The sequence below is a fragment of the Enterobacter sp. SM3 genome (assembly GCF_009811935.2).
GTDB lineage: Bacteria > Pseudomonadota > Gammaproteobacteria > Enterobacterales > Enterobacteriaceae > Enterobacter > Enterobacter asburiae_D.
Genome location: NZ_CP099971.1, coordinates 2,119,174 through 2,175,174, shown reverse-complemented (window position 1 = coordinate 2,175,174; position 56,001 = coordinate 2,119,174). Strand labels below are relative to the sequence as shown.

Below are 56,001 nucleotides of genomic sequence, written 5' to 3'. Positions count from 1 at the left end.
GCGATAGAAATTCGAGGCCTATCGCTTCATGTCCCGACGCGTCGCGTGACGGTGAGCGCGCGCCACATAGACCTGACGGCGAGTGAATACGCGTTGCTAGAAACGCTGATGCTGCGCGCGGACCGCGTAATTACGCGACGGTTTCTGGAAGAACGGATATTCGGCAACAAAGAGAACCTCAGCAACGCGCTCGACGTGCATATGGGGAATTTGCGGCGAAAGATCGGCGACGGCTATGTGCGAACGGTGCGGGGCGTCGGGTATGTCATTGATACCGTCTCAGTCCAGAAGGTGACCGGTTAATGCAAAACGTCTGGTACCACCTGAGACGCCCAACGCTGGTACGGCGAATTATTATCGCCCAGCTGCTGCTGCTTACCCTGCTGTGGTGTCTGTTTTTAACCTTCATTCTTTGGGAGGACCTGCGCAGTCCTCCCATCCTTACGGGCAGTCATACCTACGACACCCTTTTTACCCTGGTCGAGCGGATGGGCGAACACCCGCAGGATCGCACCGCAGTGCTGGAAGCCTTCAGCAAGGCGCTGCGTGAGGGCTATGGCGGCGGCGAGGATCCCGCGCTGTCAATCAACTTCATCGTGCGCAAAAATAACGCGATTATTTTTTCATCGCCTGGTGCACCAACGGGGGTAACCAACACCCGGTTTGGTGAAATGCAGCGTGTTCAGAGCGACGGTCGTACCTGGACCAGCCGAACCCTTAAATCCGCGCATTCCGACGTGGAGGTCACCCTTTTCACCCCGGCCGGCGGCTGGAACTTCTTTATCTACCTGAACTCGCGCGGCTACTACATCATGCCGCTGCTGGTCTGCTTCCCTTTTCTGCTGTTTCCCGCGTGGCTGTCAATCCGCATTGCGATGCGCCCCTGGAACAAGGTGGTCAATGAAATTACGTTGCGCACGCCTGACGATCTCTCTCCCTTAAAAGCCGTTCCCAGGCACAGGGAGCTTCGCCAGATGGTGGATGCGATCAACGACTTCCTTGCCAGGGTGCGTGAAAGCGCGGAAAGGGAACGGGTTTTCATTGCGGATGCCGCACACGAGCTGCGCACTCCCCTCGCGGCGATGCGCATCAACGTGGAAGCGCTGCAGTCCTGGGTCATCAGCGAGAGCCAGCAGGAGCTGCTTGCGGGGGTGATTCGCAGCAACAGCCGGGCTGCGCGCCTCGTCAACCAGCTGCTGCTGATGATGCACAGTGAAGCGCGCATAGATACGGACCTGGAGCCCGTGGCGCTAACGATGCTCATTCAGGAGCGAATGGCCGAGCTGGAACCGCTGGCGTCTGCGCGCAGGATTGAGCTGGAATTCTTCGCCGAGGATGAAATCTGGATCTCAGGCGTCAGGGAACGCCTGGTGTCGCTCGTTGACAACCTCATTGAGAACGCCGTGAAGTACAGTCCCGAGGGCGGGCGGATTCAGGTCGATGTCCGTCCATTAGATGGCTTCGCGCGGCTTCGCGTTTCCGATGCAGGACCCGGTATTCCGGCCGAGCTGAGGGAGCGCGTGTTCGACCGGTTTTTCCGCGATCCCAATCAGGTGCAAAGCGGGAGCGGGCTGGGGCTTGCCATCGTCAAAGCGGTGGCGCAGCAGCACAGCAGCAGCGTAAACCTGAGCACTTCCGCAGAAGGTGGTCTCATGGTGACGGTTGACTTCCCGGACCGCACGTTTAGCTAAACCAGAACAGGGTGTTTGATCGCAAATGCCGCAGATTGCTTCAAAATAATTACCGTATTTGTTATATTGTTGTTTATTGCTTATTCACCTCTGCGGTGCCAAAAAGAACAAGATTCACCGCAACCCAGGATACAAAAATGTTAGATTACCGCTTCCCGACAGCTTTGCAGATGGTTCTCAGCGTAGCGATGGCGGAGCAATTGGGTGAACGTTCGACGAGTGCGATTCTGGCCTACGGTCTGGAAGCGAACCCGAGCTTCATCCGCAAATTGATGGTTCCGCTGACGCGTGACGGCATTATCGTCTCAACGCTTGGCCGTAACGGCTCAATTCATCTTGGTCGCCCGCCGGAAGAGATCACCCTGCGCGACATCTACCTTTCGGTCATCGAAGATAAAAAGCTGTGGGCGTCGCGCCCTGACGTACCGGCCCGCTGCGTGGTCAGCGCTAACGCCTGCTGGTACTTTAAGTCTATCTCCGAAGAAGCTGAACAGGCATCGTTAGCGGTATTAGCCCGCCATACCGTGGCAAGCGCCCTGGAGGCGGTTAAGAACGCCGACAGCAGCGGATGGGATCCGCTCCCCGACCTTATTGCCCAGTACCAAAAAACGTCGTAACGTTTTTCCTGATGCGAAAAAAAACCGCCTTCACTGTGAAGGCGGTTTTTTATTATCGGCAACGTCCCTACGCAGGCAGAACGTCCCTTTCCTCTTTTTTCCCGCGCGTCACGAACTTACGCAGCGTCACGTAAAACACCGGGGTCAGGAACAGACCAAACAGCGTCACGCCCAGCATCCCGGAGAAGACCGTGATCCCGGTAACGCCGCGCACTTCTGCGCCCGCGCCGTGACCGAGGATCAGCGGAATGGTCCCGGCAATAAAGGCAATCGAGGTCATCACAATCGGGCGTAAACGCAGGCGGCACGCCTCCAGCGCGGCTTCCATGATGCCTTTGCCCTGAATTTCCAGCTCGCGGGCAAACTCCACGATAAGAATCGCGTTTTTACACGCCAGCCCCATCAGTACCACCAGCCCTACCTGCACGAACACGTTGTTATCGCCACCGGTCAGCCAGACGCCAAACAGCGCGGAGAGCATGGTCATCGGCACGATGAGGATCACCGCCAGCGGCAGCGTCCAGCTTTCATACAGCGCCGCCAGCACCAGGAACGCCAGCAGCACCGCAACCGGGAAGACGATCAGCGCCGTATTGCCTTGGGTGGCCTGCTGGAAGCTCAGATCCGTCCATTCAATGTTCATCCCGTTCGGCAGGATCTGCTTAGACATGGCGTCCAGCTGCGTCATCGCCTGCGCAGATGAAAGCACGCGCGGGTCGGCATCGCCAATCAGATCCGCCGCCGGGTAGCCGTTGTAGCGAATCACCGGATCCGGCCCGTAGGTGGTCGTGATTTTCACCATGCTGCCAATCGGTACCATTTCGCCCTGGCTGTTGCGGGTGCGCAGATTCGCAATGTCTTCCACGCTGTCGCGGAACTGCCCGTCGGCCTGCGCCATCACGCGCCAGGTACGCCCGAACTGGTTGAAGTCGTTCACGTACGACGAGCCCAGATAGGTTTGCAGCGTACCGAAAAGATCGGTCAGCAATACGCCCTGCGCTTTCGCCTTATCACGGTCTACCTGCACGTCCAGCTGCGGAACGTTAGCCTGGTAGGTTGAGATCGGGAAGTGCATTCCCGGCGTCTGCATAATCGCACCGGACATGGTGTTTACCGCATTTTGCAGCGCACCATAGCCCAGACCACCGCGATCCTGAATGTACAGGGAATAGCCCGATCCCTGACCCAGCCCTAAAATCGGCGGCGGCAGAATGGAGAAGCCAAAACCTTCCTGAATTTGCGCGATTTTCGCGTTAATCTCCGCGTTAATTTCCGCCGCAGTATGTTTACGCTGGTCAAACGGCTTCAGGCCGAAGAACACCGTCCCGGTATTCGGCGTGTTGGTGAACTGCAGCGCGTTCAGCCCCGGGAACGCAACCGCGTAGTCCACGCCTTCGGTATTCATCCCGATTTCGCTCATTTTGCGGATCACCGCATCGGTGCGCGCCAGCGACGAACCTTCCGGCATTTTCACGCCGCCAATCAGGTACAGCTTATCCTGCGTCGGAATAAACCCGCCGGGTACCGCTTTAAACATCACGCCTGCGGCACAGAGCAGCAGCAGATACACCACAAATACCGAGCCGCGTCGTCCCAGCGTTTTGCCCACCAGCCCCTGATAGCCGTTCGAGCTGCGGTGGAAAAAGCGGTTAAACGGACGGAAAATCCAGCCGAACAGACGATCGATAAGCCGGGTCGGGAAATCTTTCGGCGCGCCGTGCGGTTTTAACAGCAGTGCCGCCAGCGCCGGAGAGAGCGTCAGCGAGTTAATGGCGGAGATGACCGTGGAAATCGCGATCGTCACCGCAAACTGCTTGTAGAACTGCCCGGTAACGCCCGAGAGAAACGCCATCGGCACAAACACCGCGCACAGCACCAGCGCAATCGCGATGATCGGCCCGGACACTTCGCGCATCGCCTGATGCGCCGCCGCAAGCGGAGCAAGCCCCTCTTCAATGTTTCGCTCGACGTTTTCCACCACCACAATGGCGTCGTCCACCACGATACCGATGGCCAGCACCAGCCCGAACAAGCTCAGGGTATTCAGCGAGAAGCCCAGCAGGTAGAGAATGCTGAAGGTACCGACCACCGACACCGGCACCGCGATCAGAGGAATGATCGACGCGCGCCAGGTTTGCAGGAACAGGATCACCACCAGCACCACCAGTACCACCGCTTCAAGCAGCGTTTGCACCACCGCGCGGATGGAGTCGCGCACGAAAACGGTCGGATCGTAAGGTGCCGCCCACTTCATGTCCGCCGGGAAGCGCGTGGACAGTTCGTCCATTTTCGCGCGCACCGCATTAGACAAATCGATGGCGTTCGCCCCCGGAGACTGGAAGATACCAATCCCGACCGCGTCTTTATTGTTCAGCTGGGAACGCAGCGCATAGCTGCCGGACCCCATTTCGATACGCGCCACGTCGCGCAGGCGGACGACCGTGCCGTCCTGCGTCGTTTTCAGGACAATATTGCCGAACTCTTCTTCGGTATGCAGACGCCCCTGGGCGTTAATGGAGATCAGGAAATCGCTCTCTTTCGGCAGCGGCTCGGCGCCAAGCTGCCCGGCGGACACCTGCACGTTCTGCTCCTGCATCGCCGTGACCACATCCGACGCGGTCAGCCCGCGGGCCGCCACCTTGTTGGGATCCAGCCAGACGCGCATTGCGTATTCACCCGAGCCGAAAATCTGGATCTGGCCGACGCCGGGCAGGCGCGCCAGCTCGTCCTTTACCTTCAGCGTGGCGTAGTTACGCATATACAGGGAGTCGTACTTGCCGTTAGGCGAAAACAGATGCACCACCAGCGTCAGCGTCGGGGACTGTTTCTGGGTGGTAATACCCAGGCGCCGCACGTCTTCCGGCAGACGCGCTTCGGCCTGCGCGACGCGGTTTTGCACCTGAACCTGCGCCTGATCCGGGTCGGTTCCCGGACGGAAGGTGACGGTGGTTACCAGCACGCCATCGGAACCCGCGACGGACTTCATGTACATCATGTTCTCAACGCCGTTGATCGCCTCTTCCAGCGGCGTCGCCACGGTCTCAGCAATCACTTTCGGGTTAGCGCCCGGGTACTCCGCGCGCACCTGCACGCTTGGCGGCACGACGTCAGGGTATTCGCTCACCGGCAGCAGCGGGATGGCAATTAACCCTGTGATAAAAATCAGAATCGACAGCACCGCGGCAAAAATCGGCCTGTCGATGAAAAAGCGGGAAAAGTCCATGGGTTGGATTCTCAGGTCAAGGGATCAGTTGAGGGCGCTGGCGGCGGTCATGGCAACGGTTTTCGCGTTAACCGGCATACCCGGCATAAACACTTTTTGTAACCCCTCGACGATGACTTTATCGCCAGGGTTCAGCCCCTGCCGCACGATGCGTAAACCGTCTGCCAGACGGCCCGGCGTGATGTCGCGACGCTGCGCTTTCCCCTCTTTATCCACGATATAAACGTATTTACGATCCTGATCGGTCAGCACCGCTTTGTCGTCGATAAGCGTGGCTTTGAACTCCGCGCTGCCCGGCAGGCGCACGCGGGCAAAAAGTCCCGGCGTGAACTGACGCTGCGCGTTATCCAGCAGCGCGCGCATACGGATGGTACCGGTGCTCGGCGTTAGCTGATTATCCAGGAAATCTACTTTGCCCTGATGGGGATAGCCCTCCTCGCCCGTCAGGCCAATCTCAACCGGAAGCGCCGTGTGATTGCTGGACGCCCCCTGCCCGCTGCGGGCCAGATTTTGGTAGTGAAGGTAGGTCGACTCGTCCACGTCAAAGTAGACGTAAACGGTTTTCTGCGAGACCAGCGTGGTGAGGACGCTGGCGGTGTCGCCCGCAGTCACCAGGTTCCCGCTGGTGATCAGCGCCCGGCTGGCGCGACCGTCGATAGGCGCGGTGACTTTGGTGAAGTCCAGGTTGAGCTGCGCGGCGTCCACTGCCGCCTGCGCGGCGCGAATATCGGCCTGCGCCTGAGTGGCGGCCGAACGACGCTGCTCCCACTCTTCACGGGAGACAACGTTGGTATTGACCAGCTTATCGGTACGGTTAGCCTCGCTTTGTGCCAGGCTGGCCTGCGTTTTGGCTCTCGCCAGGTTCGCCTGCGCCTGTTCCAGCGCCGCGCGATAGGTTCGGTCATCAATCGTGAACAGCACCTCGCCCTTTTTCACTTCCTGGCCGTCGGTGTAATTCACTTTATCAATGTAGCCGGAAACGCGCGGACGGAGCTGAACGCTCTCCACCGCTTCAATCCGGCCGTTAAAGCTATCCCACTGGCTAATGGATTTCACCACCACGTCAGCAGCGCTGACGGCGGGCGCAGGCGGCGCGGCATTTTGCGCGACGCTGTTATCGCATCCGACGAGCAGCACGGAGAGCAACATGCCCCCCAGCGCGTTCAGATGATAGTTACCCCAGGTTTTTTGCAGGCTCATTATTTTTATTCCGGTAATTGTCGCCGCCGGGCAAGACGCAGCAGGAGGCACCGCGCCACTTCCTTTGTCCGGTGGCTGTCTTAAGGCCATTTGTGTCGTTCATCGCCACAAAACTGTAACAGTTGCGAATACACTATCGCGGCGATTGTAGGAAGGCGCTTAACTAAGTGCAAGAATAATTGTTGCACTTTATGTGCTATTTGAGCGGATGTGAAAAGACCCGTTTCGCTCAGGGATTTAAATGCAACAATAAAACTTGCAATTAATACAAAAACGCGCCACCTTTTAATGCAACAGACAAAGATACTTTTAGACAGGCAGCGTGGGGGTAACCAGATGAACACTGGCGCATTTATGCATGATTTACTCGACTGGATCGACAACAACCTGGATAGCCGTCTGGACATTGAGTCCGTCGCCAGGCGATCCGGCTACTCAAAATGGCACCTCCAGCGCCTGTTCAAAGAGCATACGGGCTATCCCCTCGCCGGGTATATTCGCGCGCAAAAGCTGCAAAAATCGGTTGAGCGCTTAACCCGCAGCGATGAACCGATTCTGAACGTGGCGATCGCGCTGGGCTTTGACTCACAGCAGTCCTTCAACCGCAGCTTTAAGCGTCAGTATGGTCAGGCGCCTGGGGCATGGCGGCGGAGCATGGCTGGCCCGGAAACGCAGCAGCTACGCTAGCAATATATATTTTGCTGCAACGTCGATCTGTTGCTGATATACTGTACATAAACACAGTATAGCGAGGTGCACGATGGCTGTTGAAACAAAATTTGTTGTCGTAAGAAAAGGTGAAGAGAAAATGACATTTGCCAGTAAGAAAGAGGCTGACGCTCACGACAAGCTGCTCGATATGGCAGACGCGTTCACCGACTGGCTGTTGCAAAGCGGAATGCAGATGGATGAAACGCAGGCTGAAAATCTTGGCCTGTATCTCGCCGAGCAGAAAGAGACCGTGCAGCATATTCTTCGTACCAGCAAGCTTCCCGATCTCAATACTCCAGCTGCTGCGGATAAAACAGAATCCGATGCGGCTGACACGAAAAAAATCAGGGCTGTGAAAGCGGCCTGATTGTCAGAAAAATCATCACCGACCCCGGAGCCGTAAGCAGCCATCTGCTTGCGGCTTTTTTTAGCCCGAACATGAAAAGCGTAAAGGAGATGACGTGCGGCAAGGAATGAAGGAAAAAATCATCCGGATCTGTGATGCAAAAATCGCCTCTAAGGGAAGCGATGTTGGGCTTTCGTTTTATGCTTTTTTTGCTAATAAAAATGACGATCCTGAACTGCTTATGGAAGTGGCGCACTGGTGGATTATGGAGATGAAGCTGGACCATTTTGAAAAGGCTGAAAAGATCAGAAACCTTGTCTCAGCCCTTTAACACGCTATAGCGGGATGGCCGGTAGCATTCCGGGATTTCATCGCTCTGGCCGTCGCCTAACTCCTCTGAGACCAGTCTGCCAATCGTCGCTGCGCACGTAACGGCTGGGTGCATAGAGGCGACGTAAACCGTCCTGCTCTCATCAGCAAAACCAAGAACGGGATACCCATCCTGAATAACAGGACGCTCTCCTGTTGAGTACTGGATGAGAGCAGCCGACTCTGCGCCCGTAAGCCTGCTTCTTACCGCGCGTTGTGCAGCCTCCGCCGTTTCTCTGACGTTGCCGCTAGCCGGGTAATCTTCTGCGGCTAACAAATCCCCGTTGTGCGCTTGCCGAACCTCAATATCATCATCGGAGACGATCGTGTTGACCACGTTCCGGGAGGCCGCAAAGCGCAGCAATATGGCCGGTGATGCCAGAACCGGAACATGAATATCCATCCGCTCAGTCAGCGCTGGAATACCTGTACCGCAGGCCAGCACGACGCAATCTGCGTCCAGTGTCCCCCGAGAAGTCAGGACGCCTGTCACCTTCCCCTCCGTCATGCAAAGACCCGTAACGGTTGTTTGGGTACTGAGCACGACGCCCTTCTCACAGGCTTTGTCGAGCAATAATCGCGTTGCGCTGACGGCGTCAATGGCACCATCTTTTGCAGCATAGCGGGCCTCTGAGGGAGGATTGTTCAAAGCAGGCTCAAGGCGGGCAATCTCCGCCTTGTGGAGGAGACGTTCGTCCTGCAGGCAGGATCCGGATGCCGCGCCGTAGGTTAACGAACCGCTCCATTTAATGTTAAGTTCCGGTAGGTGTTCTTCCAGCCTGTGCCAGTCCGCAAGTGCGATGCGCCGGATAAGCACGTCTGCCGCATCATCCTTCACCACACCGGTCAGCCAGCCAAACGCGCTGCCGGTTGAACCTGACGCAGGCATATCCTTTTCAATGAGGGTGACGTCAAATTCACGGTGGGCGAGATGCCATGCGATGGATACGCCAGTGATCCCAGCACCTACGACGACAATCCTTTTTTTATGGATCACAGTGCCCTTCTCCTGTGTGGGGAACATGTTCATGCCAAGATGCGAAAGTAATCTCTTACAGGTTATTTTGTAGGATTGCAAAATTCGTGGGTACAGTGGTTCAGTATGGGGCTTAAGACGTCACCTTCTTGCTTAAAGGAGACATTTTGTTCCCGCCGCTGTCCGCTTTGTGCCACAAGCAGACGTTTTACATATTGCTATTCAATGCTTAAGGTTAGTCCTCAATGGTTACTTAAACTCCTGTTCATCTATTTCAAAAATGTATAATCTGCTAAAGAAAAGATCGAGGACATGAGGGAGAATGATGTCTACTGTTACAGATTTAGTATCAGCTTTAGCTTGGCCATTAGCTTTTGTATGGTTTGTTCAGAAATATGGTAATGATGTTAAAGAGCTAATTCTCCGGCTATCTAAAGTAAAATTTGGAAATGCGGAAGCTGAATTTACTTTAGGGTTAAAAGCCGCGGAAGAGTTAGCTAATGGAGCTCCCTTGGTTGAAGCATCAAAAGATCTACATGAGGAAGACATCGAGTTTTCTAAACGTATGTCGCAGTTAGAGCGCATTGCGGATGTATCGCCTAGGGCCGCAATTATGGAGTCATGGTTACTAATTGAAGAAGCGGCAGGAAAAGCAGGTTTTGTCCAAGGAGCATCTATTCCACGAATCAATCCTTTATTATTTATTGAATGGTTAGTAAGAGAAGGAAAAATTGATAAATCAACCGCTATATTGGTCGATAGGATGAGAAAACTACGAAATGAAGCGAGTCATTTGAAAGATTTCGAACTAACAAAAGATGAAGCTGAACGATACCTAAAAATAGCCGTTCAGATCTCTCTCCTTATCATCGAGCCGGATTCATCCGTAGTGTTAGAAAATGAGTAAACGCATCCAGCCGCTCACTCTAAGGCAGGGTTGGCGGCTGAAAAAATTACGTTACCTAACTGTTATGCTTTTCCCTATGAATTAACCAAACGTTGATAAGCAGAAACTTTTCCAAGATTAGGGAGTTGAGGCAGTGTTGCTGTTGCGATGTAACCCAGAGCTTGAATTACAACTTGATTAGTAGAAGTAAATGTTGCAGCTAGATTTTTATAACTCTCAGCACATCTAGCTATAGAAACTCTGGATGCAAATTCACTATCTAAGACAAGTCTTACAAACTCTTTTAATTCGTTGTCACCAAACTTAGCAATCATCTGATCGTAATAATATACAGCCCCATTTGAAACGCCGTATCCATTGCCTAATTTACACATAATTATGGTTTTGACGTAATCCTTTCTTACTGCATCAGGTATAATTCCGGTGCTGGATATATATGCAGCCAAAGCTGAAGCATGAGGCGGTTCACTATGAAAATTATTCCATCCGCTGTGAGCTTGATATAGATTATATATCTTTATCGACATTTCAACTGATAATGTATCTGCAGGCAAATATGGCAACCCACTAACAATAGTCAAAAATTCGTTTGCTGCATCACGCCGAGAGTTCTCGCCATTAGTAGCAAATGACTGGTATTTAATGCCGCAGTTATATTTCGCACTATCAGATGCTAAGGTCCAACAATCATTTGCAATACCTTTAATATTATTTTTAATTTGCACCGATGCAGAATCATTTGTATACATTCCAAATATAGTTCGCAGGAGAGAATTTAGAGCATCTAAAGGTAGAGTTTGTAAGCCTGTTTTGATATGGGCTATGGCAGTCGTATCTAAAGACTCTTGTTTGATGCTTAGCAGAAATCGATTTACATTTAAGGCTGCAGGTTCAGGTTGCTTTGATATCACTTCTTTTATACATGTTTCTAACCAAGAAACTAATTGAAAACCAGTTAGCTGATTCTGGTTAGGGTGTGCTGCGCTTGCCCAATTTCGCATATCCCTAATGTAATCTAAGTGTTTAAACCCTAAATCTGAAAGCAGACCTGTTAGGTGACATCCCCTAATTAATTCCCACTCCTCAACCTTTACAAGATCATCAATAGATTTTAATTTATCTCGTCTTTTAGGATCGGTTATTATGCTGTCATAAAAATAATCAATATCATTTAATGAAACCTTCCATCTCAAATTGGTTACAGTCTCATTCCAGAGGAAATTCAGAGCAGCATCAAAAAGACCAGCACCGCATGCCGCGACGAATTTCGATAAATATAATGACCCAGACCGGGTTTGTGCCGTCATGTTACTTATGACATCGGGGAGATTTGAAATAACTCTGTGACGTTCTGAATTCTCTACGAGAACATTATTTGTGGGCAAGTCTAGACTTGTTAGGTAGACAGCAAGTGACGTATTAAATTGGTCAACTACAGTTGTGACACTTTGTGTGTCAACTACTAATAAGTTATTTGCCATTTTCATTCCTTTTCATCGATTTTCATGCCTCAGTCAACAGTTCAGAAAGAACTGATAACAATTCCATTAATTATTCATGTAAGTCATTTGAAAAACACTTGATAGTGTCTCATTTTTTATCACGGGCTTTTGATTCTAAATCAATTTAAACTAGCTGAACCAACTGATGCAACCAAAAAAACCAAGATCATACTTGTACTTTATCTATCAAAGCCAACTACAGCTCACAGCATAAGATCCCTTTGCTGGTTTGCTTCCCTGTAGGGTGATCATTGCCGCACGATAAGCTACTTCCGCTCTTCGCTCATAGCAGACGTATCGTTACCCCCTCCTCATCACCCTCAACGCCACCAACCATAAAACCTGGTAGCTATACAAACACACCAGACTGTTATGTTAATACGTGTTCCCCCCATCAACGAGAAATCGCACATGACCCCACATCCACTACGCCAGATCATCGAATCCTGTGACCACGCCATCACCACCAAAAACTATGACGCGCTGATGGAGTACTACGCCGAAAACGCGGCTCTTGTGGTCAAGCCCGGCATGACGGTTAAAGGCAAAGAAAACATCCGCAGCGCGTTTATTGCCATCTCTGATTATTTTCAGGATCAGCTGATCGTCGAACAAGGGGAGATGCAGGTGATCGAAGGTGGCGGCAATGCCCTCGTTATCATGGAAACCGTTCTTCGTTTCCCTGATGGTCAGGGTGGGATAACGGAATTGTCGCGCCGCGCGACCTATGTTTTTCGGCAGGAAAGCGACGGTCGCTGGCTTTGTACTATCGACAACTCCTACGGTACGTCGCTTCTGGATTCGGTAAACGCATCACGTTAGTCACAGCTTCAAAGGGGCGCTACCGCCCCTCCACGCCAGCGCCCTTAGTGTGTAGTGATGCGCGGCTCCCTCACAAACTCAGCCAGCAGCCACACCATGTCGTGCAGCAGACCCGTCAGCTCTTTCGCTACGTGGGCGGGCAGCGTTCCACCCATAACCGCCTGCGTCAGCGCCAGAACATAGTCCACCTGAGTCAGGGTGTCCTGCCAGCAGTCCGGCACGCAGGAGTTCAGTTTCTCACCCATGATCAGTTGCGCAATCAGGTCTGGCGGTAGATCGACATCGCAGAGTTCTCTCAGCTTACGCAGGGCGTGCAGCAGCCGCTCGCAGAGCGCAGTAAACATCTTCGCATCCTCGATTTCGACCAGCACGCTCACCAGCGCGGCGCAGTTGTCGGCGACGACAAACAGATCGGCATCAGCCGGAAGCGGGCGGGAGATCAGTTGCAGAATGACGTTTTCGTCAGACGGGAGATAAGTCAGGGTTGGGATAGTAGCCATAGTAAGGCATCCTCAGTGTGTAAATTGGGTGAACCACCCGATGAGTTCCTACGCTCGAGGGGGTAGCGCTGACAGAGGTAGGAATGCCGCCCACAGAGAAAACGGCCAGCCTTGCGGCTGCTCCGCCAGCGCCACCGCAATTTTAACGAGTTCGGCGCTGCCGCGACATATAAATATCGCTCTGTAGATGCGGGTTCCTACGCCCGATTGCGGATGTGCCGCAACGCAGGCACTTTACGACCCCGATCGGTTGAAGAAAAGATATAACCCTGAATTTCACACGGTTAATTTGCGGTTTGCGAGGCGCCTTCCAGAATGACAACGCGGCCCTAAATTTTAAGCGTATCAATCACCGCTCTCAGTGCAGGCGACACGTTACGGTGCGGATAATAGAGGTACAACCCGTCCATGCGCAGGCTATAGCGCTGCAACACCCGGATCAGCGTTCCACGCTCCAGATCGTCAGCCACCAGCTCCACCGGGACATAGGCCAACCCAAGCCCCAGCCGGGCGGCTTCGGCTTCCATGTAGCTGTCAGACAGCGCCCATTGCCCCTCTGGCCGATGGGTGATTTTTTTCCCGTCCTGCACCAGCTCCCACTGATAGTCACTACCGTCGGCAAGCTGGTACGCAATGCAGGGGTGCGCCACTAAATCTGCAGGCGTCTGGGGAAATCCGTAGCGTCTGAAATGTTCCGGGGCAGCCACTGCGGCCATTTCCATATCAGGCGTGATACGCACTGCAATCATTCCCTGCCCCACTTCCGGCCCCAGTCTGACGCCCGCATCGAATCGCTCGGCGATAATGTCGACGAAGCGGCTTTCATTCATCAGTTCCAGCCTGATGTCCGGGTAACGCTGTTTAAAAATGGCGAGCTTGGGCAGCAGACATTTGTCGATAGCGTGCTGGCTGGCATTAATGCGTACCGTGCCGGACGGCGTCTGACGATAGTGTGCCAGGGTCGCCAGGCCCGTATCGAGCGTATCGAATGCGGATTTGGCGGTCCGGTAAAGTTGTTCCCCGGCGTGGGTTAGCGACAGCTTGCGCGTGGTGCGGACCAGAAGCTGAACGCCCAACCGCTCCTCCAGCTCGCGAACCGAGCGGCTGATCCCGGATTGCGCCAGCCCGAGCCGCTGCGCAGCCGCCGTGAAGCTCCCCTCCCGCACCACCTGCATAAACAGGTACAGCTCATTGTAGTTTTCCCGCTTCGCCATCACGCCCCCAATTTATAACAATATGATATGAATCCTAGCAGCTTTCGGCCTCTAATCAGCACTATTTCTGCTAACTATAATGACCGCAACACAACAACCCTGGGTCTATTTTCATGAAAACATTCACCCAAAAACTGTCCGTTGCGATGCTGCTATGCGCATCATTAAGTGGATTGACAACAATGAGTTATGCAGAAACCACCAACCCAAACGCACCCGTTTCGATGGTGACCACATGGGATAAAACCTTCGCCGAAAGTGACAAAGTCGATCACCGCAAGGTGTCCTTCCAGAACCGGTACGGGATCACCCTGGTGGGCGATCTGTATCTTCCCAAAAGCCGCGGTGACCGCAAGCTGGCGGCGATTGCGGTTAGCGGGCCGTTTGGCGCAGTCAAAGAGCAGTCCAGCGGCCTGTACGCGCAGACCCTGGCGGAAAATGGTTTTGTGACCCTGGCGTTCGATCCGTCCTATACGGGCGAAAGCGGTGGCCACCCGCGCAACGTTGCGTCTCCGGATATCAACACCGAAGACTTTAGCGCGGCGGTGGATTTTCTGGGATTGCAGAAAGAGGTTGATCGTAACCGCATCGGTATTCTCGGCATCTGCGGCTGGGGCGGTATGGCGCTGAATGCGGCCTCCATGGACACCCGCGTGAAAGCGGTTGCCACCAGCGTGATGTACGACATGAGCCGGGCGATGGGCCACGGCGTGGGCGACGGGAAAGATCGCTATTCAACGTCTGACCGTCGTGCCGTTCTGCAGTATCTCAACGCACAGCGCTGGAAAGATGCTGAGAACGGTACCTTCGCGCACGGCGGCCATGACATTTATGTCGATGAGAACGGCAAGGTGACGGCGGCTGAACGTATTCTGCCAGAGACGCTGCCAGCAGACCCGCATCCGGTACTGAAGGAGTTCTATGACTACTACCGCATGCCGCGCGGCTCCCACGCGCGTTCCGTCAACTCCACCGGCGCGTGGACCGCGACCACGCCATTATCCTTTATGAATATGCCGCTGCTGAGCTACGCCGGGGAAATTACGATCCCGACGCTTATCGTAACCGGTGAAAAGGCGCACTCCCGCTACTTTGCAGAAGATGCGTTTAAAGCGGTCGGCAGCAAGCAGAAGGAACTGGTGATTGTTCCAGGCGCAAACCATGTCGATCTCTACGACAACGTTGCCGGGAAGATCCCGTTCGGCCAGTTTGAACAGTTCTTCAAAACCAGCCTGAAATAAACCTCTCCGCCGCCCGTGTTGAGCGGGCGGCCCTTCGTGAAAGATGACTATGTCCACTCTGAACCCTACCACCTCACAGAATGAGGAACGCGCGCACTGGGGCGGTATTTTTGCCATGACCCTGTGCGTATTCGTCCTGATTGCCTCGGAATTTATGCCCGTCAGCCTGCTTACCCCTCTTGCCAGAGATCTGGGCGTTACGGAGGGGCTCGCTGGCCAGGGGATCGCAATTTCCGGCGCGCTGGCGGTTCTGACCAGCCTCTTCCTTTCCCGGCTTGCCGGGAATATGAACCGCAAACACCTTCTGCTGGGCATGACGCTCCTGATGGCGCTCTCGGGGATGATTATCGCTTTCGCCCCAAACTATCTGGTTTACATGACCGGCCGCGCGCTGATCGGTATCGCTATAGGCGGGTTCTGGTCCATGTCTGCCGCAACGGCCATTCGCCTCGTTCCGCAGCATCAGGTCTCTCGCGCGCTGGCGATATTCAACGGGGGGAACGCGCTGGCGACGGTAGTCGCCGCCCCGCTCGGGAGCTATCTCGGCGCCACCATTGGCTGGCGCGGCGCCTTCCTGTGCCTGGTTCCCGTGGCGATAGTGGCGTTCCTCTGGCAACGTTTTAGCCTGCCCGATATGAACGGCAATAAAAATACGACGTCACGCGCATCCGTCTTTGGGCTATTCCGCCAACGGGTGGTTTCCATTGGTCTGCTGGCCTGCGGCCTGTTCTTTATGGGACAGTTTGCGCTGTTTACCTATGTGCGTCCGTTTCTCGAAACCGTCACGCAGGTCACCCCCTCCGGCTTATCGCTGATTTTACTCACCATCGGCGTCGCGGGTTTTGTTGGCACACTGCTTGTTGCCATGGTTCTGAACGCCGCGTTTTACCTGACGTTAATCGCCATACCCCTGCTGATGGCCGTCATAGCAGGCGTGTTGATACTGACCGGTCACAGCGTGTGGATCGTTGCCGTGCTGTTAGGCTTCTGGGGGATGCTGGCGACGGCAGCGCCAACGGGATGGTGGACATGGATTGCGCGAACGCTGCCGCAAGAAGCCGAAGCCGGTGGCGGGTTAATGGTCGCCGTGATCCAGCTTTCTATTGCGCTGGGTTCAACGGCGGGCGGTATGCTGTTCGACCATCTCGGCTGGCAGAGCACGTTTGCAATGAGCGGCATGGTGCTGCTGTGCGCGGTAGTGCTGACGCTTCTGCTTTCGTGTCTTCACAAACCACTCGCCGGATGATTTGTTGACGCTTTTCTTCACCGCTGGTGTATTGTTTTTAAACGATTCATCACTCTGAAGAGAAGCGGCGACATGATTAACATCCTCGGCAAAACCACCTCCATCAACGTGCGTAAAGTGCTCTGGACCTGCGAAGAAGCAGGCCTCGCGTATCACCAGGAAGATTACGGCAGCGGTTTTGCCTCAACGGAAACGGATGCCTTCCGCGCCCTGAACCCCAACGCCATGGTGCCGGTGCTGATGGATGACGATTTCGTGCTGTGGGAGTCCAACGCCATCTGCCGCTATCTGGCGCGCAAGGCCGGACGTCACGATCTGCTGCCCGCAGAGCCGCAAGCCTGCGCCAACGTTGAGCGCTGGATGGACTGGCAGGCAACAGAATTCAATAACGCCTGGCGCTATGTCTTCCCGGCGCTGGGGCGTAAAAACCCGGACTTTAACGACCCTGAGCGCATTGCGGCGGGAATAAAAGAGTGGAACCACTGCATCACCATTCTGGAAAACCAGCTGCAGCGCACCGGCGCCTTCGCGGCTGGCGAGACGTTTACCCTTGCGGACGTGGTGCTTGGGCTGTCGGTGAATCGCTGGAAGATGACGCCGTTTGATAAGCCCGACGTGCCGGCAATTGAGGACTGGTTTGAACGTCTTAACCAACGCCCGGCGTTTTTGCGTCACGGCAATAACGGCATGATATAAAGTATTTACGCCCCCATCTTGAGCAAGGATATTTTATTTAATTACTTAACCCTTAAACGCGTCAGAGGGAATAATAATTAAGCCATATCCTGGACAGCCCGTTGCACCGCTTTGCTAGCCTGACTATTCAGGCAAAGCTCAACCCGGAGGTATTCTTGCTGATTAGACTCAAGAAAGAACGAACGCATAAGGAGGATCGCCGGCTTGCTCTCTGGCTGGCGACCTCGGCAGGTTTGCTGAATGCCATCGCCCTTGGTGCATTTGGTTTTTTCCCCTCACACATGACCGGCAACACCTCACAGTTATCCAGCGAAGTCTCTTCCACCGACCTGAGCGATATTATTTTCTTCGGCTCGATTATTCTCTCCTTTGTCGCAGGCGCTATTCTTGCCCGCATGATTGTAATATGGGGCATTATCCATAACGTCAGGCTGGTTTTTTGCCAGATCCTGTTTGTCGAGGGGATATTGCTGACCGGCGTCTCCTTCTACGAGATGTATTTTCATGCCCTCACCAGCAACCGCGAGATTATTCTTTTTCTGTGCGGCCTGATGGGCATTCATAATTCCACCTCCACGCAGCTTTCCGGCGGACGGGTGAGATCGACGCACATTACCGGCACGCTGACGGACGCGGGGATATCCCTGGCCTCCGTAATGGTGGCGATGCTGCGCAGGGATTACTCCAAAGATACGGCGGCACAAAAAAGTCAGCTGAAAACCCACTTAACCACCCTTTTCTCGTTTATTACGGGGGGTATCGCGGGGCTGCTGCTGTTCAGGTGGATCGGATTTAACGCCATGCTGGCGCTCGGACTGATGCTTGCCGTGGTCGCTATCGTTTCAATTATCACCGTCTCGACCCGGGTTCGACGGGTTCGCGCTACCGTCTGAGTGTTGTAGCTGCCCCAGCAGGCGCTGCATGTTGTCGTCGCAGGAGATTCCATCCGGACGGTTGGTGATACTCGCGACCAGCGTCAGCAATTCTCTGCGGTTTTCCTCAAGCTGCTTCTGCATCGCTTCTATTTCGGCAATACGCGTTTTCAGGGACTGGATCAGTCCCTCATGATTCCAGTGCTGTTGCGGCTGCGGCAGGAAGCGGCGTATTTGCTCCAGTGAGAACCCGGTACGCTGCGCGTTGTCGATGATATTCAGCAGCGCTGCCACCTCTTTAGAATACGATCGGTAGCCGTTCCCCTGCCTGACGGGTCGCGGCAGTAAACCTTCCGCCTCATAGAACCGAATGCGCGACGGGGAAATACCCGTCATTTTCGACAGCTCGCCAATTTTCATTTCATCCGCTCTTACGTCTTGACCTTAAAGTTAACTTTAAGCTTAAACTTTTCATACGGTCAACCGGATCGTCATCTCATCAGGGAGCTCATATGCAAACTATTCTGGGTGCCAGCGGGCAAATCGCCCGTGAACTGACCCGCGAATTAAAACGCGCCTATACCGACGACATCAGGCTGGTCAGCCGCCATCCGCAGAAAGTCCACGCCAGCGATATCACGGTTGCGGCCAATCTTCTGGATGCGCAGCAGACGCAGGAGGCGGTTAACGGCAGCGATACGGTCTATTTTACCGCTGGTCTGCCGCCGGATTCCGCGCTGTGGGAGCGTCAGTTCCCAACCATGCTGGAAAATGCGCTGGAGGCCACGCGAAAGGCGGGCGCAAGATTCGTCTATTTTGACAATACCTACATGTACCCTCAGAGCGACGTGCCGCAAACTGAAGAGACGCGCTTTGCGCCCCGGGGGCGGAAAGGCAACGTGCGGGCGCTGATGGCCAACCGGGTGCTTGCCGAAATGCAGCGGGGCGACATTCCCGTTCTCATCGGCCGGGCACCGGAGTTTTACGGGCCTGAGAGAACGCAGAGCTTCACGAATACGCTTATTATCGACAGGCTGAAGCAGCACAAACGCCCGCGCGCTCCGGTACGTGACGATACGCTCCGCATCCTCATCTGGACGCCGGATGCCAGTCGCGCGCTTGCCCTGCTGGGCAATACGCCTGAGGCCTACGGGCAGACGTGGCATTTGCCCTGCTGCGACGAAAGGCTGACGTATCAACAGTTTGTCACTCTCGCCTGCGATATCTTCGGCCAGAAAGCGGACTACACCGTGCTGGGCAAGCTGGCATTCGCCGCGACGGCGCTTTTTTCGCAGGGCGCGCGCGAAATGCGTGAGCTGTTGCCCAGATACGACGTTGATAACCTGTTTGAGTCGACGAAGTTTAAGCGGCATTTTCCCGACTTCCCCGTCATCTCATACCGGCAGGGTCTTGAAAACATCTGGCAGGAATGGAGATCAAAAGCCCGCAAAACAGCGTAGCTGCGCTGCCGCACCGTCACTGGTGCGGCCTCTATTCGTGACAACGTCACTTTCACTTCTCGTCTTTAGGACTATTCTGCCTGCCCCTCAATCAGCCCATACGCCATAAGGCTTAACGCCAGGTTGTCACTGTTTTCATAGGGTTACTAATTTTACCCCTTCGCTGGAACCCTTCCCAAACGCTTGCTATAGGTGAAATACCCCTGCCGAAACATGGCATAACAACAGGCAACCGGTGGTTGCTATAACGCATGCGCACAGGGAGACACACCGCAATGCACCCATTACTCAAACGTTCGCTGCTGTTTGTCGGCGCCATTATCGTGGTCCTCGCCCTCCTCGTCTGGGGCATCGGGATGGAGACGATAAAGGCGCGCCAGGTTGACCTGGTCTATCTCGGGCAACAGCACATGATTCTGGTTTTCTCATCCATGTTTTTTGCCCTGCTGGTGGGCATCCCAGCCGGTATTCTGCTGAGCCGCCCGGCCGCGCGGGGTATCGCCGAATATGTGATGCAAATCTTCAACGTCGGCAACACGCTGCCGCCGCTGGCCGTTCTGGCGCTGGCGATGGTGGTGATTGGCATTGGCGATACGCCCGCCATCATCGCCCTGTTCCTCGCCTCGCTGCTGCCGATCGTGCGTAACACCTACGCCGGGCTGTGCTCGGTCCCGCCGTCGCTGCTGGAAGCGGCAAACGGCATCGGGATGACCAAATGGCAGCGCCTGCGTCAGGTTGAGCTACCAGCCGCCTGGCCGGTCATGCTGTCGGGGATCCGCATCGCCACCGCTATTAACGTCGGTACCGCGCCGCTGGCTTTCCTGATTGGCGCCAGCAGCTACGGCGAGCTGATTTTCCCCGGTATTTACCTGAACGATTTTCCGACCCTGATCCTCGGCGCGGCGGCCACCGCCCTGATCGCCCTGATCCTCGATACCCTGCTGGCGGCGCTGGGTCGCGCGATGAGTCCCCATCTTGCTCGATAACAATAACAAGGAGCTTTTATGAGACTGTTTTCCGGCCTGACGGCGCTATGTGCCGCGGCGCTGTTCACCAGCCAGGCGATGGCGGCCCCGCTGATTCTGGCGACCAAGAGCTTTACCGAGCAGCACATTCTCTCGGCGATGACCGTGCAGTACCTGCAAAAGAGAGGTTTTCAGGTGCAGCCGCAAACCAACATTGCCACGGTGATCTCCCGCAACGCGATGATCAACAAGCAGATTGACATGACCTGGGAGTACACCGGCACGTCGCTGATCATCTTTAACCACATCAACAAGCGCATGTCGCCGCAGGAGTCTTACGAGACGGTAAAACGCCTGGACGCGAAGCACGGTCTGGTCTGGCTCAAACCCGCCGACATGAACAATACCTACGCTTTCGCCATGCAGCGCAAGCGCGCCGAGGCGGAACATATCAACACCATGTCGGAGATGGTGGCGAAGATTGAGCAGGTCCGTAAAACCAATCCGGACAAAAACTGGCTGCTGGGCTTGGACCTGGAGTTTGCGGGGCGCAGCGACGGCATGAAGCCGCTTCAGGCGGCCTACAAGATGGATCTGGACCGCCCGCAAATCCGTCAGATGGACCCCGGTCTGGTCTATAACGCGGTGCGCGACGGCTTCGTTGACGCCGGTCTGATTTACACCACCGACGGGCGCGTGAAAGGCTTCGACCTCAAGGTGCTGGAAGATGATAAAGGCTTCTTCCCGAGCTACGCGGTGACGCCGGTGGTGCGTAAGGACACGCTGGAGGCCAACCCCGGTCTGGAAGAGGCGCTCAACACCCTTTCCGCCCAGCTCAACAACGACGTTATCACCGAGCTGAACAAGAAGGTGGATATCGACCATCAGTCACCGCAGCAGGTCGCCCGCGATTTCCTGCGTAGCAAACAGCTGCTGTAGGAGGCGCTATGGAGACGATTCACTACATTCAGGACAACTGGGATTACCTCTTAACCCTGACGCTGCAGCACCTGTGGCTGGTGGCGCTGGCCGTAGGCTTAGCCATCATCATCGGCGTACCGCTGGGCATTCTGATTGTCCGCCATAAGTGGCTGGCAACGCCGGTGCTGGGGATAGCCACCATCGTGTTGACCATTCCGTCCATCGCCCTGTTTGGCCTGATGATCCCGCTGTTTTCGCTGATCGGTCAGGGTATCGGTGCCCTGCCCGCGATCACTGCGGTGTTTCTCTACTCGCTGCTGCCGATTGTGCGTAACACCCATACGGCGCTCGACAGCCTGCCGCCGGGCCTGCGCGAAGCCGGCCGCGGCATCGGCATGACCTTCTGGCAGCGCCTGCGCTGGGTTGAAATCCCGATGGCGCTGCCGGTGATTTTCGGCGGCATCCGCACCGCCGTGGTGATGAATATCGGCGTGATGGCGATTGCCGCCGTGATCGGCGCGGGCGGCCTGGGCCTGCTGCTGCTCAACGGCATCGGCGGAAGCGATATTCGCATGTTGATTGCGGGCGCGCTGATGATTTGTCTTTTAGCGATTGTGCTCGACTGGCTGCTGCACCGTCTGCAGGTGGTTCTGACTCCAAAGGGGATTCGATAATGATAAAACTGGAAAACCTCACCAAACAATTTTCACAGAAGCACGGCCAGACCTTTAAGGCCGTCGATAACGTCAACCTGAACGTGCCCGAAGGAGAAATGTGCGTCCTGCTCGGCCCGTCCGGCTGCGGGAAGACCACCACCCTGAAGATGATTAACCGCCTCATTACTCCAAGCAGCGGGACGATCCTGATCAACGGTGAAGACACCAGCGGGATGGACACCGTCACCCTGCGCCGCAACATCGGCTACGTGATCCAGCAGATTGGCCTGTTTCCGAACATGACCATCGAAGAGAACATTACCGTCGTGCCGCGCATGCTGGGCTGGGATAAAGCGCGCTGCAAAACCCGCGCCGAAGAGCTGATGGATATGGTGGCGATGGATCCGCACAAGTTCCTCAACCGCTATCCGCGCGAGATGTCCGGCGGCCAGCAGCAGCGTATCGGCGTGATCCGCGCCCTGGCGGCGGATCCTCCGGTGCTGCTGATGGATGAACCCTTCGGCGCGGTAGACCCGATCAACCGCGAGGTGATTCAGAACCAGTTCCTGGAGATGCAGCGCAAGCTGAAAAAAACCGTCATGCTGGTGAGCCACGATATCGATGAAGCCCTGAAGCTCGGCGACCGTATTGCGGTGTTCCGTCAGGGGAAAATCGTGCAGTGCGCCAGCCCGGATGAACTGCTTGCGAAACCGGCGAATGAGTTTGTCGGCTCATTTGTCGGTCAGGACCGCACCCTGAAGCGCCTGCTGCTGGTATCGGCGGGCGACGTCACCGACCAGCAGCCGACCATTACGGTGCGGGGCTCTACTCCGCTTCCCGACGCCTTTGCGACCATGGATGATAACGATATTCGCGCGGTTACCGTGGTCGACGATCACGGCAAACCGCTGGGCTTTGTGAAGCGTCGCGAAGCGCGTAACGCCAGCGGCACCTGCGCCGACATTCTGCATCCGTTCCGCATGACCGGCAAAGCGGAAGATAACCTGCGCGTGGTGCTTTCACGTCTGTATGAGAGCAATACCAGCTGGATGCCGATCGTGGATGAGGACGGTCGCTACAACGGCGAGATTTCGCAGGACTATATTGCCGAGTACCTTAGCTCCGGGCGTACGCGTCGGGCGCTGAATATTCATAGCGATTAAATGAGTATTTTAATGGATTAAATGTAACGGTGAGGATACATGATGCACCTGACCGTAGCTGCATAGCATGGCTCACCACACGACGCCGCCCCGGACATCGCGCAGCTCAAGCGGCGTGCCGAGGTGGTCGCAGACGTAGTGGTACACCCCGGCGTGCTTCAGGCGATTGCCGGAAGCGACCGTCAGGGGGCCGGTCAGGTTGCCGGCGACATCGTGCGTGAAGGACTCCTGCCATGACATGAGTCCGTCCGCCCGGTGCGGCGTGAATGCGGTGGCGGCCAGACGCTCCCGCTCGTCATGGCTGAAGTGCCATTCCCCGGTGGCGGTGTCGGTGATGTGCGAAATCAGACTCCGGGCGTCCGGAGTATATTCCCGGGCTCTGACGGTGCGGTTGTCCGCCGTCACGACGGACTGACGGACCAGACGATCGCGGGCGTCACGGGCGAAATGCTGGCGAAACGTCCCGCCGTCCCGGATGTGCTCCGCGCCGTTTCGCCACGCATGACGGACCAGCGTCTGCGCGTCCAGGGCGGTATGGGTTATCTGGCCACGCTGGCGCTGCCACGACACGGTCCGCCCGTCCGGCAGACGCATGGCGGTCAGGGCGCCGGTGACATCCCGCTGATAGTACGTGCTTGCCGGTCCCTGATGCTCGGCAGTCAGCAGCCCGCGGCGGTCATACTGCCATGCGAGCGGCCACTCACCGTCGTCTGCTGACGTCAGCCGGCCGAAACCGTCCCGGGCGTAGCGGATTTACGCCAGCGCTCCCGCTGTTTTGCCAGCCCGTCAGCGCTGTAGATAATCTGCTCAGTACAGCGGCCTGCGCTGTAATGGCGACGAATAATTTGCCCGTCCGGCAGGCTTTCCTCCGTGACCTGGCCGTCACGGTTATGACGCCAGCGGGTTACCGCGCCCGACGGATCGGTCAGTGAGACAAGGTTGCCCCGGGTATCATATTCATATCGGGTGGTGGCACCGTCCGCACCGGTCTGTTCGAGCAGCCGGGCGGTCTCCGGATCGTGCCGCCAGTGCTCTTCCGCGCCGTCTTCGTGGCGAACCGTGACGCGCCCGCAGCCCTGAATGCTTCATTTCTCGACTTATGTTCATCCTCATACAGCCTCTCCCGGCGCACGATTTTCCGCCGCCGGGCTCCGGCTGTCTAGTCGAAATCTGGATTAAATATTCGCTGTCCTTTACACGGAATCAAATCAAATACTTTTACATGCGTGTTATTTTCAATAAACTCTAAGGCGTTATCAAGTAAATCAAAGTAAATCACCTCTTCTCTTTGATATTCTTCAGAATTCATTTTTGATTCTAAGATCTCGTCAATATATACTTTATATTTTCCGTTCCACTTTTGCAGACCTACAGAAGTCCAGCAAATTTCATCGTCCATTAGAAAAGAAACTCGCTGTCCTACTTGGCTCCCGTTTTCTATTTTTTTTATTAAGTTAGGGTTTGTATTCATATGTCACCGATGATATTAATCACTAATTTTACGCCATCTGCTCGCTTAATATTCATATGCGGAAAGTTGCCATGTCCGTCAGTTGAAGCATGTCCTCTTACTCGCCCCGTTTCAGGATCAATTGCGTAATCTTTGTGATATGCGCTACCTTCTTTAAAACGATCCATTTTTCTTTTTTTCTAATACCAACTGCATCTTGTGATGCCAACACCTTTAACTTTCTGATAATCAGGAAATGCAGCATGAAGTAATTCATCAGCCTCTGCTTTAGTCCTGACATCAACAGTAGTATTTTTACCACCAGTTTTTAAAGTATCAACTTTTTCAGGGCAAGCTGTCAGACCTAAAGGATCTATCCATGTCAGCGGATTCTTGACATAGGCATACAGGTTTATTCCCCCCGCCAGCCCTACCGGGTCCGGACTCAGGTCCCGCCCCACGCCCGGATCGTAATACCGGTGCCTGTTGTAGTATACCCCACTTTCCGCGTCATGATACTGCCCCTGAAAGCGCAGCGGCTGATTTATCCCTGCAGTATCAGCATGATGCACCTGACCATAACTGCGCAGCATGGCTGACCACACGACGCCGCCCCGGACATCGCGCAGCTCAAGCGGCGTGCCGAGGTGGTCGCAGACGTAGTGATACACCCCGGCGTTCCCCTCCCGTCCGCAGAGCATGAGTAGCGGGCGGAAATCAAGACGGAGTGTTTAGTGTACTGAACCGGATTAAATAATAAAAAGCCGGGAAGAATTAATTTCTTACCCGACTCCTATTCTGGCTTATTATCTAGTTACAATAAAAAAACGTTCCTCATAAGAGAAAAGGAAGTGATTGTTTTTTATCGTAGTTATTATAGTTGTTTCATCGGATGGTAGAAAATAATAATTCCAATATTTTTTCAGAAGATAATAAGGAGTTATACACAAATATTGTTCACTAAAAAATAAAAATACAAATTGAGGATATCCTGATAATTCATCAAACTTCAAAAATAATTCATTCGCTGATTCTTTTCTATCAAAATCAATGTCATAATGGTCTATTTTTGAAAATATATTCATATCCATTTCCATCAGATGTCTTTTACTTGATGAAATAAGCATAGACCAAAGAACTCTGCTTTGCTCCTTATTGAATAATACAATGTCTCCACACTCGATAGCCTTCATCAGATCCGGGCACTCTTCAAATCGCCAGGCCTCAAAAAAATCTTTGCTTTCATTTTCAGAAAAAGACATGCCCTTTACCTCCACTAGATCTTCCTGACTCCCAATCCTTCCATTTAACATGCGGTAAGTTATTTTCAGCCGCGTTTTTTGTATGCGACTCAATGGGGTGAAGCTCATATCCTTTTTTATACCCCCCACCCATATTGTTATAAGGATCATCTATTGAGCCTTTTTTCTCTATACGACCACGACCTTTTGTAACAAGATCTATAGCATCTATTTCATTTGCTGTTCTGAAATTAGTATTTTATCCACTCCGAATAGAGTCAATAGCCTGTTTCCATTCTTTAGAACCGGGTTTTATTACAGGCAGATTTGAAGCATCACCGACTTCATTACCAGTAAGTCCACATTTTAATAATCCAAGCGGATCAATATATTTCAGCGGGTCCGGCACGTACGCATACAGATTCAGCCCACCATCCAGCCCCACCGGGTCCGGACTCAGGTACCGCCCCACGCCCGGATCGTAATACCGGTGCCTGTTGTAGTATAACCCACTTTCCGCGTCATGATACTGCCCCTGAAAGCGCAGCGGCTGATTTATCCCTGCAGTATCAGCATGATGCACCTGACCGTAGCTGCGCAGCATGGCTGACCACACGACGCCGGCCCGGACATCGCGCAGCTCAAGCGGCGTGCCGAGGTGGTCGCAGACGTATTGATACACCCCGGCGTTCCCCTCCCGTCCGCAGAGCATGAGTAGCGGGCGGAAGTCATGTTCATCCTCATACAGCCACACCCGGCAGGACGCATCGCGGAGTGCCTCCTGCAGCTGTGGATTATCCGGCAGTCTGCCGGGCCAGAAGCATCCGGCATCACACTCGCCGAGCAGGCGCTCTCCCTGCCAGAAAAAGCGGCGGGTGGTGCGGGCAAGTAAATCCTCCTTCAGAATACGGCGCCCCAGGGCATCGTACTGATAATGATAATGCGCGGAGCAGTATGTCACTTATGGACAACTCGCTGCCGGACGCGGGATTTGAGATCTGAACGGGCGTAAGTGTGAAGATTTCGGAGGAGTGTATTGTGCTGAAGGCGGACGGTGACGAGGTGCAAGAGCTGCGCGAGCAGCTTTATCCGGCTAAACAAGTGGTTAAGGGGATTAAAGGTGGAGTGTTTAGTTTAGTGTACTGAACGAGATTTAAATAAAAAAGCCGGGAAGAACAGAAGTTCTTTCCCGCCTCTTAATATTGTTGAGTTATAGATTTACTCTATTTTTATACAAGACCAGTGACAACTACAACAAAACACCCCTGGCTTTGGTTGACTTATTTTTTCAAAACTAACGTTATCAAGTTCGATAGCTGAGTTATTTTTCATTTTTATAAAAACCTCATGAAAATGATAATCACTGACTTTGCTTTCAAGTATCACAAATCCATTCTTAGTAAAGAATGATACTAGTTCAGTTATTGGTTTGCAAACTTCAATATCATCTACTTTCATATCATTTCAATCCTATAGGTTTTCCAGTTGCGCGTAGAACGACCTGATAATCCTTTACAAAATATTGTATAGCGCCACCTTCACCCAAATGGGGATTAGCAGTAACCACTGAAGTCGCTATATCAGTATCTTTCAATACTTCATATGCCTGTACTTGTGGCCTGTAGCCAAAAACATCATGAGGTTTCACTTGAGCACTTTTCCAAAGAGATGACATTGACCCTTCTGCTTCATTTAATGTTGACTGTGATAGATAAAATTCCGTTTGTCCGGGAACACCACCATAAATAATATCACCTTTGTTTAAAGTACCTAATTGCCAGTCATCGACTCCAGGATAGTCACCTTTACCTTGCCACTTTGAGGCTTTAAATATTATATCGTCCTTACACAACCCTAACGGATCAATATATTGCAGCGGATTCGGTACGTATGAATACAGGTTTAACCCACCATCCAGCCCTACCGGGTCCGGACTCAGGTACCGCCCCACGCCCGGATCGTAATACCGGTGCCTGTTGTAGTATAACCCACTTTCCCCGTCATGATACTGCCCCTGAAAGCGCAGCGGCTGATTTATCCCAGCAGTATCAGCATGATGCACCTGACCATAGCTGCGCAGCATGGCTGACCACACGACGCCGCCCCGGACATCGCGCAGCTCAAGCGGCGTGCCGAGGTGGTCGCAGACGTAGTGATACACCCCGGCGTTCGCCTCCCGTCCGCAGAGCATGAGCAGCGGGCGGAAGTCATGTTCATCCTCATACAGCCACACCCGGCAGGACGCATCGCGGAGTGCCTCCTGCAGCTGCGGATTATCCGGCAGCCTGCCGGGCCAGAAGCGTCCGGCATCACACTCGCCGAGCAGGCGCTCTCCCTGCCAGAAAAAGCGGCGGGCGGTGCGGGCAAGTAAATCCTCCTTCAGGATACGGCGCCCCAGGGCATCGTACTGATAACGATAATGCGCGGTCTCCTGACCCCGTACCCGGCAGCGGTAGCCGGTCAGGCGGTGCTGCGTGTCCCAGGTGTAGTGATGCTCCTCGCTGCCGGTCACCTCAAGAATGCGGTTGCCGTAGCCGTCGTACTCATAGCGGGTGTCCCCGGCGTGCCTCAGGCGATTGCCGGAAGTGACCGTCAGGGGGCCGGTCAGGTTGCCGGCGGCATCGTGCGAGAAGGACTCCTGCCATGACATGAGTCCGTCCACCCGGCGCGGCGTGAATGCGGTGGCGGCCAGACGCTCCCGTTCGTCATGGTGGAAGTGCCATTCCCCGGTGGCGGTGTCGGTGATGCACGACAGCAGATTCCGGGGACGCCAGTCATAGTTCCATGACAGCGGCTATCCACCATCGCCATCGCTAATCAGCCGCCCGACACTGAATTTTTTGCCGTCACCCCGCAAGTAATAAGACAACGGTAGTGGAAAATCAGAACGAAATGAGAACCTGATGATAGCTACCGCAGGCTGTGGAAATGATCCCTGCATATGTTGATATTATTAGGTGGGCGCGATCAGAAAAAGAATTTTACGCAAATTCAGAATTGTGCCTGATATACAGGCAACCTGTTACAGGTTGTTTTAATTTACTGAGAGGACATGAATAAAATTATTTTTGAATATAAATGGATATTCTTTCAGATGTTGCTTTTTCCAATATTCCAACTGATTGCTCAAGCATGCCCAGTATGTCCCTTATGGACAACTCGCTGTCGGACGCGGGGTTTGAGATCTGAACGGACGTGAGTGTGAAGATTTCGGAGGGGGTGTATGGTGCTGAAGGCGGACGGTGACGAGGTGCAAGAGCTACGCGAGCAGCTTTATCAGTCTAAACAGATGGTTAAGGGGATTAAGGACGGCGAGTTTAGTGTGCTGAGCGGTGGTTAAATAATAAAAAACCGGGAAGAGTTAATTTCTTTCCCGGCTTTTAATCAGATTTTATTTATAGCATGTTTAACTTTCAATTCTAATAATTCGACATCTTCTGCACTTCCGCTATAAACAGGCTCTTCCCAATTGCAGTCTTTTATTAAATAAATATAAAACTTGCCATTCACATCAAAAGATGGTCGCCACCCGACATCAAGAATATAGCCATCAGGAAATTCAACCTGAAGCATATCTTCTTTAAGCTCATCCAGCTGTTTGCTAAGAGGAATATCTTTTTTCAGGGAGAATTCGTTGAACACGATATCTCCTTTTTTCACTGAGAAATCAATATTCATTGTGTTGTTAACCTCCGGAATTCATCTATAGATATGGGATGACCGTGGATTGTGTTTGCACTAAGCTCAACCCTCATCCACTGAGATTCTTTACCCTCACTGGCACCAATGACTTGTCCTATATCTTTTACTTTCCAGGGTTTGCCATTTGTAACTGCCATACCTGTATTAAAGACATCATATTCTAATGTTTTAATATCCACATCATGTGTATATTTTGCAGGACCAGTATTGGTGGATTTTATTATATCTTTCCAAGATTTATTCTTGGGTGGAAAGTGTTTATATCCATGATTTGTCCATTCAGGCTGTTCTATTTCTCGACATTTCAGCCCCAGTGGATCCACCCAAGTTAACGGGTTCGGAACATAAGCATACAGATTCAGCCCACCATCCAGCCCCACCGGGTCCGGACTCAGGTACCGCCCCACGCCCGGATCGTAATACCGGTGCCTGTTGTAGTATAACCCACTTTCCGCGTCATGATACTGCCCCTGAAAACGCAGCGGCTGATTTATCCCTGCAGTATCAGCATGATGCACCTGACCATAGCTGCGCAGCATGGCTGACCACACGACGCCGCCCCGGACATCGCGCAGCTCAAGCGGCGTGCCGAGGTGGTCGCAGACGTAGTGATACACCCCGGCGTTCGCCTCCCGTCCGCAGAGCATGAGCAGCGGGCGGAAGTCATGTTCATCCTCATACAGCCACACCCGGCAGGACGCATCGCGGAGTGCCTCCTGCAGCTGCGGATTATCCGGCATCACACTCGCCGAGCAGGCGCTCTCCCTGCCAGAAAAAGCGGCGGGCGGTGCGGGCAAGTAAATCCTCCTTCAGGATACGGCGCCCCAGGGCATCGTACTGATAACGATAATGCGCGGTCTCCTGGCCCCGCACCCGGCAGCGGTAGCCGGTCAGGCGGTGCTGCGTGTCCCAGGTGTAGTGATGCTCCTCGCTGCCGGTCACCTCAAGAATGCGGTTGCCGTAGCCGTCGTATTCATAGCGGGTGTTCCCGGCGCGCGTCAGGCGATTGCCGGAAGTGACCGTCAGGGGGCCGGTCAGGTTGCCGGCGGCATCGTGCGTGAAGGACTCCTGCCATGACATGAGTCCGTCCACCCGGTGCGGCGTGAATGCGGTGGCGGCCAGACGCTCCCGCTCGTCATGGCTGAAGTGCCATTCCCCGGTGGCGGTGTCGGTGATGCGCGAAATCAGACTCCGGGCGTCCGGAGTATATTCCCGGGCTCTGACGGTGCGGTTGTCCGCCGTCACGACGGACTGACGGACCAGACGATCGCGGGCGTCACGGGCGAAATGCTGGCGAAACGTCCCGCCGTCCCGGATGTGCTCCGCGCCGTTTCGCCACGCATGACGGACCAGCGTCTGCGCGTCCAGGGCGGTATGGGTTATCTGGCCACGCTGGCGCTGCCACGACACGGTCCGCCCGTCCGGCAGACGCATGGCGGTCAGGGCGCCGGTGACATCCCGCTGATAGTACGTGCTTGCCGGTCCCTGATGCTCGGCAGTCAGCAGCCCGCGGCGGTCATACTGCCATGCGAGCGGCCACTCACCGTCGTCTGCTGACGTCAGCCGGCCGAAACCGTCCCGGGCGTAGCGGATTTTTTTCCCGTCAGGCAGTATTTTCTCCGCGATCCGCCCGGACACATCCCGCGTCAGGCGGGTGACACGCACCTGCTCCTCTCTGCCGCTGAGGTCATATTCCCGCAGGGTGATGAGCCTGCCACAGGCGTCATAGTCCCGGCACAGACGGATACCGTCGACCCGGATCTCCTCCGCCAGGAGACCGGTGCGGGTGTAACGCAGCAGCCAGCGCTGGCCGCTGCCGTCAGCGATCTCAGTGACCTGTCCCGTACGAAGGTCGTACCGGTACGTCTCCCGGGTATTATCAGGGTAAATGATTTCGCTCAGCAGCGCGGTGCCGGGGAGATAGCTGTAGCGGGTGATATGCCCCGCTTCATCCTGCTCCGTCAGCAGCTGGCCGTCACCGTTCCACGTCCATCTGCGCTCGCTGCCGTCCTCATGGATAATGCGCTCCGGATTGCCCGCGTCGTCCCGGAGGATCTGCTCCCCTTTTCCGGTCTCAGGGTTGCCCTGCCAGACGGGCCGGCACAGCAGGTCGTAGCGAAAGGCGGTGACTTTTCCGGTGCGGTCTTTCTGACGTATCACCAGGCCCGCGGCGTTAACCTGACGGGTTTCATTACTTCCGTCCGCCCATTCCGTTGCGACCCGCGCGCCTTCTTCCGACCAGCGATAGCGCAGGGTGTTTCCTTCGGCGTCGGTCGATGCCAGCAGGCATCCGTCAGCGTCGTAACGCCAGCGCTCCCGCTGTTTTGCCAGCCCGTCAGCACTGTAGATAATCTGCTCAGTACAGCGGCCCGCGCTGTAATGGCGACGAATAATTTGCCCGTCCGGCAGGCTTTCCTCCGTGACCTGGCCGTCACGGTTATGACGCCAGCGGGTTACCGCGCCCGACGGATCGGTCAGTGAGACAAGGTTGCCCCGGGTATCATATTCATATCGGGTGGTGGCACCGTCCGCACCGGTCTGTTCGAGCAGCCGGGCGGTCTCCGGATCGTGCCGCCAGTGCTCTTCCGCGCCGTCTTCGTGGCGAACCGTGACGCGCCCGCCGGCCTGCCAGATATACTCCCGGGACAGGCCCGGAAGGCTGCTCCAGTGGCGTACGGCCCGGGCCTGTTTACCCGAACCGGACCACGCCCAGTAAAATTTCGCCCCGCCGGGCAGCTCGCGGCAGGTAAAAAGATGATCGTCCCGGTAGTGGTAGCGTTCGGCCTCCTGTCCCGGTGCCCTGGCCAGGCAGAGGCGTCCCTCGTCATCGTGGTCGTAGCGCATCACCGTCACGGCACCACGCGCCATGTCCAGGCGCGTGTTTTCGAACACCAGTGAACTCAGCCGCGGTCCCCTGGCGTGTTCGCGGTAGTTCAGATGCAGCAGCATCCCCGCCGTGCTGACCAGCCTGACGGGTAATTCCCCTTCGTATTCCACCTGCCAGCGCTGACGCTGGCGGGAAAATCCGCTCACGCGCCCCTGAGGGCTGTCCGCAGACCGTACCACATGCATCAGCCAGCCATTCAGCGATGGCGCGCTCAGTACGAAAGTATTCTCTGCGTTATCACACCAGGCCCTGGCACCGGCCAGCGGGTTACGGGAGACGGGGATCGTGGAGTCCGGTAGCGGCAGGCGCAGGGTGACGTTCTCATGGTCCCGCCACAGAATATGGCTGTCGGTAAAGGTGAGGCGATGATCGAGCGTATGCCGCCAGCCATACCCGAGCGTTGACGCTTCCTCAACCGCCGTGGTGCGGTACTGCCGGCCAATACTGAACGGGACGGTGCCGGGCAGCGTGAAATCCGTCAGCGCCAGCAGCTCCTCCCCGTTGATCAAGGATACCGGGCAGCCGTCCGTATCGCAGGCGTCGGTATTTTTCGTCGGGTTGCCGCCGGGGTCCGTGGCCGGAGAACTTTCCTCGCGGGTTTTCAGGCCGATTTCGGTGTGACGGCTGGTACCCAGTTCGGTTTCATGATTGATCCCCAGCCGGGCATTGCTCTGGCGCTGATGGTTAATGGCGCCATGGTTGTCCAGAAAACCGGACATGACGCTGACCATGTCCTTCATGATGTCAGTCAGCGCCTGCCATAAGGTCCGGATCGTTCGTCCGAGGCGGGGGCCGTAGCGCGTCAGCATTCGCACCACTTTATACGCCAGAAAAGCCGGGCCTCCTGGACCGGTAACCAGGGTCAGCAGCGCCCCGAATACCAGACCAGAAAGGATTTCCCCCGCAAATTCGGCCAGGGGGGTGAGCAGTTGTCCCCAGGGATACATTCGCAGGCGCAGCAGGGTGGCGCGGGTGAGCAGATACAGGGCAGCTTCATCGTTAAACAGCGCCATCAGCTGACGGGCGCGCGCCTTGTTGGCCTCAAGGGCCCCTGAAAAATCCGGAAGCGTGAGGCCGGACACCCATTCGCCGGCCTGCGTGAGGGCATCTGCGATATCTCTCAGATACGGTGCCGGGCTGGAGATGATATTCCAGGCCAGCTTGATGTCGCTCCAGAGGTCGGTCAGCGAACTGAATAACCCTTCACTGAAAGCAGCGGACAGGCCGTCCGTAATGGCATTGCGCGTCCAGTGCGGACGGTATTCATCCCACCGGGCTGCCAGGATGCCATATTGCTGTCGGGAAAGTTCGTCATAGGCCGCCAGCAGGGCGTCGTTGTGCGCTTCCAGCGCCGGATCGACGGCCCGGGCGTAATAGCTTTTACCTGCCTTCAGGTCAGTAAAAACGGCCGTGCCGCTTTCATCCGTTATTTTTACGTCAACCCGTTTGTCAGGGGCAAACGAGGGGGTTTCATACAGCTCAATACTGGCGTCCGGGACAGGCAGGTCGGTTATCGACTGGTGCCTGAGGACCACGGTAAGGGTGCGGTTTTTCGGGCAGACAATCGCCGCGCTGAGCGCCCTGCCGTCATCGTCGTCGACAACGGTTTCCCTGCCATTCAGGGCAATAATGCGTTCCATCTCCAGCGTGGGGCCACCCAGCATGCCGGAAACATGGCTGGCGCGCGCCCACTCGCGCACGAACTGCCGGTACTCCTGAGTGATGAGTTCATTGTTTTTAAAAAGAGAAAGCTCGTTCTCAATACCAGCGACATAGCCGGCAAGCAGGATTTCCGCGCCCATATATTTCATCCGTGAATTTGTGCTTGATATTGGGATAGCTACCGCAGGCTGTGGATATAAATCCTGCATATATCGATGATATTGGGGGAATATCGTCAAAAAAAGAGATTGCATGTAAATTCAGAATTGTGCCTGATACTGTATCGACCACGTAAAATTACAACCCATGCAACGTCTTCATACGTACCCCGACATCCGCGCGATGTTTCGCCGACTGCTGATTGCCACCGTCACCGGCGTGCTGGCCGCGCTAGCCGTGGCGGTATTCCGCCACAGCATGTACCTGCTGGAGTGGCTGCTTCTCAGCAACGACAGCGGCAGCCTGGTGAATGCCGCCGCGTCGCTCTCGCCCTGGCGGCGCGCGCTGACGCCGGCTCTGGGTGGGCTGGCTGCCGGGCTGCTGCTCTGGGGATGGCAGCGTCTGACGGCGCAGCGTCCTCATGCCCCCACCGATTATATGGAAGCGCTGGAGACCGGTGACGGCCAGTTTGACTACGGCGCAAGCCTTGTGAAATCCCTTGCGTCGCTGCTGGTCGTTGCCAGCGGTAGCGCCATCGGGCGTGAAGGGGCGATGATCCTGCTTGCCGCCCTCGCCGCCTCCCTTTTCGCCCGGCGCTTTACGCCCAAATCCGAGTGGAAATTATGGATAGCCTGCGGTGCCGCCGCCGGGATGGCCAGCGCCTACCATGCTCCGTTAGCCGGAAGCCTGTTCATCGCGGAAATTCTGTTTGGCACGCTGATGCTGGCCTCGCTCGGCCCCGTGGTTATCGCGGCGGTGATGGCGCTGCTCACCACGCAGCTTCTGGCACCGGGCGCCGGTACGCTCTACGCGGTCCATCTGAGCGGCATGCTCACCGCGGCCGATTATGCCCTGCTGGTCGCGATGGGGCTGGTGGCCGGTCTCTGCGGACCGCTGCTGATGTGGCTGATGGCGTTCAGCCACGGTCTTTTCCTGCGCCTCAAGCTTTCGCCGCCGTGGCAATTAGCGCTGGGCGGCGCGATCGTCGGGCTGCTGTCCCTCCTGACGCCGAAGGTATGGGGGAATGGCTACAGCGTGGTTCAGTCTTTTCTGCTCGCGCCGCCGCTGCTGTCGGTAATTGCCGGGGTGTTTATCTGCAAACTGCTGGCGGTACTGGCGAGCAGCAGCTCGGGCGCGCCGGGCGGGGTATTTACGCCCACGCTGTTTGTCGGTATGGCAACGGGGATGCTGTTTGCGCAGCTGTTCACGCTGTGGCTGCCGGGTTCTGAGACGGCGATTCTGCTGGGGCTGGCAGGGATGGCAACGCTACTTGCCGCGACCACGCATGCGCCCATTATGTCGGCGCTGATGGTCTGTGAAATGACCGGGCAGTATTTTTTACTGCCCGGCCTGCTGGTCGCCTGCGTGGTGGCGTCCGTATTGTCGCGGACGTTACGCCACGACTCGATCTACGGTCAGCACGCCACCGAGGGCAGAGAGATCGATGTACTGCGCTAGCTCGCGCTGCTCGGCGCGTGGCAGATAAGGCAGCTCGCCCACCAGCGGTCCGGGCAGCTTGGTGCTCAGCACGTCGATGATCTCCGCGTAGTGCGCCAGGCCCGGGTTGATGCGGTTTGCCACCCAGCCGATCAGCGGCAGACCGTCATTGGCGATCGCCTGCGCCGTCAGCAGCGCGTGGTTGATGCACCCTTCCTGGATACCCACCACCATCACCACCGGAAGCTGCTCCTGCACGACCCATTCAGACAGCGGACGCAGGTCATTCATCAGGCTGCGCCAGCCGCCCGTCCCTTCAACCACCACGTGGTCAACCTTCTCGCTCAGGTTCGCCAGGCCGTCGGACAACAGGGGATAATTAATCAGGCCGCTGTGCGCTACGCTGCTCTCCTCTTCGCTTAACGCAATGGGATTGACCGCGTGATAAGGCAGTTCCAGTGACGAGACGCTTTGCAGCACCAGGGCGTCTTTATTACGCAATCCCTCTGGCGTCTCTTTACTGCCTTTTGCGACCGGTTTGTACCCTGCCACGCGTTTACCGCTTGCTGCCAGCGCCTGCAGCAATGCGCGGGATACGACGGTCTTGCCGACAGAGGTATCTGTACCAGTAACAAAGAAACGCTTAAGCATGACTCACTCCACCTCTTGGGTATGCTTCGAAAATATAAACCAGGTAAATAATTCAGTGGAGGAAGTCTACGGGATACGTGCGCTACCCGGCTTGAGATAGCGCAATTTTTCTTACATCTGCGGAAAAGAGTTAACCCTGTAACAGGCGGATCAACAGCGAGCCGTTATACATGGCATCTTTGACCAGCGCCGCGCCTGCCATCGTGCCCTGATTGGAAAACTGGGTGCTTTCTACCGCAATATTCCGGCTGTAGGCGGGAAGCGACTGCTGCTGAATACAGGCCGTAATCGCCGGGAAAAGGATCTCCGCCGCCTGGCTCAGCGGTGAGCCGATGAGGATTTTTTGCGGGTTGAAGAGGTTCACCATAATGGCCAGAATGCGGCCAACGTTATTCCCCACCCCGGTAATAATGTCCTTCGCCAGCAGATCGCCCTGGCGCGCGGCGGCGCAGAGTGAATCTACCGTTAAGGGTTGTCCGTGCAGCGAGGAGCTCATGGACTGGCCGAGCCGAACCTGCGCCAGTTCCAGCACGCTTTCGACGCTGGCAATGGTCTCCAGACAGCCGTGGTTCCCGCAGTAGCAGCGCTTGCCGTACGGGTCGACCTGGGTGTGGCCAATTTCCACCAGGCTGCTGCTTCCGGCGTGGAGAAGCCGTCCGTCGGTGATCACGCCCGCCCCGACGTTATGGTCGATGACTACCTGAATCACATCCCGCGCGCCGCGCGACGCGCCAAACAGCGCCTCCGCCATCGTCCAGGCGCTGATGTCATGCTGAATATAGACCGGCACGCCGGTATGGTTTTTCAGCACTTCGCCCAGCGGCATCTCTTTGACATCGTCGTAAAACGGCATGCGGTGAACAATACCGTTTTCGGTATCAATAATTCCCGGCATGGTGATGGCAATCGCCGTTAAGCGCTCAAGCCGCTGCTGATGGCGGATAAAGAAGTGATCGATGTGCGAGACAATCGCGTCGAGGAGCGGTTCCTCCGCGTTGAGCGGCAGTTCAAGGCGGTCTTCCACCACCAGCTTGCTGCTCAGGTCGCGCAGCGCAAGGAAGATCTCCCCCCGGCTGATGCGCAGTGACAGGTAGTGCCATGCTTCCGTTTCAACCACCAGTCCGACTGCCGGACGGCCACGGCTGCCCGGCTCCTGAATTTCCGTTTCCTGAACCAGGTGCGCTTCCAGCATCTCGCGGACAATCTTGGTGATACTGGCAGGTGCCAGTTGTGCCAGGCGCGAAAGATCGATACGCGAAACCGGACCAAGCTGATCAATCAGGCGATACACCGCGCCAGCGTTGGTCTGCTTAATCTGATCGATATGCCCTGGCTGACTATCAGCAACCACCTCGTACTCCCTTATTTTCGAGCTTCGAAATAAACTATTTGCTATGGTGAAGCACTTCCATGGCCGTCGTCAAATATTTACTTAGCCATGTGATTTACCGCACATTTTTACCCTCTTTTCCGTGAAAATGCCGCCCGATAGAGGCGCTAATTAGCTGCTCTTTGAAGCGCTGTGCGGCATGGCTCTGTTCACGGTGTTTTGACCACACCAGCCACATCTCTGAAACGGCATCCTCTTCGGCAATGGTCACCCAGCGCATTTCGCGCAATTGTACCCGTTTAAAGGAGGCCGGAAGAATAGACACGCCCAGCCCGGCCGCCACCAGGCCAATAATGGTCATCGCTTCCCCCACCTCCTGGGTGATGACCGGAGCGAGATCGTAGCGGCGCATCAGTCCCAGGATATCGTCATACAGACCCGTCCCGACCTGGGGGTCAAAAAAGACAAACGGCTCTTTTGCCAGCTCTGCCAGCGAGACCGTCGGACGCGACGCCAGCGGGTGATCGTGTGGGATCATCGCCATCAGCGGCTCGCGCAGGATCACCTCCCACGCCAGCGTGTCCGGCAACTGGGTGTTACGCATCAGCCCCAGATCCAGCGAACCTTCATTCAGCGGCGCAATCTGCTCGCGGGTGTTGATTTCGCGCGTCTGAATATGGACATCCGGAAAGTGACGACGGAATGACGATAGCGTCTCCGAGACGGCGCTGATAAACGGCGCGGAAGAGGTAAACCCGATTCGCAGCTCTCCGGCCTCCCCGAGATAGAGCCGCTCTGCGCGAGCGGCGGCGTCATCGACCATGCTCAGAATTTGTCGGCTGTCGATCAGGAACTGCTTCCCCGCCGCCGTCAGGCTTACGCTGCGGTTGGTGCGGGCCAGAAGGCGCGCCCCGACCTGCTGTTCCAGGATCTGAATCTGCTGGCTTAACGGTGGCTGAGAGATATTCAGCCGCGCCGCCGCGCGGCCAAAATGCAGCTCCTCGGCGACGGCGACAAAGTAGCGAAGATGACGCAGCTCGATATTCATATTTTTAACGTATCATTTGAGATTATTAATATATTAGACAGAATATTTACATTTTCCTACCCTGAACATGTGGTCATACCCGTCACCAGAAATCACGGGGATGTTTAAGCAAGGAACATGTGTGAGTCGTACAACTACCATTGATATCACTCCGGCAAATGATATTGATGATTTACCTGCAGCATCGCAGCCGGTGCAGTTTATTAAACGTGGTACCCCTCAGTTTATGCGCGTCACGCTGGCGCTCTTTTCCGCCGGTCTGGCAACCTTCGCCCTGCTCTATTGCGTTCAGCCGATCCTGCCCGTTCTCTCTCATGAGTTTGGCGTATCGCCTGCCAGCAGCAGTATTTCACTCTCTATTTCTACCGGCATGCTGGCGGTTGGCCTGCTCTTTACCGGGCCGCTGTCCGACGCCATTGGCCGTAAACAGGTGATGGTGACCGCGCTGATGCTGGCGTCGGTCTGCACGTTGCTCTCGACGATGATGACCAGCTGGCACGGTATTCTGGTGATGCGCGCGCTGATTGGGCTCTCGCTCAGCGGCGTGGCGGCGGTTGGGATGACCTATCTCAGCGAGGAGATCCACCCGAGCTTTGTTGCCTTCTCGATGGGGCTTTACATCAGCGGGAACTCGATTGGCGGAATGAGCGGACGCCTGTTGAGCGGGGTCTTTACGGACTTCTTTAGCTGGCGTATTGCGCTGGCGGTCATCGGGTGTTTTGCGCTAGCATCAGCCCTGATGTTCTGGAAAATTCTGCCGGAATCGCGTCACTTCCGCCCGACCTCGTTGCGCCCAAAAACGCTGTTTATCAACTTCCGCCTGCACTGGCGTGATAAAGGGCTGCCGCGCCTGTTCCTGATGGGTTTTCTGCTGATGGGGTCGTTTGTCACGCTGTTTAACTATATTGGCTATCGCCTGATGCTTTCCCCGTGGCATCTCAGCCAGGCGGTGGTTGGCCTGCTTTCCGTGGCGTACCTCACCGGTACCTGGAGTTCGCCAAAAGCCGGAGCGATGACCGCACGCTACGGACGTGGCCCGGTGATGCTGTTCTTCACGGCGGTGATGCTGGTTGGCCTGCTGCTGACGCTCTTCTCCTCCCTGTGGCTGATTTTTGCCGGAATGCTGCTCTTCTCCGCAGGGTTCTTCGCCGCTCACTCGGTCGCCAGCAGTTGGATTGGCCCGCGCGCGCGTCGCGCCAAAGGTCAGGCATCGTCGCTGTATCTGTTTAGCTATTACCTGGGTTCCAGCATCGCCGGGACCCTCGGCGGCGTGTTCTGGCATAACTACGGCTGGAACGGCGTGGGCGGGTTTATCGCGCTGATGCTGTGCGCGGCGCTGCTGGTGGGGGCAAGTCTTCATAAACGTCTAAGATAGCAAGCCTACGGGCTGATGTCCGACCCCGATAAACGGCACCAGCGTACCGGTGCCGTTTATCGTTCAGGAATCCCAGGCCTGCTCTATCTTAGCGGCTTCAAACTGCGGAGGCGGTTTGCGGAAACGGCGCGTTAGCCATGTCAGGTAAAGGATCCCCAGTGCCGCCCAGATGAGGCCAAGCGTCAGGGACGTCGCTTCGAGGTTTATCCACAGCACCCCGACCGTTACGGCACCAATGAGCGGCAGCAGAAGATAGTGGAACCGATCTTTCCACGTTTTGTTCATCCCCTTACGCCGCCAGAAATGGTTGTACACCGAGAGATTAACAAACGTAAACGCCACCAGCGCGCCAAAGTTGATCAGCGCCGTCGCGGTCACGAGGTCAAAGTACAGGGCCGACAGCGCCACTATCCCTACCATAATGACGTTCAGAGCCGGGGTCCGCCATTTCGGGTGCACATAACCAAACACCCGCTCCGGAAAGACGTTGTCACGCCCCATCACATACAACAAGCGTGAGACGCTGGCGTGCGAGGCCAGTCCTGAAGCGAGCGTATTCACAAACGTGGTACACAGAAACACCGACTGGAAGAGCTTGCCGCCCACGTACAGCGCAATTTCCGGCAGCGCGGCGTCCGGGTTCTTGAAGCGCGCGATCGACGGGAAAAAGAGCTGCATGAAAAACGAGGCAACAATGAATATCAGCCCGCCATACAGCGCGGTCAGGAAAATGGCTTTGGGAATCACCCGCGCCGCGTTTGGCGTCTCCTCCGACAGCGTGGTGACCGCGTCAAAGCCGAGGAAAGAGAAGCAGACGATAGTCGCGCCGGTAATAATAGGGATCAGGTGTGCGTTCTCGCTGATAAACGGCTGTAGCGACCAGACGGTGCCGACGCCCTCACCCTTGTGCAGGCCATGCACCACGAGTATGACAAACACCACCATGATGGCGACCTGCACCAGCACGAACAGGGTGTTAAAGTTGGCGACCAAATTAACGCTCTTCAGGTTCGCCAGCGTCAGGATCGTCACAAACCCCACCACCCAGACCCACGGCGGGACTTCAGGGAATAGCGCGGAAAGGTAGATCTTCGCCAGCAGCACGTTGATCATCGGCAGGAAGAGATAGTCCAGCAGCGATGACCAGCCGACCATAAAACCGAGGTGGGGTCCGATCGATTTCTGCGTGTAGGTGTACGCAGAGCCCGCTTCCGGGAACTGTCGTACCAGCTTGCCGTAGCTGATGGCGGTAAACATGACGCCAGCCAGCGCCAGGAGATACGAGGCGGGCACGTGGCCATTGCTGATACCGGACACAATGCCGAAGGTATCAAACACAGTCATGGGGGTGAGGTAAGCCAGCCCCATCATGACTACCTGCCAGAGCTTGAGGGAACTGCGCAGCCGGGTTCTTCCGGCCATGCCCGGCGAGTCAAGAGAGGTGTTAGTCGCCATAAACCGTCCCCCCTATGCTTACCGTGGTTTGCAATTGCGTTGACCTTGACGCAAACCTGCTTAGCAAAGGGGGAAGTTGTAAAGAACACACGCGATCGTACCAGCGCACCGTCTCTGGCACGCACTCACAGCAGGAGCCGGACTGGCCCCCTTCGCCCTGCGGATAGTTGAACATCTGCATCATTTCTTACCTCGTCACACAGTGTCGTTAAGAAAATCCCTGTGCCGCCTGCGCTCCATAACGCGACTCCCGGGAGATAGCTGGCGTGCCAGCGAACAGTTAGGCCAGGCTCCGCGCAGGCCGTTGGGTGATACGTATGCGATGAAACAAAGCGGCCCCTTACCGGGGCACGTTATCAGGCGTTTTTCAGCATCCACTCAATTTCAGTTTCGGTAATCAGGCGTTCAAACTGCAGTAATTCATCATTTTTGCAGGCGTGATAGACGTGGCAGAAACGCTCGCCCAGCCGCTCGCGAAGACGATCGTTTTGCATAAATTCCCACAGCGCATCGCTCTGACGGATCGGGAACGGCAGTCCGTCCTGCTCCAGACCATTGCCTTCAACTTCTTCCTGCAGGGGTAAATCGTTATCCAGCCCGTGTAGGATGCCGGCAAAAATTGCCGCCATCACCAGATACGGATTCGCGTCTGCTCCCGCCACCCGGTACTCGACCCGATGGTTATGGCGATCGCCGCAGGGGATACGCAGGGCAACCGTGCGATTGTTGTGTCCCCATGACGCCTGCGTCGGCACGTACATTCCCGGCTGGAAACGGCGGTAGGAGTTGACGTTCGGCGCCAGCAGCGCCATGGACGCCGGCATCAGATCGATCATCCCGGCCAGCGCGCGTTTCAGCAGCGCGGAATCCTCGCCGCTGGCGTCTGCGAGCACGTTTTCGCCTCTGTTGTTTTGCATGCTGATGTGGATATGCATCCCGCTGCCCGCATGCTCTTCATACGGCTTTGCCATAAACGTGGCGTGCATCTTATGTTTTTCCGCCATCTGCCTGACGAGACGTTTTAGCGCCAGCGCATCATCGCAGGCATCAAGCACGTTTTCCGTATGGTGCAGGTTAATCTCAAACTGGCCCGGAGAGGCCTCGGCCACTGCTCCGTCGGCGGGGATCAGCTGCAGCTGCGCCAGTTCGTCAATGTCATTCAGCACGTCAGCAAAGTGGTTCAGGTTGTCAACCGAGTAGACCTGACTCTGCGTGTTACGCACGTCGGTGCCCGGCGCGCAGGGTGGCTGCAGATAGCCTTCGGCATCGCGTTTACGGTCAAGCAAATAGAACTCCAGCTCTACCGCTACCACGGGGAACAGACCGCGCTGGCGCAGCTGCTGCCAGAGTCGGTTGAGTACGTTCCGCGGCTCAACGTCAAAGGGAGCGCCATCTTCATCGACCATGGTGAGCTGCACCTGACCAATGTATTCCGGGTCGGCGGCGGACGGCGTCAGGGTGCCCGGTACCGGCACGCAGATACAGTCCGGCTCGCCGAGCTCCTGCCCCAGGCCCGCCTCTTCCACGACGTTACCCAAAATGTCCATGGCGAAAACCGATGCCGGGAAATAGCAGCCTTTTTCAAGTTTGCTCAGTCCGGCAACCGGGATACGTTTGCCGCGAAAACAGCCGTTCAGGTCGGTCAGGAGGACATCAATAAACTGGGTGTCAGGATACTTTTCTAAATAGCGCTTCACTTCCTGCGTAAAGGCGCTGCCCCGCCTCTCATCCGTGTGCTGCACAAAGTTCTCAACTTCTACGATATTGGTTTCCATGATTTACCACCGTTTTTGGGATTTGCGTTCGCTGCTCTGGACTGTCAAATATAATGTCCACCCTATCGAATTTGTATGCAAACAAATTGTTTGTCAAATGTTAAATTAAGTTTGCAAAAGGCAGATCCCGTTGCTAGATTGAGAAAATATTGAACGAAAAGGCCGTTCCAGAGGTGAGAATGGCCTAAATTTAGTCCACTTTGTGAGGGCGATCATGGAAAATATAATGAACAAGCCAGTTATTGGCGTGGTGATGTGTAGAAACAGGCTTAAGGGTCATGAGACCCAGACCCTGCAAGAAAAGTACCTGAATGCCGTTATTAACGCGGGGGGCTTACCTATTGCCTTACCGCATGCGCTGGCAGAGCCAGAGCTAATGGCCGCCCTGCTGCCAACCCTGGACGGAATTTACCTGCCGGGCAGCCCAAGTAACGTGCAGCCGCACCTTTATGGTGAAAACGGCGATGAGCCTAACGCCGATCCCGGGCGAGATCTTCTGAGTATGGCGCTGATTGCCGCCGCGCTCGAAAGGCGCATCCCCATTTTCGCCATCTGCCGGGGGCTGCAGGAACTGGTTGTTGCGACGGGAGGGACGCTGTATCGCCGCCTGTTCGAGCAGAACGACCTGCTTGAACACCGGGAGGATGCTGAACTGCCGGTTGAGCTACAATACGCCCCGTCTCATGAAGTTCAGGTTCAGGAGGGAGGACTGCTGTCTCAATTAATTCCAGGCTGTAACAAATTTTGGGTAAACTCATTACACGGGCAAGGTGCACAAACGTTAGGACCACGGCTTCGCGTGGAGGCCCGCTCGACGGACGGGCTGGTCGAAGCGGTTAGCGTTTATGACCACCCTTTTGCCCTCGGCGTGCAATGGCACCCCGAATGGAACAGCAGCGAGTACGCCCTGTCACGCATGTTGTTTGAAGGTTTTATCACCGCCTGTCAAAGCCACGTTGCCGAGAAGCAACGGCTTTGACCACTATCGTAAAGGAAATGCAACTATGAGCGATGACGGACTGGCGCCAGGGAAACGTCTGTCAGAGATCCGCCAGCAGCTGGGTCTCTCGCAGCGGCGTGCCGCCGAACTGTCTGGGTTAACACACAGTGCCATCAGCACCATTGAGCAGGATAAAGTCAGTCCTGCCATCAGTACGCTGCAAAAGCTGCTGAAAGTTTATGGGCTGTCGCTCTCGGAGTTCTTTTCGGAACCGGAAAAACCTGATGAACCGCAGGTGGTTATTAATCAGGATGACCTTATCGAAATAGGCAGTCAGGGTGTTTCGATGAAGCTGGTTCATAACGGAAATCCGAACCGTACGCTGGCGATGATTTTTGAAACTTACCAGCCTGGAACCACGACCGGAGAGAGGATCAAACATCAGGGTGAGGAGATCGGTACGATACTGGAAGGTGAAATAGTGCTGACCATTAATGGCCAGCCATATCACCTGGTTGCGGGGCAGAGCTATGCCATCAATACCGGCATACCGCACAGCTTCAGCAACACCTCGGCAGGCATCTGCCGCATTATCAGTGCCCACACCCCCACCACGTTCTAATTACCACTCGGTCCCGGCGTAAGCGCGCTTACGCCGGGACAAATAAAAAACGATCAATGTCGGCATTCAACGGGTTAATTCCCGGGATGCCTCACGGCTTCGTATTGCCTGAAACGGCCATGCCTTTATTTATCTGATTGCGAAAGAAAGGAGTGAATATGCATTTTCAGCACCTGACTTACTGGCAGGATAAAGCAAAAAACAGCGCTATTGAGACCCGGCTATTTATTAACGGCGCCTATTGTGACGCCGCCGATAACGCCACGTTTGAAACCGTCAATCCCGCTACCCGGCAGACGCTGGCGAACGTGGCGCGGGGCAAGCAGGCGGACGTGGACCGTGCGGTTCAGGCCGCGCGTGAGGTATTTGAGCGCGGTGACTGGTCGCAGGCGTCTCCGGCGCAGCGCAAGGCCGTGCTGCATAAGCTCGCCGATTTGATGGAACGCCACGTCGAAGAGCTGGCCTTACTGGAAACGCTGGACACCGGTAAACCCATTCGCCACAGCCTGCGCGACGATATTCCCGGCGCGGCGCGCGCCATTCGCTGGTACGCCGAAGCGGCGGATAAAGTCTACGGCGAGGTGGCGCCTACGGGTCCGGGCGAACTGGCGATGATCGTGCGCGAGCCGATCGGGGTTGTCGCGGCCATCGTCCCCTGGAACTTCCCGCTGCTGCTGGCCTGCTGGAAGCTGGGCCCGGCGCTGATCGCGGGCAATAGCGTGGTACTGAAACCGTCAGAGAAATCGCCGCTCTCCGCCCTGCGGCTGGCCGGGCTGGCGAAAGAGGCGGGTCTGCCGGACGGCGTGCTGAATGTGATAAGCGGTTACGGCCACGAAGCGGGCCAGGCGCTGGCGCTGCATCCGGAGGTCGAGGTGCTGACGTTTACCGGTTCAACCCGTACCGGCAAGCAGCTGTTGAAGGACGCGGGTGAAAGCAATATGAAGCGGGTCTGGCTGGAGGCTGGCGGCAAGAGCGCCAACATTATCTTTGCCGACTGTCCGGACCTGGACAAGGCCGTGAGCGCGACCGCCGCAGGGATTTTTTATAACCAGGGGCAAGTCTGTATCGCCGGTACCCGCCTGCTGCTCGAAGACAGCATCGCCGATGACTTCCTGGCAAAGCTGAAAGCGCAGGCCCGTCACTGGCAGCCGGGCGATCCGCTCGATCCCGACAGCACGATGGGAATGCTCATCGACGCTGCGCACGCCGATACCGTCCACACGTTTATTCGCGAGGGAACCCAAAAAGGCACGCTGCTGCTGGACGGGCGGGAACAATCATGGCCTTCCGCAGTTGGTCCAACCATTTTTGTTGACATCGACCCCGCCTCCCCGCTGTGCCGGGAAGAAATTTTCGGGCCGGTGCTGGTCGTCACCCGTTTTAAAACCGAAGAGGAAGCCTTAACGCTGGCCAACGACAGTGAATATGGGCTTGGCGCGGCGGTATGGACCCGCGACCTCTCCCGCGCGCACCGCATGAGCCGCCGCCTGAAAGCAGGCTCAGTCTTCGTCAATAACTATAACGACGGTGATATGACCGTACCCTTTGGCGGCTATAAGCAGAGCGGCAACGGTCGCGATAAGTCCCTGCACGCGCTGGAAAAATTTACCGAACTGAAAACCATCTGGATTGCCCTGGAGCCTCAATCATGACCGAACATACCACCAGCTACTACGCGGCCAGCGCGAACGCTTACGAACCTTTCCCGACGCTTAACGAGTCGATCAGCTGTGACGTGTGCGTTGTAGGCGGCGGCTATACCGGCCTCTCCTCCGCGCTGCATCTCGCCGAAATGGGCTACGACGTGGTGCTCCTTGAAGGGGCGCGCATCGGCTTCGGCGCCAGCGGACGCAACGGCGGCCAGCTGGTTAACTCCTACAGCCGCGATATCGACGTTATTGAGAAAAACTACGGACCCGACGCCGCCAGAGTCCTCGGGAGCATGATGTTTGAAGGCGGAGAGATCATCCGGGAGCGTATCCAGCGCTATCAGATCCAATGCGACTATCGTCCCGGCGGGCTGTTTGTGGCGTTAAACCATAAGCAGATGGAGACGCTGGAAGAGCAAAAAGCCAACTGGGAACGCTACGGCAACACGCAGCTGGAGCTGCTGGACGCCAGCGCCATCCGCCGGGAAGTCGACAGCGAGCGCTATACCGGCGCGCTGCTGGACCGCAGCGGAGGGCACATTCATCCGCTGAACCTGGCGATCGGCGAAGCAGATGCCATTCGCCTGAACGGCGGGCGGGTGTATGAACAATCCCCGGTGACCGCCATTCAGCACACCAGCCCGGCCGTGGTGAGCACGCAGCATGGCCAGGTGACGGCCCGCTACGTGATCGTCGCCGGGAATGCCTATCTGGGCGATAAGATAGAGCCGGAACTGGCAAAACGCAGCATGCCCTGCGGCACCCAGGTGGTGACCACCGCCCCGCTGCCGGAGGAGGTAGCCCGCACGCTGATCCCCAATAACTACTGCGTGGAAGATTGCAACTACCTGCTGGATTACTACCGCCTCACCGCCGACAACCGCCTGCTGTACGGCGGTGGCGTAGTCTATGGCGCGCGCGATCCGGACGATGTCGAGCGCCTGGTGATGCCAAAGCTGCTGCAAACCTTCCCTCAGTTGGCAGGCGTCAAAATCGACTACCGCTGGACGGGCAACTTCCTGCTGACCCTGTCGCGTATGCCGCAGTTTGGTCGTCTGGATAAAAACATCTATTACATGCAGGGCTACAGCGGCCACGGCGTGACCTGCACCCACCTGGCCGGACGGCTTATCTCTGAACTGTTGCGCGGTGACGCCGAGCGCTTTGATGCGTTTGCCAAACTCCCGCACTACCCCTTCCCGGGCGGTCGCAGCCTGCGGATCCCATTCACGGCGATGGGCGCGGCGTATTACAGCCTGCGCGATCGTCTTGGCGTATGATCGTTTCGACAAAAGGGTATCTGACATGAATAACCAGGAATTTCATCAGCGCAGACTTTCTGCCACCCCGCGCGGCGTAGGCGTAATGTGTGATTTCTTCGCCCGCACGGCGGAGAATGCCACGCTTACCGACGTGGAAGGCAACGACTATATTGATTTCGCCGCCGGGATCGCGGTACTGAATACCGGCCATCGTCACCCTGAACTGGTGGCCGCAGTGGAAAAACAGCTTCACCAGTTCACCCATACGGCCTATCAGATTGTGCCATATGAAAGCTACGTTTCATTGGCCGAAAAGCTTAACGAGCTGGCCCCGGTGCAGAGCCCGGCCAAGACGGCGTTCTTCACAACGGGCGCGGAAGCGGTGGAAAATGCCATTAAAATCGCCCGGGCCCACACCGGCAGACCGGGTGTGATTGCCTTCGGGGGAGGCTTTCACGGCCGAACCTATATGACCATGGCGTTAACCGGCAAGGTCGCGCCCTATAAGCTGGGATTTGGCCCCTTCCCGGGGTCGGTTTATCACGTGCCGTATCCCTCCGAGCTGCACGGCATAACGACCCAGGATGCCATCACGGCGATAGAACGCCTGTTCAAAGCGGATATTGAGGCGAAACAGGTGGCGGCGATTATTTTTGAACCCATTCAGGGTGAAGGCGGATTCAACGTCGCCCCGGCAGAGCTGGTGGCCGCCATCCGCCGTATCTGCGATGAGCACGGGATCGTGATGATTGCCGACGAAGTGCAGAGCGGCTTCGCCCGTACGGGTAAACTGTTTGCCATGGAACACTACGCGGACAAGCCCGACCTGATGACGATGGCTAAAAGCCTGGCAGGCGGAATGCCGCTGTCCGGGGTGGTGGGCCGCGCCGGGATCATGGACGCGCCGGCGCCCGGTGGTCTGGGGGGAACCTATGCAGGCAACCCACTTGCGGTGGCCGCCGCGCACGCGGTGCTGAATATTATCGACAGCGAGTCACTGTGCGCGCGCGCCCGTCATCTGGGCGAACGACTGACAGCCACGCTGGAGGAGATTCAGGGCAGCTTTCCTGCGCTCGTGGCGATAAGGGGCAGAGGATCGATGATTGCGGCGGAGTTTTTTGATCCCGAGAGCCGCGAACCTTCGGCCGCCATCGCGCAGGCGATCCAGCAAAAGGCGCTCGCCCAGGGCCTGCTGCTGCTGATCTGCGGCCAGTACGGAAACGTGATCCGCTTCCTTTACCCGCTGACCATTCCGGATGCCCAGTTCAACCAGGCGCTGGCGATCCTGCAACAGGTTATGCGTGATTGATAAGGACTAAGCGCCCACCGAAAACCGTCTGCCGGAATGCCGGCGACGGTTTCAACGGAGGAGATCGGCATAGATTTCCTCCGTGTGGGAAATGTTGGGGAATTTGGTCTGTTTCATTGTATGCTCACTGAAACACATCCCTGGCAAGAGGAAATAAGAATTGCAAAAAACATCAGCCTATCAGTCACTTGTCAAAACCTTCCAGCGTCTCTCCCGCTTCTCGCACCTCTCCTCCATCGCCAGCTGGGACATGTTCACCATGATGCCGCCAGGCGGCAGTGCCGCGCGCGGCGAGGCGCTGGCGGAGATGAGCGTCCTGCAGCACCAACTCCTGACCGATAAAAAGGTGGGCGAATGGCTGACCGCCGCGGCAGGTGAAGATTTGAATGACGTCGAACAGGCCAACCTGCGCGAAATGACGCGTCACTACCAGCAGGCGACCCTACTGCCGGAATCGCTGGTGGAAGCCAAATCCCTGGCGGGCAGCAGGTGTGAACACGCCTGGCGTACTCAGCGTCCCGCCAATGACTGGCAGGGTTTCTCCGCCAATCTGAAAGAGGTGGTCAAACTCAGCCGCGAAGAGGCTCGCCTGCGGGCTGAAGCCAAAGGCTGTACGCCGTACGACGCGCTGCTGGATATTTTTGAGCCCGACATGACCAGCGCACGTCTGGACGTTCTGTTCGGCGATATGAAGTCCTGGCTACCGGACCTGCTGGCAAACGTGGTGGAAAAACAGGCTCAGCGGTCGTTTATTCCCCCGCAGGGCCCCTTCCCGACGGCAACCCAGCGTGAGCTGGGCCTGGAAGCCATGAAGATGCTCGGCTTCGATTTTAACGGCGGCCGCCTGGACGTCAGTGCGCACCCGTTCTGCGGCGGCGTCCCTGAAGACGTGCGCATCACCACGCGCTATGACGAAGATGAACTGCTCAGCGCGCTGTTTGGCGTGATCCACGAAACCGGACACGCCCGCTACGAACAAAACCTGCCGCGCGCGTGGGCAGGACAGCCGATTGCCCTGGCGCGCTCAACCGCGATCCATGAATCACAGAGCCTGTTCTTTGAAATGCAGCTGGGACGCAGCGAAGCCTTCCTTAAGCATCTTCTCCCTGCCGTGCACGCCCGTTTTGGCAGCCAGGCGGCGTTCAGCGAAGAGAACTTTATTGCCTGGAACCAGCGCGTGAAGCCGGGCTATATCCGCGTTGATGCGGACGAAGTGAGCTACCCGGCACACGTGGTGCTGCGCTATGAGATTGAGCGTGCGCTGATCAACGGCGAGATTGAGGTGGACGATATTCCCGCCCTGTGGGATGAGAAAATGCAGGCCTGGCTCGGGCTATCCACCAAAGACAACTTCCGCAACGGCTGTATGCAGGATATCCACTGGACCGACGGCGGTTTTGGCTACTTCCCGTCCTATACGCTTGGCGCCATGTACGCCGCGCAGCTGTTCCATGCGGCCAAAACGGCGCTTCCGGGGCTGCAGGCCTCCATCGCTGAGGGCGATTTTTCCGCACTCTTTGAGTGGCTGCGCCAGAACATCTGGCAGCACGGTAGCCGCTTCAGCACGTCGCAGTTAATCACCCAGGCGACGGGCGAGGATCTGAATATCCGTTACTTCCGCGAACATCTGACCTCGCGCTATTTGTAATCTGCATCGCCGGGGGAAACCCCGGCAATGTACATATGGTTACACGCCGATACCAATCACTCACGGAAACCTCGAATTTACAGGGATATAGTTATTTCAACGGCCCCGCAGTGGGGTTAAATGAAAAACCAAATTCGAGGGTATGAGAATGAATAAAGTATTAGCTCTGGTTGTTGCCGCTGCTATGGGTCTGTCTTCTGCTGCGTTTGCTGCTGACACTACCGCAACTGCTGCACCGGCTGCCGCGCCTGCTGCAACCACCACCGCTGCGCCAGCAAAAGCGGTTCACCATAAGAAACATCACAAAGCTGCAGCGAAAAAAGAAGCCGCTGCACCAGCAACCGCAGCACCAACCGAGCAGAAAGCTCAGGCTGCCAAAAAGCACCACAAAAAAGCCGCTAAACCGGCTGTAGAGCAGAAAGCTCAGGCCGCTAAAAAGCACCACAAAAAAGCGACCAAACCAGCTGTAGAGCAGAAAGCACAGGCCGCTAAAAAGCATCACCACAAAAAAGCCGCTAAACCGGCTGTAGAACAGAAAGCTCAGGCTGCTAAAAAGCATCACAAAAAAGCAGTAAAACACGAAGCTGCTAAACCAGCTGCACAGCCAGCTGCGTAAGAGTACAAGCTTAACCGTGCCCTTCGGGGCACGTTGGTAAACCGGCGCTGAACCGGAACAGGTTCCGCGCCGTTTTTTTTATCCGGAGGGCGTATGCTGCGACGCTATCGGTTTGAGCTGATTCTGATCCTGCTTATTTTATGCGCGCTCATCGCCAGCCATTTTTATCTTTCCTGATTGTAGCACGCTGATTTTACTCCCACTTTAGCGCTGTCCCGTCTATAGTATTTTCATAGGGTTCACTTTTAATAATCATAATTACCCCCACCAGAGTGTGATATGCGTAAATCTGTTGTGTTGTTACTGGGAACGTTTGGTCTTTTTTCTGGATTCTCACATGCGGATGATGGCGGTGATGACACCATTAGCGCGAAAGAGCTAAAGACGCTTTTTTTCGGTCATGACGATCGTACGCGCGTCGCCGATCCCACCCAGGCTCCCTGGGATGCAATAGGTCAACTGGAAACCGCCAGCGGTAACTTATGTACCGCGACGTTGATCACCCCACAGCTAGCCCTGACGGCAGGCCATTGTCTGTTAACACCGCCAAACGGCAAGCCGGATAAAGCGGTTGCCTTGCGGTTTGTGTCGCAAAAAGGGACCTGGCGCTATGAAATCCACGGCATTGAAGGCCGGGTCGATCCGTCTCTCGGCAAACGTCTGAAACCCGATGGTGACGGCTGGATAGTGCCACCGGCGGCCGCCTCATGGGATTTTGGCCTGATCGTTTTGCGCTACCCGCCTTCAGGCATTACGCCGCTGCCGTTATTTGACGGCGACAAAGCCGCACTCACCGCCGCGCTGAAAGCCGCCGACCGCAAAGTGACGCAGTCGGGCTACCCTGTCGATCATCTGGATACGCTTTATACGCATACCGACTGTATTGTGACGGGCTGGGCGCAAAACAGCGTGCTTTCGCATCAGTGCGATACGTTGCCGGGTGACAGCGGTTCGCCGCTGATGCTGAAGACGGAAAACGGCTGGCAGCTGATCGGCGTCCAGAGCTCTGCCCCGGCGGCAAAAGACCGGTGGCGCGCCGACAACCGGGCCCTGTCCGTTACTGGTTTCCGCGACCAGCTGGAAGCGCTGGCGCAGCAGTAAATCAGCAGCGTCTGACCTTACGTAACGCTCTGATTGAATCAATCGGCATCGGCTGGCTGAACCAAAAACCCTGCAGTTGATCGCAGCCAGCCAGCCGCAGCAGTTTCATTTGCTTCTCGGTTTCCACCCCTTCTGCCACCACCGCCATGCCCAGCGCGTTGGCGATCCGCACCGTGCCGCTCACCAGCGCTGCCGCCTGTTCATCGTGGTCCACCAGCCCGGCCAAGGATTTATCGATCTTGATAGTGTCGAAGTTAAAACGCCGCAAATAGCCAATGCTGGAATAGCCGGTACCAAAATCATCCAGCGCCACCGCGGTGCCCAGCGCTTTGAGATTGGCTATCGCCATGCGGGCACGCTCCGGATTCTCCAGCACATAGCTCTCCGTGACCTCAAGCTGCAGCCGGTGGGCCGGGAAACGGGTGCTCTCCAGCACGCTGGCCACTTTTTCTTCAAAGGCAGGATCGCGAAACTGCGCGGGTGAGATATTAACGGAAAGCTTTAATTCTCCGTACGGCTGCAGATCTTCACAGGCCCGCTGCAGCACAAACTGACCCAGTTTGTAAATCAGCCCGCTGGTCTCCGCAATGGCGATAAAGGTATCCGGACCAAGCGGCCCCTCCGGGCGACGCGGCCAGCGGACCAGCGCTTCGACGCTGCTCATTGTCTGGCTGCGGGCGTCAATAATCGGCTGATACCAGACCTCAAACTCATCGCGCTCCAGACCGTCACGAATCTGATTTTCAATCGCCAGCTTGCGTTCCCGGACGCTGTTCAGCTCCGCGTCGTAGTGGGTAATACGCCCTTTCCCGCTCATTTTGGCGTGATACATGGCAATATCGGCGCGGCGAAACAGTTCCGAGCTGTTGCATTCAGTCAGGGTTCCGCTGGCGATACCGATGCTGGCACCGATATGGATTGTACGTTCCCCCAGCAGAACCGGGGTGGTGAGATAATCCAGCACGGAAACGGCAAAGGCGGTCGCCTTCGCCTCTGCATCATCACCGCCTATGGTCATGGCGAACTCATCCCCGCCCATGCGCGCCAGCATCCCGCCGGGCGGCACGCGTTCATTCAGCGTTTTCGCTATCGCCACGATGAGATCGTCACCGACGCTGTGACCGTAGATGTCATTCACATCCTTAAAGCCATCGAGATCGATAAACACCACGCTTTTGACGTCGGTATCACCGCGTAAACGCACCCGATCCAGCGCCTCGATGAGCGCGCGCCGGTTAGGTAAATGGCTTAGCCAGTCCGTTCTTGCGACCAGACGCGCCTGGCTTTCGCCGCGCGCGAGTTTGTACAGCCCCACGCTGCTCACCAGAATGAAAAGCAGGATCAGCGCCGACGCCAGCACCACAATCTGCCTGATATCTGAAGATGCCGCCCGGGCGGCCTGCGCGCCCGGAAGCCGCGCCTGCCAGTTCAGAAATCCGACTAACTCCCCTGCTGCACTGTGAAGCGGCATGCTGCGCTCGTTAATTTTGCCTGGGGTAAAGTTGAGGTTATCGATCTGAAAGGTGCCGCCCAGGTCGGATAGGATTCTGGCGTTAAGATGGCGGGTAATGACCAGATAGCGACGCGTTCCGTCGTGAACCTGTAACCTGCCGACCATCGGGCGAATCAGCCCAATGCCGACAAAGGCCACGCCGGTGCGCGTCTGGCTGATCCCCGCATAGATATTTTTTTCACCCGCGAGCGCGCGCCCGTGCTGGTCGATAAGCGCTTTAAGGCCTTTGCCAAAGAAGTCGAGGTTTTTTTCGTTAAAGGGCCGACTTTGAAACGATCCCCAGAGGACGTTGAAATGCTCATCCAGCACGAAGGTGCCGTCATAGAGGTTATTGATTTTAAAGCCGGCTCCCCAGGTGTTGTACAGCCAGTCGGTATCGAGCGTAGGACGGTAGGCCTCCCGCACCGCATCGTCCCAGACGGCGTTATCAAGCACCAGAGAAGAGACGCGGTTAACCGAAGTCTGAATGGCCCCCTGCACGGAAAGCGCCGTGCGGTGTTCATCAATTTCGTTGGTTTTGGTGCTGATAAGATGCAGGGAAAGGTAGAGCAGTGCGACGATGGAGATGATTAAGCCGATCCCCGCCATGAAGACCATGGCAAACAACGTTCTCGCATTGGGAATATTGCGCCAGCTTAATGTGCGATACATCAGCCATCCTCTTCATGTTTTGCTTTTCTAAGCGTAATACAGGCAGCGAATTTCGCTGCCTGTAAATCATGGTTCGAGGAGTGTCAGGCGAGTTTTATCATGATCATGCCGGCAAGCAGCAATATCAGCCCCATCCAGCCCTTGTTATTTAAGCGCTGGCCGAAGAGTACCCAGCCTGCGGCCAGCGTGGCGGCGATACCAAAACCACCCCACAGCGCATAGGCCACCGAAAGATCGATCCCTTTTACCGCCTGGGACAGGGCGCTGAACGCCCCCAGAACCGCGGCAATCGACATCAGGCCGTAGAGTTTACGGCGAAAACCGTCCGAGAATTTCAGCAGAACGTTCGCCAGGATTTCCAGCACGATGGCGAGCCCCAGCCAGGCCGCATGAACCCATTCAAACTGTTGCATGGTTCTGCTCCTTCTGCTGTTTGCCAGGCTTTCGGGTACCGGATTTAATCAGCACAATACCTGCGACCAGCGTCGTTAATCCGGCGACCTTCATTGTTGTTAATGTTTCGTCAAATATCAGCACGCTGAACAGCGTAATCAACAAAATACCGATCCCTTCCCAGAGTGCATACGCCACGCCCAGCGCAATTTTTTTCACCGCAAACGAGAGGAAAATATAGGAAAGTGAAATCATCACCAGCATCAAAATAAAACCGGTGTTGCCATCGCTGACGCTTGCCCACTTCATAGACAGCGTGCCGGTAATTTCAGCGATAATTGCCAGCGCTAATAGGATCCAGTAAAACATGTTTTTCTCCTGCTTGAGAATATAATCCATCGTGGCCCGCTGCGTGCAGCAAACCAAAAAATACGAATTGAAATCAGACAGCTAAGCGCTTAGCGCTAGCTCAGGCAGAAGAAATGACTATAGTGCGGTGCGCCAGTGTTGCTCACCAGAAAGCAGGCAGAAGGAGGTGGAGTATACAGCGGTATTGTTTGAAGAGTACGTCCTGAACATATTGTCCATAAAATTACAATTATCCGCGTTGTTGCTTCTCGTCTTTGCGGATGAAAATTGTCCTCGGTAGTTAAACACACCAAATTTGTACCATAAGCTAGGATTTTACTCAAAGTCTTTGCAATTCTTTACCCATACCGTTTGATTTTGGTTAGTTTATTGCAACGCCTTTCACCTTTATTATAAATAAAAAGATTATTTCGGAGTCACCATGGCTAAACCCATCATTACCCTGAACGGGTTAAAAA

At 55.9% G+C, this 56,001-nt stretch carries 57 protein-coding genes (2 of these 57 cut by a window edge); 29 read left to right on the top strand and 28 right to left on the bottom strand.

Annotation, left to right across the window (positions count from 1 at the left end):
* From GVO84_RS10300 to GVO84_RS10290, 3 genes are all read left to right on the top strand, one after another.
* On the top strand, nt 1–303 hold the end of the coding sequence (locus GVO84_RS10300; RefSeq protein ID WP_121423568.1) for a response regulator. Its footprint begins 375 nt before the window's first position; only the last 303 of its 678 coding nucleotides appear in the window; its start codon lies beyond the left edge, outside the window; it ends in the stop codon at nt 301–303.
* The gene (locus GVO84_RS10295) at nt 303–1,691 is read left to right on the top strand and encodes a sensor histidine kinase (RefSeq protein WP_159514044.1); all 1,389 of its coding nucleotides are present in this window, start codon (nt 303–305) and stop codon (nt 1,689–1,691) included. Before GVO84_RS10300 ends, GVO84_RS10295 begins: the two co-directional genes overlap by 1 nt.
* 137 nt (nt 1,692–1,828) lie before the next feature.
* Nucleotides 1,829–2,308 (top strand): RrF2 family transcriptional regulator, encoded by a 480-nt coding sequence (locus GVO84_RS10290; RefSeq protein WP_025760257.1) that lies wholly within the window; start codon nt 1,829–1,831, stop codon nt 2,306–2,308.
* A gap of 67 nt (nt 2,309–2,375) precedes the next feature.
* Here the strand turns inward: GVO84_RS10290 and oqxB are convergent, their stop codons facing one another.
* Nucleotides 2,376–5,531, bottom strand: coding sequence for a multidrug efflux RND transporter permease subunit OqxB (oqxB, locus tag GVO84_RS10285; protein ID WP_023311530.1), 3,156 nt, complete (start codon nt 5,529–5,531; stop codon nt 2,376–2,378).
* Between the two features lie 24 nt (nt 5,532–5,555).
* The gene (locus GVO84_RS10280; protein ID WP_159514043.1) at nt 5,556–6,731 is read right to left on the bottom strand and encodes an efflux RND transporter periplasmic adaptor subunit; all 1,176 of its coding nucleotides are present in this window, start codon (nt 6,729–6,731) and stop codon (nt 5,556–5,558) included.
* A gap of 336 nt (nt 6,732–7,067) precedes the next feature.
* Here GVO84_RS10280 and GVO84_RS10275 point away from each other — a divergent pair, with 336 nt between their 5' ends.
* From GVO84_RS10275 to GVO84_RS10265, 3 genes are all read left to right on the top strand, one after another.
* Nucleotides 7,068–7,418 carry a helix-turn-helix domain-containing protein gene (locus GVO84_RS10275; protein ID WP_029739383.1) on the top strand — a complete coding sequence of 117 codons (351 nt, stop codon included), beginning with the start codon at nt 7,068–7,070 and terminating at the stop codon, nt 7,416–7,418.
* Nucleotides 7,419–7,491: 73 nt separating this feature from the next.
* On the top strand, nt 7,492–7,809 hold the full coding sequence (locus GVO84_RS10270; RefSeq protein WP_047647909.1) for a YebG family protein: 318 nt from the start codon (nt 7,492–7,494) through the stop codon (nt 7,807–7,809).
* A 94-nt stretch (nt 7,810–7,903) separates the two neighbouring features.
* Nucleotides 7,904–8,119, top strand: a complete 216-nt coding sequence (locus GVO84_RS10265) for a DUF6500 family protein (RefSeq protein WP_159514042.1) — start codon at nt 7,904–7,906, stop codon at nt 8,117–8,119.
* Here the strand turns inward: GVO84_RS10265 and GVO84_RS10260 are convergent.
* On the bottom strand, nt 8,108–9,154 hold the full coding sequence (locus tag GVO84_RS10260; RefSeq protein ID WP_236545801.1) for an NAD(P)/FAD-dependent oxidoreductase: 1,047 nt from the start codon (nt 9,152–9,154) through the stop codon (nt 8,108–8,110). The two genes, GVO84_RS10265 and GVO84_RS10260, sit on opposite strands and share 12 nt — an antisense overlap.
* 301 nt (nt 9,155–9,455) lie before the next feature.
* Here GVO84_RS10260 and GVO84_RS10255 point away from each other — a divergent pair, with 301 nt between their 5' ends.
* On the top strand, nt 9,456–10,040 hold the full coding sequence (locus GVO84_RS10255; protein WP_223239662.1) for a DUF4145 domain-containing protein: 585 nt from the start codon (nt 9,456–9,458) through the stop codon (nt 10,038–10,040).
* A gap of 74 nt (nt 10,041–10,114) precedes the next feature.
* On the opposite strand, the gene GVO84_RS10250 is transcribed toward GVO84_RS10255, so the two are convergent.
* Nucleotides 10,115–11,521: a hypothetical protein gene (locus GVO84_RS10250; protein WP_007665146.1), complete on the bottom strand. Its 1,407-nt coding sequence runs from the start codon at nt 11,519–11,521 to the stop codon at nt 10,115–10,117.
* A 432-nt stretch (nt 11,522–11,953) separates the two neighbouring features.
* On the opposite strand from GVO84_RS10250, the gene GVO84_RS10245 reads away from it, so the two are divergent.
* Nucleotides 11,954–12,364, top strand: a complete 411-nt coding sequence (locus tag GVO84_RS10245) for a YybH family protein (protein ID WP_159514040.1) — start codon at nt 11,954–11,956, stop codon at nt 12,362–12,364.
* 44 nt (nt 12,365–12,408) lie between these two features.
* Here the strand turns inward: GVO84_RS10245 and GVO84_RS10240 are convergent, their stop codons facing one another.
* Together GVO84_RS10240 and GVO84_RS10235 are read right to left on the bottom strand one after the other, a co-directional pair.
* Nucleotides 12,409–12,864: a hypothetical protein gene (locus tag GVO84_RS10240; RefSeq protein WP_159514039.1), complete on the bottom strand. Its 456-nt coding sequence runs from the start codon at nt 12,862–12,864 to the stop codon at nt 12,409–12,411.
* A 329-nt stretch (nt 12,865–13,193) separates the two neighbouring features.
* Nucleotides 13,194–14,078, bottom strand: coding sequence for a LysR family transcriptional regulator (locus GVO84_RS10235; RefSeq protein ID WP_159514038.1), 885 nt, complete (start codon nt 14,076–14,078; stop codon nt 13,194–13,196).
* 113 nt (nt 14,079–14,191) lie between these two features.
* On the opposite strand from GVO84_RS10235, the gene GVO84_RS10230 reads away from it, so the two are divergent.
* The 4 genes from GVO84_RS10230 (at nt 14,192) to GVO84_RS10215 (ending at nt 18,154) form a co-directional block, all read left to right on the top strand.
* The gene (locus GVO84_RS10230) at nt 14,192–15,319 is read left to right on the top strand and encodes an alpha/beta hydrolase (protein ID WP_159514037.1); all 1,128 of its coding nucleotides are present in this window, start codon (nt 14,192–14,194) and stop codon (nt 15,317–15,319) included.
* A 49-nt stretch (nt 15,320–15,368) separates the two neighbouring features.
* Nucleotides 15,369–16,565 carry an MFS transporter gene (locus GVO84_RS10225; protein ID WP_159515624.1) on the top strand — a complete coding sequence of 399 codons (1,197 nt, stop codon included), beginning with the start codon at nt 15,369–15,371 and terminating at the stop codon, nt 16,563–16,565.
* 72 nt (nt 16,566–16,637) lie between these two features.
* On the top strand, nt 16,638–17,261 hold the full coding sequence (locus GVO84_RS10220; protein ID WP_159514036.1) for a glutathione S-transferase family protein: 624 nt from the start codon (nt 16,638–16,640) through the stop codon (nt 17,259–17,261).
* 155 nt (nt 17,262–17,416) lie between these two features.
* Nucleotides 17,417–18,154 (top strand): YoaK family protein, encoded by a 738-nt coding sequence (locus GVO84_RS10215; RefSeq protein WP_032651215.1) that lies wholly within the window; start codon nt 17,417–17,419, stop codon nt 18,152–18,154.
* Here GVO84_RS10215 and GVO84_RS10210 read toward each other — a convergent pair.
* A complete protein-coding gene (locus GVO84_RS10210; RefSeq protein ID WP_159514035.1) occupies nt 18,104–18,553 on the bottom strand; it encodes a MerR family transcriptional regulator in 450 nt (149 codons plus the stop codon). The two genes, GVO84_RS10215 and GVO84_RS10210, sit on opposite strands and share 51 nt — an antisense overlap.
* A gap of 92 nt (nt 18,554–18,645) precedes the next feature.
* On the opposite strand from GVO84_RS10210, the gene GVO84_RS10205 reads away from it, so the two are divergent.
* The 5 genes from GVO84_RS10205 (at nt 18,646) to osmV (ending at nt 23,298) form a co-directional block, all read left to right on the top strand.
* A complete protein-coding gene (locus GVO84_RS10205; RefSeq protein WP_159514034.1) occupies nt 18,646–19,593 on the top strand; it encodes an NAD-dependent epimerase/dehydratase family protein in 948 nt (315 codons plus the stop codon).
* 275 nt (nt 19,594–19,868) lie between these two features.
* Nucleotides 19,869–20,579, top strand: a complete 711-nt coding sequence (gene osmY / locus GVO84_RS10200) for an osmoprotectant ABC transporter permease OsmY (protein WP_029739370.1) — start codon at nt 19,869–19,871, stop codon at nt 20,577–20,579.
* 18 nt (nt 20,580–20,597) lie between these two features.
* Nucleotides 20,598–21,497, top strand: a complete 900-nt coding sequence (gene osmX, locus GVO84_RS10195) for an osmoprotectant ABC transporter substrate-binding protein OsmX (protein WP_121423554.1) — start codon at nt 20,598–20,600, stop codon at nt 21,495–21,497.
* Nucleotides 21,498–21,505: 8 nt separating this feature from the next.
* Entirely contained in the window at nt 21,506–22,153 is a 648-nt protein-coding gene (gene osmW, locus GVO84_RS10190; RefSeq protein WP_121423553.1) for an osmoprotectant ABC transporter permease OsmW, read from the top strand.
* Nucleotides 22,153–23,298: an osmoprotectant ABC transporter ATP-binding protein OsmV gene (osmV, locus tag GVO84_RS10185; RefSeq protein ID WP_159514033.1), complete on the top strand. Its 1,146-nt coding sequence runs from the start codon at nt 22,153–22,155 to the stop codon at nt 23,296–23,298. The genes osmW and osmV overlap by 1 nt, the downstream gene beginning before the upstream one ends.
* Nucleotides 23,299–23,370: 72 nt before the next feature.
* Here the strand turns inward: osmV and GVO84_RS10180 are convergent, their stop codons facing one another.
* The 8 genes from GVO84_RS10180 to GVO84_RS10145 form a co-directional block, all read right to left on the bottom strand.
* Complete coding sequence (locus GVO84_RS10180; RefSeq protein WP_423297025.1) at nt 23,371–23,892, bottom strand: RHS domain-containing protein; 522 nt, start codon at nt 23,890–23,892, stop codon at nt 23,371–23,373.
* Between the two features lie 565 nt (nt 23,893–24,457).
* On the bottom strand, nt 24,458–24,769 hold the full coding sequence (locus GVO84_RS10175) for a hypothetical protein (RefSeq protein WP_159514032.1): 312 nt from the start codon (nt 24,767–24,769) through the stop codon (nt 24,458–24,460).
* Nucleotides 24,766–24,936 (bottom strand): hypothetical protein, encoded by a 171-nt coding sequence (locus GVO84_RS10170; protein WP_236545797.1) that lies wholly within the window; start codon nt 24,934–24,936, stop codon nt 24,766–24,768. The genes GVO84_RS10175 and GVO84_RS10170 overlap by 4 nt, the downstream gene beginning before the upstream one ends.
* A 12-nt stretch (nt 24,937–24,948) precedes the next feature.
* On the bottom strand, nt 24,949–25,419 hold the full coding sequence (locus GVO84_RS10165) for an RHS repeat-associated core domain-containing protein (RefSeq protein ID WP_370686460.1): 471 nt from the start codon (nt 25,417–25,419) through the stop codon (nt 24,949–24,951).
* Nucleotides 25,420–25,554: 135 nt separating this feature from the next.
* Nucleotides 25,555–26,010 carry a hypothetical protein gene (locus GVO84_RS10160; RefSeq protein ID WP_159514031.1) on the bottom strand — a complete coding sequence of 152 codons (456 nt, stop codon included), beginning with the start codon at nt 26,008–26,010 and terminating at the stop codon, nt 25,555–25,557.
* Between the two features lie 238 nt (nt 26,011–26,248).
* Complete coding sequence (locus GVO84_RS10155; protein WP_159514030.1) at nt 26,249–26,950, bottom strand: RHS repeat domain-containing protein; 702 nt, start codon at nt 26,948–26,950, stop codon at nt 26,249–26,251.
* 257 nt (nt 26,951–27,207) lie between these two features.
* Nucleotides 27,208–27,447: an AraC family transcriptional regulator gene (locus tag GVO84_RS10150; RefSeq protein WP_159514029.1), complete on the bottom strand. Its 240-nt coding sequence runs from the start codon at nt 27,445–27,447 to the stop codon at nt 27,208–27,210.
* Nucleotide 27,448: 1 nt separating this feature from the next.
* Nucleotides 27,449–28,639, bottom strand: coding sequence for an RHS repeat domain-containing protein (locus tag GVO84_RS10145; protein ID WP_423257803.1), 1,191 nt, complete (start codon nt 28,637–28,639; stop codon nt 27,449–27,451).
* Here GVO84_RS10145 and GVO84_RS10140 point away from each other — a divergent pair.
* A complete protein-coding gene (locus tag GVO84_RS10140) occupies nt 28,638–28,769 on the top strand; it encodes a hypothetical protein (RefSeq protein WP_268891314.1) in 132 nt (43 codons plus the stop codon). The genes GVO84_RS10145 and GVO84_RS10140 overlap by 2 nt on opposite strands.
* Nucleotides 28,770–29,373: 604 nt before the next feature.
* On the opposite strand, the gene GVO84_RS10135 is transcribed toward GVO84_RS10140, so the two are convergent.
* From GVO84_RS10135 to GVO84_RS10125, 3 genes are read right to left on the bottom strand one after another with little or no spacing between them, the layout of a single operon-like run.
* Nucleotides 29,374–29,667 (bottom strand): hypothetical protein, encoded by a 294-nt coding sequence (locus GVO84_RS10135; protein WP_159514027.1) that lies wholly within the window; start codon nt 29,665–29,667, stop codon nt 29,374–29,376.
* The gene (locus GVO84_RS10130) at nt 29,664–30,431 is read right to left on the bottom strand and encodes an RHS repeat domain-containing protein (RefSeq protein WP_159514026.1); all 768 of its coding nucleotides are present in this window, start codon (nt 30,429–30,431) and stop codon (nt 29,664–29,666) included. Before GVO84_RS10130 ends, GVO84_RS10135 begins: the two co-directional genes overlap by 4 nt.
* A complete protein-coding gene (locus GVO84_RS10125; protein WP_423257801.1) occupies nt 30,421–34,380 on the bottom strand; it encodes a DUF6531 domain-containing protein in 3,960 nt (1,319 codons plus the stop codon). The genes GVO84_RS10130 and GVO84_RS10125 overlap by 11 nt, the downstream gene beginning before the upstream one ends.
* Before the next feature lie 166 nt (nt 34,381–34,546).
* Between GVO84_RS10125 and clcB the strand changes: the two genes are divergently transcribed.
* The gene (gene clcB / locus GVO84_RS10120) at nt 34,547–35,857 is read left to right on the top strand and encodes a voltage-gated ClC-type chloride channel ClcB (protein WP_159514024.1); all 1,311 of its coding nucleotides are present in this window, start codon (nt 34,547–34,549) and stop codon (nt 35,855–35,857) included.
* On the opposite strand, the gene bioD is transcribed toward clcB, so the two are convergent.
* The 3 genes from bioD to GVO84_RS10105 form a co-directional block, all read right to left on the bottom strand.
* Nucleotides 35,792–36,487, bottom strand: a complete 696-nt coding sequence (gene bioD, locus GVO84_RS10115) for a dethiobiotin synthase (RefSeq protein WP_111965730.1) — start codon at nt 36,485–36,487, stop codon at nt 35,792–35,794. The genes clcB and bioD overlap by 66 nt on opposite strands.
* A gap of 130 nt (nt 36,488–36,617) precedes the next feature.
* Nucleotides 36,618–37,838 carry a sugar metabolism global transcriptional regulator Mlc gene (mlc, locus tag GVO84_RS10110; protein ID WP_159514023.1) on the bottom strand — a complete coding sequence of 407 codons (1,221 nt, stop codon included), beginning with the start codon at nt 37,836–37,838 and terminating at the stop codon, nt 36,618–36,620.
* Between the two features lie 94 nt (nt 37,839–37,932).
* The gene (locus GVO84_RS10105) at nt 37,933–38,865 is read right to left on the bottom strand and encodes a LysR family transcriptional regulator (protein ID WP_159514022.1); all 933 of its coding nucleotides are present in this window, start codon (nt 38,863–38,865) and stop codon (nt 37,933–37,935) included.
* Nucleotides 38,866–38,986: 121 nt separating this feature from the next.
* Between GVO84_RS10105 and GVO84_RS10100 the strand changes: the two genes are divergently transcribed.
* A complete protein-coding gene (locus tag GVO84_RS10100) occupies nt 38,987–40,240 on the top strand; it encodes an MFS transporter (RefSeq protein ID WP_121423548.1) in 1,254 nt (417 codons plus the stop codon).
* A 63-nt stretch (nt 40,241–40,303) separates the two neighbouring features.
* Here GVO84_RS10100 and GVO84_RS10095 read toward each other — a convergent pair whose 3' ends face one another.
* From GVO84_RS10095 to GVO84_RS10085, 3 genes are all read right to left on the bottom strand, one after another.
* Entirely contained in the window at nt 40,304–41,695 is a 1,392-nt protein-coding gene (locus GVO84_RS10095) for an APC family permease (RefSeq protein WP_159514021.1), read from the bottom strand.
* Complete coding sequence (locus GVO84_RS10090) at nt 41,685–41,870, bottom strand: hypothetical protein (protein WP_423257810.1); 186 nt, start codon at nt 41,868–41,870, stop codon at nt 41,685–41,687. The genes GVO84_RS10095 and GVO84_RS10090 overlap by 11 nt, the downstream gene beginning before the upstream one ends.
* A gap of 181 nt (nt 41,871–42,051) precedes the next feature.
* A complete protein-coding gene (locus GVO84_RS10085) occupies nt 42,052–43,470 on the bottom strand; it encodes a glutamine synthetase family protein (protein ID WP_032657576.1) in 1,419 nt (472 codons plus the stop codon).
* Between the two features lie 214 nt (nt 43,471–43,684).
* On the opposite strand from GVO84_RS10085, the gene puuD reads away from it, so the two are divergent.
* From puuD to GVO84_RS10045, 8 genes are all read left to right on the top strand, one after another.
* Nucleotides 43,685–44,449 (top strand): gamma-glutamyl-gamma-aminobutyrate hydrolase, encoded by a 765-nt coding sequence (gene puuD / locus GVO84_RS10080; protein ID WP_159514020.1) that lies wholly within the window; start codon nt 43,685–43,687, stop codon nt 44,447–44,449.
* Nucleotides 44,450–44,474: 25 nt separating this feature from the next.
* On the top strand, nt 44,475–45,032 hold the full coding sequence (gene puuR, locus GVO84_RS10075; RefSeq protein ID WP_047348722.1) for an HTH-type transcriptional regulator PuuR: 558 nt from the start codon (nt 44,475–44,477) through the stop codon (nt 45,030–45,032).
* Nucleotides 45,033–45,190: 158 nt separating this feature from the next.
* On the top strand, nt 45,191–46,684 hold the full coding sequence (gene puuC, locus GVO84_RS10070) for an aldehyde dehydrogenase PuuC (protein ID WP_159514019.1): 1,494 nt from the start codon (nt 45,191–45,193) through the stop codon (nt 46,682–46,684).
* Nucleotides 46,681–47,961: an NAD(P)/FAD-dependent oxidoreductase gene (locus GVO84_RS10065; protein ID WP_121423542.1), complete on the top strand. Its 1,281-nt coding sequence runs from the start codon at nt 46,681–46,683 to the stop codon at nt 47,959–47,961. The genes puuC and GVO84_RS10065 overlap by 4 nt, the downstream gene beginning before the upstream one ends.
* 25 nt (nt 47,962–47,986) lie before the next feature.
* Nucleotides 47,987–49,252: a 4-aminobutyrate transaminase gene (gene puuE / locus GVO84_RS10060; protein WP_159514018.1), complete on the top strand. Its 1,266-nt coding sequence runs from the start codon at nt 47,987–47,989 to the stop codon at nt 49,250–49,252.
* 160 nt (nt 49,253–49,412) lie between these two features.
* On the top strand, nt 49,413–50,900 hold the full coding sequence (locus tag GVO84_RS10055) for a carboxypeptidase M32 (protein ID WP_159514017.1): 1,488 nt from the start codon (nt 49,413–49,415) through the stop codon (nt 50,898–50,900).
* 148 nt (nt 50,901–51,048) lie between these two features.
* Entirely contained in the window at nt 51,049–51,516 is a 468-nt protein-coding gene (gene asr, locus GVO84_RS10050; protein ID WP_050583699.1) for an acid resistance repetitive basic protein Asr, read from the top strand.
* A 279-nt stretch (nt 51,517–51,795) separates the two neighbouring features.
* Nucleotides 51,796–52,617 (top strand): trypsin-like serine peptidase, encoded by an 822-nt coding sequence (locus GVO84_RS10045; RefSeq protein ID WP_063143028.1) that lies wholly within the window; start codon nt 51,796–51,798, stop codon nt 52,615–52,617.
* Between the two features lies 1 nt (nt 52,618).
* On the opposite strand, the gene GVO84_RS10040 is transcribed toward GVO84_RS10045, so the two are convergent.
* The 4 genes from GVO84_RS10040 to GVO84_RS10025 form a co-directional block, all read right to left on the bottom strand.
* Nucleotides 52,619–54,781 carry a bifunctional diguanylate cyclase/phosphodiesterase gene (locus GVO84_RS10040; RefSeq protein ID WP_159514016.1) on the bottom strand — a complete coding sequence of 721 codons (2,163 nt, stop codon included), beginning with the start codon at nt 54,779–54,781 and terminating at the stop codon, nt 52,619–52,621.
* A gap of 83 nt (nt 54,782–54,864) precedes the next feature.
* Nucleotides 54,865–55,194 (bottom strand): multidrug/spermidine efflux SMR transporter subunit MdtI, encoded by a 330-nt coding sequence (mdtI, locus tag GVO84_RS10035; RefSeq protein WP_024909144.1) that lies wholly within the window; start codon nt 55,192–55,194, stop codon nt 54,865–54,867.
* A complete protein-coding gene (gene mdtJ / locus GVO84_RS10030) occupies nt 55,181–55,543 on the bottom strand; it encodes a multidrug/spermidine efflux SMR transporter subunit MdtJ (protein WP_029739354.1) in 363 nt (120 codons plus the stop codon). Before mdtJ ends, mdtI begins: the two co-directional genes overlap by 14 nt.
* 117 nt (nt 55,544–55,660) lie before the next feature.
* Complete coding sequence (locus tag GVO84_RS10025; protein WP_085930315.1) at nt 55,661–55,831, bottom strand: hypothetical protein; 171 nt, start codon at nt 55,829–55,831, stop codon at nt 55,661–55,663.
* A gap of 133 nt (nt 55,832–55,964) precedes the next feature.
* On the opposite strand from GVO84_RS10025, the gene GVO84_RS10020 reads away from it, so the two are divergent.
* Nucleotides 55,965–56,001: the 5' portion of an AI-2E family transporter gene (locus tag GVO84_RS10020; protein WP_032638218.1), read on the top strand. It continues 998 nt past the right edge of the window; the window shows 37 of its 1,035 coding nt (coding positions 1–37); its start codon is at nt 55,965–55,967; the stop codon falls past the right edge of the window.

What these genes read in the sequence shown, in the direction of transcription:
- GVO84_RS10180 (WP_423297025.1), bottom strand. Translation starts at nt 23,892, where the DNA reads ATGCGTCTGCCGGACGGGCGGACCGTGTCGTGGCAGCGCCAGCGTGGC.
- GVO84_RS10040 (WP_159514016.1), bottom strand. Translation starts at nt 54,781, where the DNA reads ATGTATCGCACATTAAGCTGGCGCAATATTCCCAATGCGAGAACGTTG.
- GVO84_RS10245 (WP_159514040.1), top strand. Translation starts at nt 11,954, where the DNA reads ATGACCCCACATCCACTACGCCAGATCATCGAATCCTGTGACCACGCC.
- GVO84_RS10160 (WP_159514031.1), bottom strand. Translation starts at nt 26,010, where the DNA reads ATGTCTTTTTCTGAAAATGAAAGCAAAGATTTTTTTGAGGCCTGGCGA.
- oqxB (WP_023311530.1), bottom strand. Translation starts at nt 5,531, where the DNA reads ATGGACTTTTCCCGCTTTTTCATCGACAGGCCGATTTTTGCCGCGGTG.
- GVO84_RS10150 (WP_159514029.1), bottom strand. Translation starts at nt 27,447, where the DNA reads ATGAAAGTAGATGATATTGAAGTTTGCAAACCAATAACTGAACTAGTA.
- GVO84_RS10145 (WP_423257803.1), bottom strand. Translation starts at nt 28,639, where the DNA reads ATGTCATGGCAGGAGTCCTTCTCGCACGATGCCGCCGGCAACCTGACC.
- osmY (WP_029739370.1), top strand. Translation starts at nt 19,869, where the DNA reads ATGCACCCATTACTCAAACGTTCGCTGCTGTTTGTCGGCGCCATTATC.
- GVO84_RS10250 (WP_007665146.1), bottom strand. Translation starts at nt 11,521, where the DNA reads ATGGCAAATAACTTATTAGTAGTTGACACACAAAGTGTCACAACTGTA.
- GVO84_RS10065 (WP_121423542.1), top strand. Translation starts at nt 46,681, where the DNA reads ATGACCGAACATACCACCAGCTACTACGCGGCCAGCGCGAACGCTTAC.
- GVO84_RS10205 (WP_159514034.1), top strand. Translation starts at nt 18,646, where the DNA reads ATGCAAACTATTCTGGGTGCCAGCGGGCAAATCGCCCGTGAACTGACC.
- GVO84_RS10255 (WP_223239662.1), top strand. Translation starts at nt 9,456, where the DNA reads ATGATGTCTACTGTTACAGATTTAGTATCAGCTTTAGCTTGGCCATTA.
- osmV (WP_159514033.1), top strand. Translation starts at nt 22,153, where the DNA reads ATGATAAAACTGGAAAACCTCACCAAACAATTTTCACAGAAGCACGGC.
- osmW (WP_121423553.1), top strand. Translation starts at nt 21,506, where the DNA reads ATGGAGACGATTCACTACATTCAGGACAACTGGGATTACCTCTTAACC.
- GVO84_RS10170 (WP_236545797.1), bottom strand. Translation starts at nt 24,936, where the DNA reads ATGGATCGTTTTAAAGAAGGTAGCGCATATCACAAAGATTACGCAATT.
- GVO84_RS10225 (WP_159515624.1), top strand. Translation starts at nt 15,369, where the DNA reads ATGTCCACTCTGAACCCTACCACCTCACAGAATGAGGAACGCGCGCAC.
- bioD (WP_111965730.1), bottom strand. Translation starts at nt 36,487, where the DNA reads ATGCTTAAGCGTTTCTTTGTTACTGGTACAGATACCTCTGTCGGCAAG.
- GVO84_RS10085 (WP_032657576.1), bottom strand. Translation starts at nt 43,470, where the DNA reads ATGGAAACCAATATCGTAGAAGTTGAGAACTTTGTGCAGCACACGGAT.
- GVO84_RS10175 (WP_159514032.1), bottom strand. Translation starts at nt 24,769, where the DNA reads ATGAATACAAACCCTAACTTAATAAAAAAAATAGAAAACGGGAGCCAA.
- asr (WP_050583699.1), top strand. Translation starts at nt 51,049, where the DNA reads ATGAATAAAGTATTAGCTCTGGTTGTTGCCGCTGCTATGGGTCTGTCT.
- GVO84_RS10270 (WP_047647909.1), top strand. Translation starts at nt 7,492, where the DNA reads ATGGCTGTTGAAACAAAATTTGTTGTCGTAAGAAAAGGTGAAGAGAAA.
- GVO84_RS10090 (WP_423257810.1), bottom strand. Translation starts at nt 41,870, where the DNA reads ATGTTCAACTATCCGCAGGGCGAAGGGGGCCAGTCCGGCTCCTGCTGT.
- GVO84_RS10210 (WP_159514035.1), bottom strand. Translation starts at nt 18,553, where the DNA reads ATGAAAATTGGCGAGCTGTCGAAAATGACGGGTATTTCCCCGTCGCGC.
- GVO84_RS10130 (WP_159514026.1), bottom strand. Translation starts at nt 30,431, where the DNA reads ATGCCGGATAATCCGCAGCTGCAGGAGGCACTCCGCGATGCGTCCTGC.
- osmX (WP_121423554.1), top strand. Translation starts at nt 20,598, where the DNA reads ATGAGACTGTTTTCCGGCCTGACGGCGCTATGTGCCGCGGCGCTGTTC.
- GVO84_RS10045 (WP_063143028.1), top strand. Translation starts at nt 51,796, where the DNA reads ATGCGTAAATCTGTTGTGTTGTTACTGGGAACGTTTGGTCTTTTTTCT.
- GVO84_RS10230 (WP_159514037.1), top strand. Translation starts at nt 14,192, where the DNA reads ATGAAAACATTCACCCAAAAACTGTCCGTTGCGATGCTGCTATGCGCA.
- GVO84_RS10140 (WP_268891314.1), top strand. Translation starts at nt 28,638, where the DNA reads ATGAGTCCGTCCACCCGGCGCGGCGTGAATGCGGTGGCGGCCAGACGC.
- clcB (WP_159514024.1), top strand. Translation starts at nt 34,547, where the DNA reads ATGCAACGTCTTCATACGTACCCCGACATCCGCGCGATGTTTCGCCGA.
- GVO84_RS10125 (WP_423257801.1), bottom strand. Translation starts at nt 34,380, where the DNA reads ATGGGCGCGGAAATCCTGCTTGCCGGCTATGTCGCTGGTATTGAGAAC.
- GVO84_RS10235 (WP_159514038.1), bottom strand. Translation starts at nt 14,078, where the DNA reads ATGGCGAAGCGGGAAAACTACAATGAGCTGTACCTGTTTATGCAGGTG.
- GVO84_RS10295 (WP_159514044.1), top strand. Translation starts at nt 303, where the DNA reads ATGCAAAACGTCTGGTACCACCTGAGACGCCCAACGCTGGTACGGCGA.
- GVO84_RS10290 (WP_025760257.1), top strand. Translation starts at nt 1,829, where the DNA reads ATGTTAGATTACCGCTTCCCGACAGCTTTGCAGATGGTTCTCAGCGTA.
- GVO84_RS10220 (WP_159514036.1), top strand. Translation starts at nt 16,638, where the DNA reads ATGATTAACATCCTCGGCAAAACCACCTCCATCAACGTGCGTAAAGTG.
- puuR (WP_047348722.1), top strand. Translation starts at nt 44,475, where the DNA reads ATGAGCGATGACGGACTGGCGCCAGGGAAACGTCTGTCAGAGATCCGC.
- GVO84_RS10275 (WP_029739383.1), top strand. Translation starts at nt 7,068, where the DNA reads ATGAACACTGGCGCATTTATGCATGATTTACTCGACTGGATCGACAAC.
- puuE (WP_159514018.1), top strand. Translation starts at nt 47,987, where the DNA reads ATGAATAACCAGGAATTTCATCAGCGCAGACTTTCTGCCACCCCGCGC.
- mdtI (WP_024909144.1), bottom strand. Translation starts at nt 55,194, where the DNA reads ATGCAACAGTTTGAATGGGTTCATGCGGCCTGGCTGGGGCTCGCCATC.
- GVO84_RS10135 (WP_159514027.1), bottom strand. Translation starts at nt 29,667, where the DNA reads ATGAATATTGATTTCTCAGTGAAAAAAGGAGATATCGTGTTCAACGAA.
- puuD (WP_159514020.1), top strand. Translation starts at nt 43,685, where the DNA reads ATGGAAAATATAATGAACAAGCCAGTTATTGGCGTGGTGATGTGTAGA.
- puuC (WP_159514019.1), top strand. Translation starts at nt 45,191, where the DNA reads ATGCATTTTCAGCACCTGACTTACTGGCAGGATAAAGCAAAAAACAGC.
- mdtJ (WP_029739354.1), bottom strand. Translation starts at nt 55,543, where the DNA reads ATGTTTTACTGGATCCTATTAGCGCTGGCAATTATCGCTGAAATTACC.
- GVO84_RS10095 (WP_159514021.1), bottom strand. Translation starts at nt 41,695, where the DNA reads ATGGCGACTAACACCTCTCTTGACTCGCCGGGCATGGCCGGAAGAACC.
- GVO84_RS10105 (WP_159514022.1), bottom strand. Translation starts at nt 38,865, where the DNA reads ATGAATATCGAGCTGCGTCATCTTCGCTACTTTGTCGCCGTCGCCGAG.
- GVO84_RS10280 (WP_159514043.1), bottom strand. Translation starts at nt 6,731, where the DNA reads ATGAGCCTGCAAAAAACCTGGGGTAACTATCATCTGAACGCGCTGGGG.
- GVO84_RS10240 (WP_159514039.1), bottom strand. Translation starts at nt 12,864, where the DNA reads ATGGCTACTATCCCAACCCTGACTTATCTCCCGTCTGACGAAAACGTC.